We start from the raw sequence: 52,853 nt of genomic DNA, 5'->3' as shown, positions 1-52,853 counted from the left end.
GGGGAAGGAGCTACTAGGGCATTTCGGCAACGCGGGAAGCGTGCGTGCCAGGGCGTGGCCGCCCGATCAGAGGTCACCCGACAGGCTCTGAGCCGACGGACGCCCACGGCCGCACCCTGCGGAGAGCGGAACGGGGCATGAGGGACACTGGACGGGACCGTGCACCACCCCCGGACAGGAGCTGCCCCCCATGCCCCGCCTCGCTCTCTACGCCCTCGCCGTCTGCGTCCTCGCCGTCGGTGCGGCCGTGGCCTCCTTCGTCCAGGGCAGCTGGCTCGGGATCGTCTGGGTGCTGATGGCCGGGCTTTCCTCCAACATGGCGTGGTACTACCTGCGCAAGCAGCGCGCCGGGACCGCGGGCTGAGGGCCGTCCTCGGGGGACCGCCCTCAGGGCCTGTCGACGGCGCAGACCGGATTCGCCGTGCTCCAGAACTGGTAGGCGTCGCGTCCGCAGTACGTCCTGAATTCACTCACGCCCAGTGACTGCAGCAGGCTGTGGATCGCGTCGAAGAACACGTGGTTGATCTCCGGGATCCACAGCATGCCGAAGACCGCGATCAGTCCGAACTGCGCGAACGGCTCGACCTGGCGGCGGATCCGGTACGACAACCAGGGCTCGATCACCCCGTACCCGTCCAGGCCGGGGACCGGCAGGAAGTTCAGGATCGCCGCGGTGACCTGGAGCAGTGCCAGGAACGCCAGCGCGTACCGGAACTCCCTCGGGACCCCGTCCAGGGCGTGCAGCCAGAACGGCGCCGTGCAGACGAGCGCGAACAGTACGTTCATCAGCGGGCCCGCCGCCGAAATCACGCTGTGCCTCCAGCGGCCGCTGATCCGGCCCCGCTCGATGAAGACCGCGCCACCGGGCAGGCCGATCCCACCCATGATCACGAACAGCACCGGCAGCACGATGCTCAGCAGCGCGTGCGTATAGGCGAGCGGGTTGAGCGTGAGATAGCCCTTCTCCCCGACCGAGATGTCCCCGCTGTGCAGCGCGGTGCGGGCGTGCGCGTACTCGTGCAGACAGAGCGAGACGACCCACGCCGCCGTGACGAAGAGGAAGACCGCGAGCCCCGGGGGATACCCGAAGTCCGTCCACACCGCCCAGCCCGATACCGCCATGACGGCGACGATCCCGAGAAAGACCGGGCTGATCCGCCGGTCGCTCCGGGCTGCTGCAGTGGTCATCAACGGACTCCAGGTGGCTGGGTGCGGGGAGCGCGTCGGGGCGGGCACGAGCCCCGACCGTACCGGTGGCACGGAGGAAACGTCTCGCGCCGACGCGGTAGTTCCGGACAGGGTGGGACATGGCGAGCAGGGCGCGCACCACATGGACTGCGCGCACCGCGGAGCGACACCTCTCTTCGGACAGAGGAGCAGTCAAGTCTTCGGACAGAGGAGCAGTCAAGGAGAATGGGCGCGTGCGCTACAGCGTCCTCGGCACCACACAGGCACTCCATGACGACGGCACGGCCGTCGTCATCGGTGGGGCGCGGCTGCGCGCCCTGCTGACCGTTCTCGCGCTGCGTTCCGGCCGTACGGTCCCGGCCACCGTGCTCGTCGACGAGGTGTGGGACGGCGATCCGCCCGCCGACGCGGTCGGCGCCCTGCAGGCGCTCGTCGGCCGGCTCCGCCGCGTCCTCGGCCATGAGGCGATCACCTCGGCGGAGAGCGGCTACCGGCTTGCCGCCGACCCGGACACGGTCGACCTGCACCGCTTCGGGCGGCTCGCCGGGGACGGTACGCGCGCACTGGAGGAAGGCGATCCGGCGAAGGCCGTGGCGGGTGAACGGAGTCCTCGCCAAGGCCGACCGGCTCCGCGTCCACGGGGAGCGGATCAGTGCCCGCATCGACCGGCTTCAGGCCCTTGTCAACTCCCGCCGCGCCCGCGGGCTCCGCCCGAACCCGTGGGTGGTGGCGAAGCTCGCCGTCCTGGAACAGGAACGCGTACGGGTGGCCAGTCGGCGGTCCCGGCTGAACGCGGGCGTGGCCAGGGCTGCGGCCCGGTTCATGGTCGATCACGCGGTGGCGGCCGGGGCGTCGGTGATCTATCTGGAGGACCTGCGGGACATGGAGGCCCGCGGCAAGGGCCGCACCCTGAACCTGCGCCTGTCCCAGACGGTCCGCGGGCAGATCGTCACCCACACCCGACACCAGGCCGCGACGGCTGGGATCGCCGTGGTGATCGTCCCGCCACGCGGCACCTCCAAGTACTGCCCGCGCTGCCTGACCGCGTTCCGGCATCACAAGGCGCCCGACGACCACACGTCGGGGTGGGCGTGGGCCACCTGCCCGAACCCCGCGTGTGGGTACAGCACGGGGCGGGACAACGCCGCGTGGCAGCGGATCGGTGCCCGGGGCCTGTTCCACCAGTCCAAGACCAGCCTCGACCGCACCAGTAGCATCTTTGTGGTGCGCAGCGTGGTCGGGGCCCTGGACCTTCCGGTCCAGTATCAGAGGGCGGACCGCACCAAGAGCGGCCCCACCATGAGAAGACGCCCGGTGCCCGGGAAGCGGCACCAGGTCCCCGCCCCACCCGGGTCCACACCGGGTGGAAAGCGTCCGGCGGGGCGGCACCCCACGCACCCGACCCACCGCACCCAGCGGCGACGACGGCAGCAGGAACCGACCACGATCGGCACGCCCATCCGGCACCAGCCGGACGGGGCACGACTCGGGGCAGGCTTCCACCGCCACGCCCACACCACCCCCACCCGGGGAGGCACCCCTGCTCGCAGAGCCCGGGGACAACCGAGTCATCTCCCAGGTGATCCCGCAACACCAGGATCACCCAGGAAACCCAAGCCAATCTGAGACGCTCACCAGCTTCGTCGGGCGCGAGGACGACATCGACGCCCTCCGTGTCGACCTCGCGCAGGCCCGGCTCGTCACCCTTCTCGGGCCCGGCGGCGCGGGCAAGACCCGGCTCTCCCAGGAGGCAGCCGAATCCGTCGCGCCCGCCTGGCCGGACGGTGGCTGGCTGGCCGAACTCGACCGCGGCGCGGAGGGCGAACGGATCCTGCGGGACGTGCTCTCCCAGGGACCGCAGGCGGGCCACGAGGCGAGGCCCGCAGCCCGGCTCCTTCTCGCCATGTGGCTGGGCCGCTCCGGCCGGACGGCCGAGGCCCGCGAGCAGATGCTCACCCTGCGCGTCCACTTCCGCTCGGAGACCATGGCCATCTTCGAAGGCTTCGTGCTGGGAGGCCTGGCCTGGCTGGACAACCAGGAGGGGCTGTACGCCGATGCGCTGGCCCGCGGCAGGACGGCGCTGGCCCGGTCCGGGGACGCGCTCTCGCAGATGGTCGCGCCGCAGATGACCGTCATCCATCTCGTCACCGTGGCAAGGGCCCTGGCCGGACTCGGCGACGAACGGGCGGCCGGGCTCGCCGCACGGCTGCTGGGCGCGGGCTCGCGACTGCTGCCGGCCGGACATGTGCCGACGTCGATGGAGCGGGACAACTTGGCGCGGGCAAAGGCCCTGGCCTCGGCGGTCCTCGGCGAGGCCGCGTACGACTCGGCATACGCCGAGGGCGACGGCCTCGCACTGGAGGAGGCCGTCGCCCTGGTCGACGCGTACCGGGAGTGAACCGGAGGGGCGCGTCAGGTCTTCTTGCGGAACTTGGAGACCGCGAGAGGCGCCGTCACCAGGGTGATGGCCGCGGCCCAGCCGAGCGTCAGCCACACCGAGTGCGCCACCGGACCGCCGAGCATCAGCCCACGCGCCGCGTCCGCGAGATTGGACAGCGGGTTGTAGTCGGTGAACGACCGGAGCCAGCCGGGCATCGTCGTCGGCGGCGCGAAGATCGAGGAACCGAACTGCAGGGGCATCATCACCAGGAACCCCATTCCCTGAACCGCCTGGGCCGTCTTCAGGGACAGTCCCAGCAGCATGAAGATCCACATGATGGCGACGCCGAACGCCGCCGAGAGACCGACAGCCGCGAGTAGACCGAACACCGAGGTCTTGAGCTGCATGCCGATCAGGAAGCCCATGCCCAGCAGGATCACCGTGGCGACCATCATCCGGCCGAGCTCGACCACGATCTTCGCGATGAGGACCGAGGAACGGGCGATCGGCATCGTCCGGAACCGGTCCATGACGCCCTTGCGGAAGTCGTCATTGACACCGGTGCCGACCGCCATGGCGATGTTCATGCCCATCATCGCCATCAGCCCGGGGATCACGTAGTTGATGTACGTCTGCCGGTCCCCGCCCAGGCTCGCGCCGACGGAGCCGCCGAAGACGTACACGAACAGCAGCGTGAAGACGATCGGCATCAGGAGCGCGTCGAACATCGACTCCGGGTCCTGCTTGATCTGGAGCAGATTGCGCCGCACCAGCGCGCCGATGTGCCGCAGATTGCTGCGCAGCCCGATCCGGCCCTCGTCGTGGAGGACCTTCGCCGGTGCGGAGCCGGTCGGGGCGTCGGGTGTCAGAGTCGCCGTGCTCATGCCGCGACCTCCTCGGGAATCGTGTCGGTCACGGACGGCGCGGTCTTCTCGCCGGTGATGGCCAGGAATACCTCGTCCAGGCTGGGCAGCGCGGTGGAGATGTGCGCGATGGAGAGACCGCGGCCGGCGAACAGGCCGATGACGGCGGTCAGTTGGTCGTCGCTGAGGATCGGCACGTACAACATGCCCTCGTCCGGGACGGCCTGTGAACCAGCGATCCCATCGAGACCGGCCTCCGCGAGCGCCCGCGCCATGGCGGGCAGCTGGCCCGGGTCCGTGGGCCGGATCTGCAGGGTGCGGCCGCCGACCTTCGCCTTGAGCTCGTCGACCCCGCCGCTGGCGATGATCCTGCCCTTGTCGATGACGGTGAGTTCGTCGGCGAGCTGCTCGGCCTCTTCCATGTACTGGGTGGTGAGCAGCACGGTCGCCCCCTCCGCGACCATCCGCTGCACCTCGTCCCAGACCTCGTTACGGGTCCGGGGGTCGAGCCCCGTCGTCGGCTCGTCCAGATACAGCACGGCCGGGCTGCCGATCATCGAGGCGGCCAGGTCGAGCCGGCGCCGCATGCCGCCGGAGTAGTTCATCGCGGGCCGCTTGGCGGCTTCGGTGAGCGAGAACCGCTCCAGCAGCTCGTCGGCGCGGGCCCGCGCGGTCGTGCGGGGCAGGTCGAGAAGGCGCCCGATCATGTAGAGGTTCTCCCAGCCGGAGAGCTTCTCGTCGACCGAGGCGTACTGGCCGGTCAGGCCGATGATGCGACGCAGCTGTCGCGGCTGCTTCACCACGTCGTAGCCCGCCACGGTGGCGTGTCCGGCATCGGGAACGATCAGCGTGGACAGGCAGCGTACGAGGGTGGTCTTGCCGGCGCCGTTGGGGCCAAGCACACCGAGGACGGTGCCCTCGCGCACGTCGAGGTCCACGCCGTCCAGAGCCTTGGTCGAGCCGTAGTGCTTGACCAGCCCCCGCACCTCGACCGCGTTGCCGCCGCTCCTGGGGTTCTTGTCGATTCGCGTCATGTCCACCATGGGACCAGCCGCCACCGACAATCCACCGACAACCCACCGACATCCTGCTGACAGGGCCGCCTGCAGAACTCCTGCAGCGGCCGGCACACGCCGACAGCCCGCCGATGGGGGAAGTCGGCGGGCTGTCGTTGTGCGGCCAGTGGCCAGTGATCCCCCCGGAGGGGAAAGGCCCTAATGGAAGGTGTGCTCCGGCTGCGGGAACGTGCCGCCGACGACCTCGTCCGCGAACTCCTTCGCCGCGTCACCGAGCACCTTGCGCATGTTCGCGTACTGCTTGGTGAAGCGCGGCACCTTGCCGCCGGTCAGCCCCACCATGTCGGTGTAGACCAGCACCTGGGCGTCGGTGTCAGGACCGGCGCCGATGCCGACGGTCGGGATGTGCAGACTGCGGGTGATCTCGGCGGCGACCTCGGCCGGTACGAGCTCCAGGACGACGGCGAACGCCCCCGCGTCCTGCGCCGCCTTGGCGTCCCGGATCAGCCGGTGGGCGGCCTCGTCGCTGCGGCCCTGCACCCGGTAGCCCATGGTGTTCACGGACTGCGGGGTCAGGCCGAGGTGCGACATGACCGGGATGCCGGCCGAGACGAGCAGCTCGGTCTGGGGGAGCGACCGCTCGCCGCCCTCCAGCTTGACCGCCCCGACGCCGGACTCCTTGACCAGCCGGGTGGCGTTGCGCAGGGCCTGGACGGGCCCTTCCTGGTACGCCCCGAAGGGCAGGTCGCCGACGATGAGGGCGCGCTTGGTGCCCCGTACGACGGCGGCGGAGAGGATGGCGATCTCGTCCATCGTGACGGGCACGGTGGTCTCGTAGCCGAGGTGACAGTTGCCCATGGAGTCGCCGACGAGCATGACCGGGATGCCGGCCTCGTCGAAGACGGACGCGGTCATCGCGTCGTAGGCGGTGAGCATGGGCCACTTCTCGCCGCGCTCGGTGGCGGCGGCGATGTCGTGGACGGTGATGCGGCGGGTGCTCTTGCCTCCGTACAGCGCCTTGCTGCTGTCGGTGGGGGCCCCCGCGGGGGTTGCGGGCTGGTGCTGCGCAGCCTGAAGCGTCATTGCCAACGGCTCCTTCGTCATCTCGAGGCGCCCTGACGGCGTCCCCGGATCCCGTCCATGGTGGCATCCCGGGGCCGTCCGCGGGAAGTGGGCACGACTGGGCAAAGACTTTCGCGACGACGACCGGTCCGTGCCCGCGGGCGCGCGCCGATGACGCCATGACGGCCACGGACCCGGACGGCTGAAAAGCTCCGCCCCGGTCACCCCGGTCACCCCGGTCACCCCGGACAGACCGGGCCGACCGGGGCGGGGAGCAGGACACTGCCCCGGTCGGTGAGAATCGGGACAGGGACCGGACGGGCGCGGCGAGAGGTGGAGCCAGGTGCAGGTGCAGGCGCAGGACGAGGACCGGGAACCGCGGCGCGGCCGACCGCGCAGTGCGGCGGCGGAGCAGGCGATCCTGGACGCCGTGGGCCGAGTACCAGTGCACGGTGATAGCACCGCGCCGGGTCGCGATGGTGGCGGCCGTGCGGCGGGCGGTCGAAGCGGGCGAACTCCGGGCGGACCTGGATGTAGAGCTGATGGACGACCTGTTCGTCGGTCCCATGCTCGTACGGACCATTCACCGGCCCGACGCGTCACTCCCGGAGGACCTCGCCGACCGAATCATCCGGACGCTGGTCGAGGGCCTGGCGCCGCGCTGGGCTCCCGACACCACCCCGGTCCCCGCCCGAGCAGCCGCCCCCACCACCCTTCCGTCCGGCAAAAGCGCAGGCCAGGCCTGACACGCGCGGCCCTGCCCGAGTGTGAGCGTTGTGTCACAACGCCCCACAAGATCCGTCCGGCCGGAACCCGCCGGACCACGCCCTTCGTCCTCGTGGCAGTACGGCCGTCGTGGACGGCAGGAAAGGCGTTGCTCATCGCCTAGGGTCGGGGAGCGCGGCGATGGGTACGGCGAAGCAGTGAGGACAGCGCAATGGTGCAGGCGTACAGGGCGGACACCGGGAACGGCAGCGCGGGACCGCAGCGCACCGGGTCCCGCTTCCGGAACCTGCGCGACAGATGGACCAGTGGCAAGGGCATGTGGCGGCGCGGCATCGTCCTCGCCGCCTGCGCGGTACTCCTCACCCTGGTGATGGTGTTCCACGCGGAGATCCCGAACACCATCGGCAACCTCGGCAGCCTCAGCGAGACGTTCCTGCCGTGGATCGGCGTGTTCGTCCCGCTGCTGCTGATCCTGGGCCTGGTGCGTCGCTCGGCGACCGCGCTGATCGCCCTGCTGCTGCCGGTCGTGGTCTGGCTCAACCTCTTCGGCGGGCTGCTCACCGACAAGTCGGGCAGCGGCGGTGACCTCACCGTGGCCACCCACAACGTCAACGCCGACAACCCCGACCCCACGGGCACCGCCCGGAAGGTCGCGGGCTCCGGCGCCGACATCATCGCTCTGGAGGAGCTGCCGAGCGGCCAGGTGCCGACGTACGAGGCGGCGCTCGCCGACCGCTTCCCGTACCACTCGGTGCAGGGGACCGTCGGCCTGTGGAGCAAGTACCCGATGAGCAAGACCCGGCCGGTCGACATCAAGATGGGCTGGACCCGGGCGATGCGTTCCACGGTGACGACGCCCAAGGGTGAGGTCGCCGTCTATGTGGCCCATATGCCGTCCGTACGGGTCAAGCTGCACGCCGGATTCACCGCCAACCAGCGCGACGACAGCGCGGACGCCCTGGGCGAGGCCATCGCCGACGAACGCCTCGGCAGGGTGATCCTGCTCGGTGACCTCAACGGCACGATGAACGACCGCTCGCTCAACGAGGTCACCTCGCAGATGAGGTCCACCCAGGGTGCGGCCGGCGACGGATTCGGCTTCAGCTGGCCGGCGTCGTCCCCGATGGCCCGGATCGACCAGATCATGGTGAAGGGGGTCGAGCCGATGTCGTCGTGGACGCTCCCGGCGACGGACAGCGACCACCTCCCGATCGCCGCCCGCGTCGAACTCTGAGATCTGCCCCGTCGGGGGGTTGTGCAGGGTACACATCTTGTGAGGGGGGTCGTGGAGATCGCGGATATTATTGCCCCTCATGTCCATAAATACTGCACTCATCGAGTGGAGCTTCTCTGTCGTCGAACGGCGCGCGGATCAGCTGAGCAAGTACTTCTACGCTCACCTGTTTCACCACAACCCTGGCGTCCGCCACATGTTCCCGGAGCAGATGGACGAGCAGCAGGACCGGCTCTTCGCCGCCCTCACTGCGGCAGCCATGAACACCGCCGACCCCGAAGCCCTCGTGGCGTACCTGCGCCCCCTCGGCTTCGACCACCGCAAGTTCGATACCCGTCCCGAGCACTACCCGGCCGTGGGCGCCAGCCTCATCGCGGCGCTGAAGATGTTTGCCGGCGACGCCTGGACGCAGGAGATCGAGGAGGCGTGGGTCGCGGCCTACGGCCTCATCTCGCAAGTGATGATCGCTGCGGCCGAAGAGGTCCCCGCGTCGACGCCCCGCTGGTGGGACGCGGAGGTCGTCCACCACGAGCTGCGCACCGATGACATCGCGGTTCTCACGGTGCGCCCGCACCTTCCCTATCCCTTCGAGGCCGGTCAGCACGCCGCGCTGACCGTGCCCGAGGCGCCCCAGGTCTGGCGCCCGTACTCGATCGCCAACGCTCCGCGCATCGACGGCACCCTGGAATTCCATGTGCGCCGCATCGAGCGCGGCCGACTGAGCACCGCACTGGTGGACCGGGTCCGCTCCGGAGGCAGCGTCCGTCTCGGCCCCGCGACCGGCAGCATGACCCTGCCGCCCGATTCCGGTCACGGTCTGCTGTGCGTGGCCGGGGGTACCGGATGGGCGCCGGTGAAGGCGATCATCGAGGCGGCCGCGGCCCTGCCCGGGCCGGGCGAAGTGAGGCTCATCCTCGGCGCCCGCACCGAGCGCGAGGTCTACGACCTCGACGGCCTGGAGCGGCTGGCCAAGACGTACGACTGGCTGGACGTCACAGCGGCGCTGCCACCGGAGGGCGGGGAACCGGAGGACGCCGACGCCGAACTGCTGCGACAGGTCGGTGAGTACGCCCGTAACCGACCTGGCCGCCAGGTCTACGTCAGCGGACCCTCGGGCATGGTGCGCGCTGTCGAGATGCAGCTCGGGGCGCTCGGCTTCGATCCTGACCACATACGCAGCGACGCCTACATCCACCAGCACGGCACCGACGGGCCGACGTCCCCGGCGGAGTGGTTCCTGAGTAAACGCGACATCCCATGGATTCACTCCCGGTAGACACGCGAGGGATGTCGCCGCTCACCCCGACTCGCGCCACCGATTGGTGATCGGCAGCCGCCGGTCCTTGCCGAAGCCCTTCGGGGAGATCTTCGTGCCTGGCGGGTACTGCCGCCGCTTGTACTCCGCCGTGTCCACCATCCGCAGCGTCCTCGTCACCAGCGTCTCGTCGAACCCGGCCGCCACGATCGACTCCAGCCCCAGGTCCCGGTCGACGTACAGCTCCAGGATCCGGTCCAGCACGTCGTAGTCGGGCAGCGAGTCCGTGTCGACCTGGCCGGGCCGCAGCTCGGCGCTGGGCGGCTTGGTGATGGACGCCTCCGGGATCGGCGGGGTCTGGCCGCGTTCCTCCGCGGCCCGGTTGCGCCACTTCGCCAGCCGGAAGATCGACGTCTTGTAGACGTCCTTGATCGGCCCGTACGCGCCGACGGAGTCCCCGTACAGCGTCGAGTAGCCGACCGCCAGCTCCGACTTGTTGCCCGGCGCGAGGACGATCTGGCCCTCCTGGTTGGAGACGGCCATCAGCATCGTGCCGCGCAGTCGCGACTGGAGGTTCTCCTCGGCGAGACCGGTGAGCCCCAGCGACTTCATGTACGCGTCGAACATCGGCTCGATCGGTACGGTGCGGAAGTTCAGCCCGGTGCGGCGCGCCAGCTCCGCCGCGTCGCCCTTGGAGTGGTCCGAGGAGTACTTCGACGGCATCGAGATGCCGTACACGTTCTGCGCGCCCAGCGCATCGCACGCGATGGCCGCGACGAGCGCCGAGTCGATCCCGCCGGAGAGCCCGATCAGCACACTGCTGAAACCGTTCTTCGCGGCGTACGCACGCAGACCCACGACCAGCGCCGAGTACAGCTCCTCGTCGTCGTCGAGCCGCTCGGCGTAGCCGCCGGTCAGCTCCGCCTCGTAGGCGGGGAGAGGCTTGTCGGAGAGGACCACATGGTCGATCCGCAGTCCGTCGTTCACCACCCCGGACGGCGCCTCGGGCGCCGCGGCGGGCAGCTCCAGGTCGAGGACGACGCAGCCCTCGGCGAACTGCGGGGCACGGGCGATCACGTCGCCGTCCCTGTCGACGACGATCGAGTCGCCGTCGAAGACCAGCTCGTCCTGCCCGCCGATCATCGCCAGATAGGCGGTGGTGCAGCCGGCCTCCTGGGCCCGCTTGCGGACCAGTTCCAGCCGGGTGTCGTCCTTGTCCCGCTCGTACGGCGAGGCATTGATCGACAGCAGCAGCCCGGCCCCGGCGGCGCGCGCGGCCGGCACCCGGCCGCCGTCCTGCCAGAGGTCCTCACAGATCGCGAGCGCCACATCGACACCGTGGACCCGCACGACGGGCATCGAATCGCCCGGCACGAAGTACCGGAACTCGTCGAAGACCCCGTAGTTGGGCAGGTGGTGCTTGGCGAAGGACAGCGCGACCCGCCCGCGGTGCAGCACCGCGGCGGCGTTCTGCGGAGAACCGGCAGGCTGGCCGTAGCGCGGCTGGGCCTTCTCGGAACGGTCGAGGTAACCGACGACGACCGGCAGCTCCCCGAAGCCCTCCGCGTCGAGGCGGGCGGCGAGCGCACGCAGCGCGTTCCGCGACGCCTCGACGAAGGACGACCGCAGGGCCAGGTCCTCGACGGGGTAACCGGTCAGCACCATCTCGGGGAACGCCACCAGGTGGGCGCCCTGTTCGGCGGAGTGCCGGGTCCAGTGGACGATCGCCTCGGCGTTGCCGGCGAGGTCACCGACGGTCGAGTCGATCTGATTCAGTGCGAGGCGTAGTTGAGGCACGCGCCTCAGTGTAATCGTCTTTCTGACGCGATGTCCTGGCGGGCCGCACTTCCGCTGCCGCGGCCGACGCAGCCCTTGCCGCGGCCCGCCAGGACCGGGTCAGCGGCGGTAGCCGAGGACCGTCATCATGTTCATGTTCGAGTGGTAGACGTTGTGGCAGTGGAGCATCCACAGCCCCGGGTTGTCCGCGTCGAACTCCACGGCCACCGACCTGTTGGGCAGGACGATCGCGGTGTCCTTGCGCACCCCGGGAGCCCTGTCCAGCACCGAGCTCGGTCCCGCACGTCCCGCGAGGGCGAACGTGTGCCCGTGCAGATGGATCGGGTGCCACATCTCCGTGATGTTGTAGAACTCCAGCCGGACCCGCTCGCCCGCCTTGACCGGATGACGCTGACCGGGGTCGTACTTCTTGTGGTCGAAGCCCCAGTCGAACGCCCTCATGCTGCCGGTCATCTTGATCCGGATCGTCCGGTCGGGCTCGCGGGCGGCCAGCGCCACCGACTCGTCCGATTTCAGCTCGAAGGCCGACACCAGCTGCCCGGTCAGCTCCTTGGGCCGCACGGAGGCGGCCGGTGCCGCGCCACCGCCGGTACGGAGCAGGGCCAGCGCCGACGCATTCTTGCCCTCGGCGACCGCCGTCAGCGGGAACACCCCGTCCCGGGCGGTGACCAGCACGTCGTACCGCTCACCCATGCCCAGCAGCAGTGCGTCCGTCGTGGTGTGCCGGACCGGGAAGCCGTCCGCGTGGGTGATGGTCATCCGGTGGCCGCCGAGCGCGACGCGGAAGGGGGTGTCGCCGCCCCCGTTGATGATGCGCACCCGGATCCGGTCGCCGGGCTTCGCGGTGAACGTGGTCGGGTCCTTCGGGATGCGGCCGTTGATCAGGTAGTACGGGTAGTCGACATCGCCCGCGTCGCCGCCGAGCAGTTCGCTCGTGGCGCCCCCCAGCACCCGCGAGGGCCCGGACCCGGAGCGGGGCTTGTCATCGGCCCCGGAAGACCCGTGATCCATGCCACCCATGCCGTGGCTGAGCTCGGCGAGCACCGCCTCCGGAGTGGAACCCTCCACTCCGTCGACCCAGTCGTCGAGCACGACGACCCACTCCCTGTCGTACGACAGGGGCTCCTTCGGGTTGTCGATGATCAGTGGTCCGTACAGACCGCGGTCCTGCTGGACGCCCTGGTGCGGATGGAACCAGTACGTCCCCGACTGCGGCACCGCGAAGCGGTACGTGAACTCCGCGCCCGGTTTGATGGCCGGCTGGGTCAGCTCGGGAACACCGTCCATGTCGTTGCGCACATGGAGGCCGTGCCAGTGCAGGGTGGTCGACGTCGGCAGGTGGTTGGCGAGGGTGACTGCCAGGGTGTCGCCCGCGGTGATCCGGACTTCCTTGCCGGGGAGCCGGTCCCCGAAGGACCAGGAGCTGACGGTGAGCCCGCCGCCCAGATCGAGGCGGGCCGGGGTGGCAGTGAGGTTGATCTTCCGTACGGGGCCGGAGCCTCGCTTCGCCTCGACCGCCGCGACCTCCGCGTCGCCGGGAGAGATGTACTCTCCGCGGCTCCTCGACGCGGGCGACGGGCTGTGGCCCATGGCGTCGTGATGCGTGGGGCCGGGGTTCGCGGCGTGCCGTTCCGCGTCCGTACCACTGGAGCAGGCGGCCAGAACTCCGGTGCCGGCCATGGCGATTCCGGCGCCGAGCACGGCGCGTCGAGTGGGTTGAGTGGGCATGGCTGGAACACCTCTGATGCTGTCGGTGCGGGCTGAAGGAGGGATGCGGAGCGACCCGCTCCTATATCCGAAGCACCGACAACCGGGCGGGAACCGTCACGGCGGGCGGGGGGCCGGACCGCAGCGCACGCGACAACAGCGCTCCGGCGGCCACGAGGAGATGCTCCGCGGTCCGGAGCGCCATCAGCCGGCCGGCGAGCAGGGCGAGACCCCAGGCGCCCAGCACGGCGAGACAGACCGCCATCGGGTCCGTGCCGTCGCCCAACGGCGTCGGCGGGACGGAGGCGTGCTCCACCGAGGGCTCCGTCATGGAGCTCGCCGGGTGTATCCCCTCAGCTCCCTGGTCCCGCACGTGGTCCGTCGTCACCACAGCCTCATGGCCGCTGTGTTCCGCCGGATGCCCGACGGTGTGCATGGTGAAGATCCCGAACAGCAGCGCGGCAAACAGCAACAGCTGTCCGTACATCGCACTCCATTTCGGGCCCATGTCAGGGACCCTACCCCCGCTGGGTATACCGCGCACGCGGGCCCGGCACCCCCCGTTTTCATGGGTGCCGGGCCCGCGGTGACGCGCTGCCGAACGCCGGTCAGCCGCGGGCGTAGACCTTCTCCGCCCAGCCCGCGATCTGGTCCTCGGAGAGGTGCCGGGCGAGGTCGGCCTCGCTGATCATGCCGATCAGCATCTTGTTCTCGATCACCGGGAGCCGGCGGATCCGGTGGCTCTGCATCTCCTCCAGAACCTCGTCCACCTCTGCGTTCGCATCGATCCAGCGCGGCGTTCCCTGGGCGAGTTCACCCGCGGTCACCTTCGACGGATCGTGGCCCATCGCCACACAGCCGACCACGATGTCGCGGTCCGTGAGGATGCCGACCATCCGGTCCTTCTCGCCGTTGGCCGAGATCGGCAGTGCGCCGACGTTGTGTTCGCGCATCATCTGGGCGGCGCGGTCGAGCGTCTCGTGCGCGGGGATCCACTGGGCCCCGGTGTGCATGATGTCCTTGGCGGTGGTCATGAGGAATTCCTCCTGGTGCCGATGGGCACTGCGGTCCGACCCCGAGCGAACCCATCGTCATGGGCCCGTTCGGGGTGCGCGACCGCTATCACCCATTCGGGTGCATCCATGCCGCTGCGGGAACCGGCGGAATGCCTCAGGACCTGGGCTTCGCCCCGCGCGCCGCCAGCATCTGCGCCATCGCGTCCAGCTCGGACTGCTGAGCCTCGACCATGCCCCGGGCGAGCCGCTTCTCCGCCTTCACCGTGCAGAGCTCGGCGCAGCCGCGCGCCATGGCGACGCCGCCCTTGTGGTGGTCGGTCATCAGCTGCAGGAACAGGATCTCGGCCTGCTTGCCGCTCGCCTTCCTGAGCCGGTCGAGTTCGGTCCGGGTGGCCATGCCGGGCATGAGGGCGCCGTCATGCGCGGTGAAGGCGCCGTCCGACCCGCCCGCGTCCTCCATGCCGCCCATGCCGCCCATGCCGTGATCACCGTGCGTGCCGTGTCCACCATGGGTCGTCATCCACCCCATCGGCTCCTGCCCGGCGGCCGCCTTCGGCAGCTCCCACAGATCCAGCCAGCCGAGCAGCATGCCCCGCTGATTGGCCTGGGTATTGGCGATGTCGTACGCGAAACGGCGTACCTCCTCGTCCTGCGTACGGTCACGCACGATGAAGGACATCTCCACGGCCTGCTGGTGGTGGACCGCCATGTCGCGGGCGAACCCTGCGTCGGCCGAGTCCGGGCCGGGCACCCGGACGGCCGCGGGGGCCGCTCCGGGCTGCTTCCCGTCCGCCGTGTCGTCCCGCGCCGAGGCGACCGTTGCCACCCCCGCGAGGAGCAGCGCGAGGGCGACGGCGGAACCGGCCACCCACTGTTTCGTACCGGTCACTGAGACCCCAGCCCGCCCGTGCACGCCGCACCCGGCTCCGGGGTCTGTTCCCCCTGCACGAACTTGGCGAAGAACCGGCCGACCCGCGGGTCATCGGCGCTGTCCACGGTGACCTGCTTGCCCCAGGCACTCAGCATGATCGTGCCGGCCTGGTCCTTGTACGGGCTCATCAGCGAGTACGGCGTCTTCCCGACCAGGGCCGCGAGCTCGGCCACGTCGGCGGCCGACGCCTTGTCCGTGTACGTCACCCACACCGACCCGTGCTCCAGCGAGTGCACGGCGTTCATGTCGGGGATCGCCTTTTTGTATACCTCGCCGTCGCAATTCATCCAGACGGGGCTGTGGTCACCGCCGACCGGAGGCTTCATCGGGTACGTGACCGTCTTGGTGACGTGGTCGCGGGTCAGCTTCTTCGCGTCCCAGGTCTTGAGCCCCTCGATCGGCTCGGCGGCCAGCCCCTTCTTCTCCGCCGCGGACGCCGTCGCCTCATCGGCCGCGACGGCGTCCCTCTTGTCCGCAGCCTCGGACCTGTCCAGCAGCGCGTAGGAACCGAAAGCGACCAGACCGGCGACGACAAGGGCGCTCAGCCCTATGGCGAGGGCACGGTTGCGACGGTCGCGTGCACGGTCGGTGTTGCGCATCTGCTCTATGCGGGTCCTGCGGTCGAAGCTCATGTCGTCTGATCCTTCGGTCCTTTTGCGAACGGGCGGGGAGGGACAGGAACGGGTCGGGAAACCGGCGGGCACGGGGCAGCTGCGACGCCGCTCCGCCCCCGGGGCCTCTCCTTCGGAGGCCCCGCACACCATGGCCGCCGATCGTAGTGGGTGGCCGAGTGCTCCATCTCACGTCAAGTGCGTAATCTGGGTGAAATCCCGGGTCGTGATACTGGAGTCTCTCCCCTATCCCGGGCGGTGGTGCACAGACCGTCTGAACTGCAAGGATGTGGCTATGGACAAGCAGCAGGAATTCGTCCTCAGGACACTTGAGGAGCGCGACATCCGCTTCGTGCGCCTGTGGTTCACCGACGTGCTCGGGTACCTCAAGTCCGTTGCCGTGGCCCCCGCCGAGCTGGAACAGGCATTTGACGAGGGGATCGGCTTCGACGGCTCGGCCATCGAGGGCTTCGCCCGGGTGTACGAGTCCGACATGATCGCCAAGCCGGATCCGGGCACCTTCCAGATCCTGCCCTGGCGTGCGGAGGCCCCCGGCACCGCGCGGATGTTCTGCGACATCCTGATGCCCGACGGTTCGCCGTCCTTCGCCGACCCGCGCTATGTGCTCAAGCGCATCCTTGCCAGGACCTCCGACCTGGGTTTCACCTTCTACACCCACCCGGAGATCGAGTTCTTCCTGCTGAAGAACAAGCCGGTCGACGGCAGCCGCCCGACCCCCGCCGACAGCTCCGGCTACTTCGACCACACCCCGCAGAACGTCGGCATGGACTTCCGCCGCCAGGCGATCACCATGCTCGAATCCATGGGCATCTCCGTCGAGTTCAGCCACCACGAGGGCGCCCCCGGCCAGCAGGAGATCGACCTGCGGTACGCGGACGCGCTGTCGACCGCCGACAACATCATGACCTTCCGTCTCGTCATGAAGCAGGTGGCGCTGGAGCAGGGCGTGCAGGCGACGTTCATGCCGAAGCCGTTCTCGGAGCACCCCGGCTCCGGCATGCACACCCACCTCTCCCTCTTCGAGGGCGACCGCAACGCGTTCTACGAGTCGGGCGCCGAGTACCAGCTCTCCAAGGTCGGCCGCTCCTTCATCGCGGGCCTGCTGAAGCACGCCGCGGAGATCTCCGCCGTGACGAACCAGTGGGTCAACTCGTACAAGCGCATCTGGGGAGGCTCCTCGCGCGCCGCGGGCGCCGGCGGCGAAGCCCCCTCGTACATCTGCTGGGGCCACAACAACCGTTCCGCGCTGATCCGCGTCCCGATGTACAAGCCCGGCAAGACCGGTTCGGCCCGCGTCGAGGTCCGCTCCATCGACTCCGGTGCCAACCCCTATCTGACGTACGCGGTGCTGCTCGCCGCGGGCCTCAAGGGCATCGAGGAGGGGTACGAACTCCCGGCGGGCGCCGACGACGACGTGTGGGCGCTGTCCGACGCCGAGCGTCGCGCGATGGGCATCGAGCCGCTGCCGCAGAACCTGGGCGAGGCGATCTCGCTGATGGAGAAGAGCGAACTGGTCGCCGAGACGCTCGGCGAGCACGTCTTCGACTTCTTCCTCCGCAACAAGAAGCAGGAGTGGGAGGAGTACCGCAGCGAGGTCACGGCCTTCGAGCTGAAGGCACTGCTGCCGGTGCTGTAACCGCAGGTCGGCGCTGTCCGAGCGAACGTACGCGGCTTCGGGCCGACGGTTCCGTACCGTCGGCCCGAAGCCGTTTCACCCGCCCTGGACCGCCTGAACTACACGCGGGCGGATGCGATGTGAACCGACGGTGACTCGCGTCACGACGGTTTTCGAGAACTCAGTGCTGGAGCGCGACCTTGGCGGCCACGATGATCAGCCCGAGCACCAGGTTGACGGCAGCGACGGACGCCACCGCACCGCGAGAGGCGCCGGCCCGGATGACAGTGGCACTCGCCCAGCCGACCTGCTGGACCACAGCGATGCCCAGCGCGAGCCATGCCGCCCCTTCGAGACCCAGACCCAGGAGCGGACTGATCGCGACAGCGGCGGCCGGCAGGAAGGCCGACTGCACGATCGGCCACTCGCGAGCGCAGACGTGGCGGATCTCCCGCCACGTCATGGCCTGGTGCCTCAACCGGTCTCCGACAAAATCGGCGTAGACGTGCGCGGCCCAGAACACCCCACCGGTGCACAGCAGAAGCACCACGAGCTCAAAGCGCGGATGGTGGCCGAGCGTGCTGGCCCCGGCCACCACTGATGCGGCCAGGAGCGAGCCGTAGATTGCGCCCGTGTAGTCGGTCCGGACCGCATCGGGCGGTTGACGGGCGTTCGGTTCATCCAGAGAGGTGCGGTGCGCCACCTGTCCAGGATCGCAAGAGAGGCCGGATCCTGCCATTGCACCGCTGCGGCTCGCTCCGGGCCCGGAGTGGATGCACGCCGACGCAACCAACAGTCAGGATCAAGCTGGACCGGTTGAGCCGGCGGGGTGATCAACCGGGGCCGTAAGCCACCATTCGGCGTTGCCGGGCGGACTTCGAACGCCCGGTGCGCTACCGAAGTCGGCGGTGGCGCCCCTCGCTGAAATCGCGGCGCAGGACTGAGAACTTCGAGGGCCGGCAGATCGAGCGGCAGCATCGCGAAGCGATCCGGCACACCCGCGCGAACAACACCTCGGCGGCAGTCCACAGCCGGTTCCACGACGGCGGTGGCGGCCGCCGTTCGTGACCGGCCGTCCACGCGTACCGCCCGGCCCGGCCCGTGGCAGGCACCGGGACTCGATTCAGGTAGTGTTGCCGACCCCAGCACGGGGACAGACCGAGGAGGTGAGACCCATTACCGCTGTATCAGGCTGGGTGCTCACCTCTCACGATTGCGTGGTCGGACCGGTATAGGCGGACCGCGGAGCACCCATCGGCATTCCGAAAGGCTCCGCTCCATGTCGCTTTCCTCGACACCGCTCCCTTACTCCGTCATCGTCACCAGACTTCGCGCCGCCGGCTGTGTATTCGCCGAGGACGAGGCGGAGTTGATCCTCTCCACAGCCGTGGACCCGGCCGAACTCGCGGCCATGGTCGACCGGCGGACAGCCGGGCTCCCCCTCGAACACGTCCTCGGCTGGGCCGAGTTCCGCGGTCTGCGGATCAGCGTGGACCCCGGTGTCTTCGTCCCCCGGCGCCGTACCGAATTCCTCGTCGACCAGGCCGTCGGCCTCGTCCGTCCCTCGGACGGACCCGCCGTCGTCGTCGATCTGTGCTGCGGTTCCGGTGCGCTGGGCGCCGCGCTCGCCGCCGCCCTGGACCTGGTCGAGCTGCACTCCAGCGATGTCGAACCCGCCGCGGTGCGGTGCGCGCGCCGTAATGTCGCCGGCGCGGGGGAGGTGTACGAGGGCGACCTCTTCGAACCGTTGCCCGCCTCGCTGCGCGGCCACGTCGGGATCCTGCTGGCCAATGTGCCGTACGTACCCAGCCAGGACGTCGAACTCCTGCCCGCGGAGGCTCGGATCCATGAACCGAGGGTGGCGCTCGACGGTGGGGGCGACGGGCTCGACGTGCTGCGCAGAGTGACTGCCGAAGCGCCTCGGTGGCTGGCGCCGGGCGGGCATCTGCTGGTCGAGACGAGCGAACGGCAGGCGGCGCGGGCCGAGGAGACCGTCGCCCGGAGCGGGCTGATTGCGCGGGTGGTCACCTCCGACAAGCTGTACGCGACCGTCGTCATCGGCACGAAGCCCGTTACCGGGAACGGCAGGTAGCCGGTCCCGCGGCGCCTGAGCGGTTCTCGCTCAGGCGCCGCGTGATCCGTCGGCGCGCTTCCCCGGGGACGGCGGTGGTACGGGACCGGCGTGGAACACGGCCGTCTGCCGACCACAGGCGGGCGGTGGCCCCTTGCCGCTGTACTCGTGCTGCAGCTCGGCGACGGGTTCGGGTCCGGACATGGTCGCGCCCTCCTGATACAGGTCCTGCAAGCGATCGTGCCTGCGAAGTACGGACCGCGCACTCGCTACGAATTCATCGGCGCAGGGCTAGGCTCGGAATGCTGGGACGGGAACGGGCGGCGAGCAGGAGAGTACGGAATGACGACGGTGCCGGGGCGCAGAAGCAGTACGTTCACCCGACTGCTGCGGCACGGTTTCACCGACCCCGCCGCCGCCGAACGGCTGCTCGACCTGCCCGCCCTGGCGTCCGTGCGCACCGATCCGGTGCTGCTCGACGCGCTCGGGGCGACCGCCGACCCCGATCTGGCGCTGCGCGGACTCGTCCGGCTGGTGGAGGCGGAGGACGCCGACGAGCGGCAGATGCTGCTGGACACGCTCGTCTCCGCCAAGCCGCTGCGGGACCGGCTGCTCGGGGTGCTCGGGGCGTCCGAGGCGCTCGGCGACCATCTGGCCCGGCACCCCCGCCACTGGCAGGCGCTCGTCATGTACGAGGCGAAGGACCTGCACCCCGGGGTAGCCGAATTCGAGCACGAGCTCGGGGGCGCCCACGACCCGGACACGCTGCGCATCGCCTACCGCCGGTGCCTGCTGGCCATAGCGGCCCGGGATGTGTGCGGTACGACGGACGTCGCCGAGACCGCCGCCGAACTCGCCGACCTGGCGACCGCGACCCTGCGGGCCGCGCTCGCCATCGCCCGGACGGCCGCACCCGCCGACGCCGCCCTGTGCCGGCTGGCGGTCATCGCGATGGGCAAGTGCGGCGGACACGAACTGAACTACGTCTCCGACGTCGACGTCATCTTCGTGGCGGAACCGGTCGACAGCTCGGAGGAGAGCAGGGCCATCCAGGCCGCCACCCGGCTGGCCGCGCACATGATGCGGATCTGCTCCGAGACGACCGTCGAGGGCACCATCTGGCCGGTCGACGCCAACCTCCGGCCCGAGGGCCGCAACGGACCGCTGGTACGGACGCTCTCCTCGCATCTCGCGTACTACCAGCGCTGGGCCAAGACCTGGGAGTTCCAGGCGCTGCTCAAGGCCCGGCCGGTGGCCGGAGACCCCGAACTGGGTGCGGAGTACGTCGAGGCCGTCTCGCCGATGGTCTGGCAGGCAGCGGACCGGGAGAATTTCGTCGGCGACGTACAGAAGATGCGCCGCCGCGTCGTCGACAACATCCCCGCGGACCGCGTCCACCGCGAGATCAAGCTCGGGCCCGGCGGGCTGCGGGACGTCGAGTTCGCCGTACAGCTGCTGCAGCTCGTGCACGGCCGCAGCGACGCGTCCCTGCACAGCGGCTCGACCCTGGACGCCCTTCGGGCGCTCGCCGGGGGCGGTTACGTCGGCCGGGTGGACGCCGTGCAGTTCGACGACGCGTACCGCTTCCTGCGCGCCATGGAGCACCGCATCCAGCTCTACCGGCTGCGCCGCACCCACCTCGTGCCCGAGGGCGAATCGGACCTGCGGCGGCTCGGGCGCTCCCTCGGGATGCGTATGGACCCCATCGCCGAGATCAACCAGGCGTGGAAGCGGCACGCGTCCGTGGTGCGGCGGCTGCACGAGAAACTGTTCTACCGGCCGCTGCTGGACGCCGTCGCCCAGCTCGCACCCGGCGAGACCCGGCTCAGTGCGAAGGCCGCCGAGGTCCGGCTCGAAGCGCTCGGATACGCCGATCCGGCTGCCGCGCTCCGGCACCTGGAGGCGCTGTCGTCCGGGGTGTCCCGCAAGGCAGCGATCCAGCGGACCCTGCTGCCGGTGCTGCTCGGCTGGTTCGCGGACTCCGCCGACCCGGACGCCGGGCTCCTCGGCTTCCGCAAGGTGTCCGACGCGCTCGGCAAGACCCCCTGGTACCTGCGGCTGCTGCGCGACGAGGGTGCGGCGGCGGAGAACCTCGCCCGCGTCCTGTCGGCCGGCCGGCTCGCCCCCGACCTGCTGCTGCGGGCGCCCGAGGCGGTGGCGATCCTCGGCGACCCGCAGGGGCTGAAGCCGCGTAGCCGGAATCACCTGGAGCAGGAGGTGCTGGCCGCGGTGGGGCGGGCCGAGGACGCCGAGTCGGCGGTCGCGGTGGTCCGCGGTGTGCGACGGCGCGAACTGTTCCGTACGACGGCGGCGGACCTCATCGGCTCGTACGGCACGGAGGAGAACCCCGCGGAACCCGACCACGGCGCACTCGTCGACCGGGTCGGTAACGCGGTCACGGACCTGAACGCGGTCACCATCGCGGGCGCGCTGCGCGCCGCCGTACGCGAACAGTGGGGCGACACCCTTCCCACCCGGTTCGCCGTCATCGGCATGGGCCGCTTCGGCGGTCATGAACTCGGTTACGGCTCCGACGCCGACGTCCTGTTCGTGCACACACCGCGCGAGGGCGTCGACGAGCAGGAGGCGACCCGGGCCGCCAACACCGTCGTCGCCGAGATGCGCAGACTGCTGCAGCTGCCTACCACCGACCCGCCGCTGATCATCGACGCGGATCTGCGGCCGGAGGGCAAGAGCGGACCGCTGGTGCGCACATTGAAGTCGTACGACGCGTACTACCGGCGCTGGTCGCTGGTCTGGGAGAGCCAGGCCCTGCTGCGCGCCGAACCCATGGCGGGTGACGCGGAGCTCGGCCGCGACTTCATCGAACTGATCGATCCCCTGCGCTATCCGATGGAGGGGCTGGGGGAGGACGCGGTCCGCGAGATCCGCCGCCTCAAGGCCCGGATGGAGTCCGAACGGATGCCGCGCGGCGCCGACCCGACGCTCCACACGAAGCTGGGGAGGGGCGGGCTGAGCGACGTCGAGTGGACGGTCCAGCTGTTGCAGATGCAGCACGGCTGGGTGGAACCGGGGCTGCGCACGACCCGCACGCGCGAGGCGCTGGCCGCGGCGTGCGCGGCGGAACTGATCTCCGGCGAGGACGCACAGACGCTGGACGAGGCATGGGTACTGGCGACCCGGGTCCGCAACGCGGTGATGCTGGTGCGTGGACGCCCGGCGGACACGTTCCCTTCGGGGCCGCGGGAGCTGACGGCCGTGGGGCGGTACCTGGGGTACGAGCCGGGGCACGTGGGGGACATGCTGGACGACTACCGGCGGATCACGCGGCGGGCGCGCGCGGTGGTGGAGGAGCGGTTCTACGGGGCGTGAGGGGACGGGGCGGAAAGGCGTCCTCACAAGCCGGACGGGCTCGTACGGCCGGCCCGGCCGGCACATTCGAGCCCGTCCTGCGAGGGAGACCGGAGGCGTTCACCGGCGCACCGGTGCCTCCGTGGCCGGTTGGCCCGCCCCGATCGGCGTCCCCGCGCTCAGCCCTGCCAGGCGTGCCCGCCCGCGCGGCACCTGCACCCGCTTCGGGAGGTGGTGCGGCAGCGCCCCGTACCAGGCGTACGACACCGCGAAACCGAACGTCAGGCAGGCCATCCCGCCCATCGCGTCGAGAAAGAAATGGTTGGCCGTCGACACGATCACGACCAGGGTGACCGCCGGGTAGAGCAGGCCCAGGATCCGCGCCCAGGGCGCAGACGCCAGCGCGAAGACGGTCAGCCCGCACCACAGCGACCAGCCGATGTGCATGGACGGCATCGCCGCGTACTGGTTCGACATGTTCTTGAAGTTGCCCGAGGCCATCGAACCCCAGGTGTGGTGCACCAGCACGGTGTCGATGAAGTGCCCGCCGTTCATCAGACGCGGCGGCGCGAGCGGATACAGGTAGTAACCGAGCAGTGCGACACCCGTCGTTGCGAACAGCGCCAGACGCGCTGCCGCGTAACGGCCGGGATGGAAACGGAACAGCCACACCAGCACACCGATGGTGACGATGAAGTGCAGTGTCGCGTAGTAGTAGTTCATCGAGACGATCAGCCATGTCACGGAATTCACCGCGTGGTTGACTGTCTGTTCGACGGCGATGCCCAGGAACCTTTCCATCGACCAGAGCCAGTCGGCATTCGCCAGGGCCGCGGCCTTCTGCTCGGGGACAGCGTTGCGCACCAGCGAGTAGAGCCAGTAGCTGACCGCGATCAGCAGGACTTCGAACCAGATGCGCGGCCTGCGGGGGGACCGCAGCGAGCGCAGTCTCGCCGGCCTGTCGTTCCGCTTCGCCTCGAGGGCCGCCTCGTCCACGATGGGTGACGGGGGGGCCGCCGTTCGGCCTTCCTGTGACTTCACGCTCAATTCACCCATAGGCATCGATTCTGCCAGACGCGTCCCTCTGCCCGATCATCCTCCGGTCGGGTTCCGGCTGCACATGATGCACCTTACGGGCGGGCGTGCGACCCTGGGGCCATTCCGGAAGCGGCGGACGGATCCGGGCCGGGGCCCGCGGCAGTTGAACCGCGTACGACCAGTTCCGGCATGAAGACGAACTCGCTGTGCGGAGCCGGTGTGCCGCCGATCTCCTCGAGCAGGGTGCGGACCGCGGCCTGACCCATCGCCGTGACCGGCTGCCGGATCGTCGTCAGCGGCGGATCGGTGAACGCTATGAGCGGCGAATCGTCGTAGCCGACGACCGACAGGTCGCGCGGCACCTCCATCGACAGCCTGCGCGCGGCCCGGATCGCTCCGAGCGCCATCATGTCGCTCGCGCACACCACCGCCGTGCACCCGCGCTCTATCAGCGCGGAGGCGGCCGCCTGGCCGCCCTCCAGCGTGTACAGCGAGTGCTGGATCAGCCCCTCCACCTCGTCCGAGGTGAGGTTCAACTGCTCCTGCACGGTGGCGCGGAAGCCCTCGATCTTCCGGAGTACGGGAACGAAACGCTTGGGCCCGACCGCCAGACCGATCCGCTGATGGCCGAGCGACACCAGATGCGTCACCGCGAGCCGCATCGCCGCCCGGTCGTCGGGCGAGATGAAGGGCGCCTGCACCTTCGGCGAGAAGCCGTTGACCAGGACGAAAGGGACGCCCTGGGCGCGCAGTTGCTCGTACCGCTGCATGTCGGCCGAGGTGTCGGCGTGCAGCCCCGAGACGAAGATGATGCCGGAGACGCCACGGTCGACGAGCATCTCGGTGAGCTCGTCCTCGGTGGAACCGCCGGGTGTCTGTGTGGCCAGCACCGGGGTGTAGCCCTGCCGGGTCAGCGCCTGGCCGATTACCTGGGCGAGCGCCGGGAAGATGGGGTTCTCCAGCTCGGGCGTGATCAGTCCGACCAGCCCCGCGCTGCGCCTGCGCAGCCGTACCGGCCGTTCGTAGCCGAGGACGTCGAGCGCGGCGAGTACGGATTCGCGGGTGGCTGCAGCAACACCGGGTTTGCCGTTCAGTACACGGCTGACCGTAGCTTCGCTGACCCCCGCCTGAGTTGCGATATCGGCAAGCCGTGCGGTCATGGAAGTGGACTGTACCGGGCGTATGTCGGATTGCCCACCATGCACAGGAATCGGGCGACCGGACCCGTACGGCCACGCACGGCGACCGCGTGCACCGGTGGGTGACCTCGTCCCGGAGCATCGTCGCGGACAGGGCTGTCGCAACATCTTGCAAGGACTTGCGAAGGAGTCATGCTGCCTGCGATCAGATCGTCGCACTGCGAAATCAGCCGCCTTCGCCTTCTCCTGCCGGGGGCGGGGTGCTCCCGTCAAGAGGCTTGACGGCAACCTTGAGGACACGCGAATGTAACGATCGTCGAAGCTTGCAGAAATCTTCCGCAAGGTCTTTCGGCCTTCTTTCATCCTTGTTACGTTCACGTCGACCCGGCGCCGCGACGGAGCGGTACGGCAGTTGAAGGAGTTCACAGATGCGACGTGGCATAACGGCCACCGCCCTGGTCGCGGCCCTGGCGCTCGCGGCGACCGCCTGCGGCAGTGACGACAAGTCCGACGGCACGAGCAAGGGCTCGGGCGAGCTCTCCGGCACCGTGACGTGGTGGGACACCTCCACCGTGGGCAGCGAGGACAAGGTCTTCAAGAAGATCGCCGAGGACTTCGAGAAGAAGCACCCGAAGGTGGACGTCAAGTACGTCAACGTGCCCTTCGGTGACGCGCAGAACAAGTTCAAGAACGCTGCCCAGTCCGGCTCCGGCGCCCCCGACGTGATCCGCTCCGAGGTCGCCTGGACCCCCGAGTTCGCGGACCTCAGCTACCTGGCCCCGCTCGACGGCACCTCCGCGCTGAAGAACCAGGGCGACTTCCTGAAGCAGGCCGCCGCGTCCACCAAGTACAACGGCAAGACGTACGCGGTGCCGCAGGTCATCGACTCCATGGGCATCTTCTACAACAAGAAGATCTTCAAGGAGGCCGGCGTCGAGGTCCCCAAGACCATCGACGAGCTGAAGACCGTCTCCAAGAAGATCAAGGACAAGACCGGCAAGACCGGCATGTACCTGCGCGGCGACGACGCGTACTGGTTCCTGTCCTTCCTGTACGGCGAGGGCGGCGACCTCGTCGACGCGTCCACCAAGTCCGTCACCGTCGACAACCCGGCAGGCGTCAAGGCGATGAAGGTCGTCAAGGACCTCGTCGACTCCGGTGCGGCCAAGACCGACGCGACGGACGGCTGGGAGAACATGCAGTCGTCCTTCAAGGACGGCAAGGTCGCCATGATCATCAACGGCCCGTGGGCCGTCGCCGACACCTACGCCGGCAAGGAATTCCAGGACAAGGCCAACCTGGGCGTCGCCCCGGTCCCGGCCGGCTCCGCCGGGCAGGGCGCCCCGCAGGGTGGTCACAACCTGGCCGTCTACGCAGGCTCCAAGAACCTCGACGCCTCCTACGCCTTCGTCGACTACATGACGTCCGTGGAGACCCAGGCCAAGGTCACCAAGGAGCTGAACCTCCTGCCGACCCGTACCTCCGCCTACGCGAAGGAAGAGGTCGTCAACAACGAGATCGTCGGCTTCTTCAAGCCGGTCGTCGATACCGCCGTCGAGCGCCCCTGGATCCCGGAGACCGGCAGCCTCTTCGCCCCGCTCGTCACCGAGTACACCAAGGTCCTGACCGGCCAGACCACGCCTGAGAAGGGCGCCAAGTCCACCGGTGACTCCTACCGCAAGCTCCTCAAGGGCTGGAAGTAACTCAGGAAGGCAGGCCGACTGATGGCTGTCCACACCAGCCAGTCGGTGGCGAAGGCCGCGGGCGACGACGTCGCCCGCGGCCGGAGCCGCGGTACTGGTAACCCTCCAACACCGAGCCGGCTCCGGCGGGCGCTGTCGACCCACTGGTACGCCTGGACCATGGTCGCCCCGGTCGTCGTCGTGATCGGCGTCATCATCGGCTATCCGCTGGTCCGCGGCATCTACCTGTCGATGACCGATGCCACCGAGCGCAACGTCGCCCGGTCCATCGGTGTCAACCACATGCCCGCGACGTACAAGTTCGTCGGTCTGGACAACTACGCCGACGCGCTCACGGGCGACCAGTTCCTCGGCACGCTCGGCTGGACCCTGGTGTGGACGGTCTCCTGCGTGGCCATCACCTTCTCCCTCGGCATGGCTCTCGCCAACATCCTCAACCGCCGGATCGCCGGCCGCTCCGCGTACCGGATGGCACTCATCCTGCCCTGGGCCATTCCCGGCTTCGTCTCCGTCTTCGCCTGGCGCTTCCTCTACAACGAGGACCGCGGGCTGCTCAACAAGATCCTCTCCGGTGCCGGGATCGACGGCATCCCGTGGCTGAACGACCCGACCTGGGCGAAGTTCGCCGTCATCGCCGTCAACGTCTGGCTCGGCGTGCCGTTCATGATGGTCGCCCTGCTCGGCGGACTGCAGTCGATCCCCAGCGAGCAGTACGAGGCCGCCGAGATGGACGGCGCCACCGCCTGGCAGCGGTTCCGCCACATCACGCTGCCCGGGCTGCGGCCGGTCTCCACCACGGTGATCCTGCTGTCGACCATCTGGACCTTCAACATGTTCCCGGTGATCTTCCTGCTGACCCGCGGCGGACCCGGCGAGGCCACCCAGATCCTGGTCACCCAGGCGTACAAGTTCTCCTTCGAGATCAGCCCGCGCGACTTCGCGCAGTCCTCCACGTGGGGCGTGCTGATCCTCGTCCTCCTGATGCTCTTCGCCGCGGTCTACCGGCGAGTCCTCCGCACGCAGGGAGATAACTGGTGACCACCGCCCCCGCACCCACCGCGCGCCACTCGGTGCGCAAGGCCAAGGTCCGGCTCCGCGGCGAACGCTCGCCGCTCGCCTCCGTCGGACTGCACCTCACGCTGATCGTGGCGTCCGTGATCGCCGTGTTCCCCGTGCTGTGGGTCCTGCTGACCTCACTGAAGCCCGTCGCGTACGCGACGACGACGGACTTCTTCAAAGAGACCACGTTCGAGAACTACACGAACCTGATCAAGGACACCGAGTTCCTGACCTGGTTCGGCAACTCCCTGGTCATCGCCGCGCTCACCACCGTCCTCGGCGTCTTCGTCTCCGCCACCACCGGCTACGCCGTCAGCCGCTTCCGGTTCCCCGGCAAGCGCGGGCTGATGTGGACGCTGCTGATCACCCAGATGTTCCCGGTCGCCGTCCTCATTGTGCCGATCTACAACATCATGTCGGGCCTGGGACTGCTCAACCAGCCCGCCGGCCTCGTCATCACGTACCTCACCATCGCGGTGCCGTTCTGCGCCTGGATGATGAAGGGCTTCTTCGACACCATCCCGCGCGAGATCGACGAGTCGGGGCAGGTCGACGGCCTCACCCCGTTCGGCACGTTCTGGCGGCTGATCCTGCCGCTCGCCAAGCCCGGCCTCGCCGTCACCGCGTTCTACTCCTTCATCACCGCCTGGGGCGAGGTGGCGTACGCCTCCGCCTTCATGGTCGGCGACGAGAACCTCACGCTCGCCGGCGGACTGCAGAAGTTCGTCAACCAGTACGGAGCCCAGTGGGGGCCGATGACTGCCGCGTCCGTGCTCATCGCGATACCCGCGGCCCTGGTCTTCCTCTTCGCCCAGCGCCACCTGGTGACCGGCATGTCCGCCGGGGCCGTCAAGGGCTGACGTACGCAGCAGCACGGCCGTACGACCGCACGCACCACGTCACGGCGGCGCCGGATGCCCGACCCGGTCCCGGCGCCGCTCCCCACCCAGACACCCCAGGGACGACATGACCCAGCACCTCGCTGCCCCCTCCACCGGCACGTCCGACGACGCTCCGGGCCACCGCACCGGCTGGTGGCAGGACGCGGTGATCTACCAGGTCTATCCGCGGAGCTTCGCCGACGGCAACGGCGACGGCATGGGCGATCTCGCAGGCGTACGCGGCAGACTCCCGTACCTCAAGGACCTCGGTGTCGATGCGGTCTGGCTCAGCCCGTTCTACGCGTCGCCGCAGGCGGATGCGGGGTACGACGTCTCCGACTACCGCGCCATCGACCCGATGTTCGGCACGCTGCTGGATGCCGACGGGCTGATCCGGGACGCCCACGACCTGGGCCTGCGGATCATCGTCGACCTGGTGCCCAATCACTCCTCCGACCAGCACGAGTGGTTCAAGCGCGCCCTTGCCGAGGGCCCCGGCTCCGCGCTGCGCGAGCGCTACCACTTCCGCCCCGGCAAGGGCGCGGACGGTGAACTCCCGCCCAACGACTGGGAGTCCATCTTCGGTGGTCCCGCCTGGACCCGGACCACCGACCCGGACGGCGCCCCGGGCGACTGGTACCTCCACCTCTTCGCGCCCGAGCAGCCCGACTTCAACTGGGAACACCCGGCCGTCGCCGACGAGTTCCGCTCCATCCTGCGGTTCTGGCTCGACATGGGCGTGGACGGCTTCCGCGTCGACGTCGCCCACGGCCTCGTCAAGGCCGAGGGCCTGCCCGACCTCGGCACCCACGACCAGCTCAAGCTGCTCGGCAACGACGTCATGCCGTTCTTCGACCAGGACGGGGTCCACGAGATCTACCGCTCCTGGCGCACCATCCTCGACGAGTACCCCGGCGAACGGATCGCCGTCGCCGAGGCCTGGACCCCCACCGTCGAGCGCACCGCCAACTATGTGCGCCACGACGAGATGCACCAGGCGTTCAACTTCCAGTACCTCTCCACCGCCTGGGACGCCGCCGAGCTGCGCAACGTCATCGACACCTCGCTGGACGCGATGCGCCCGGTCGGCGCCCCCACCACCTGGGTGCTCTCCAACCACGACGTCACGCGGCACGCCACCCGGTTCGCCAACCCGCCCGGCCTCGGCACCCAGATCCGCACCGCCGGCGACCGTGAGCTCGGCCTGCGCCGGGCCCGCGCCGCCACCCTGCTGATGCTGGCGCTGCCCGGATCCGCGTACGTCTACCAGGGCGAGGAGCTCGGCCTGCCCGACGTCACCGACCTGCCCGACGAGGTCCGCCAGGACCCGTCCTTCTTCCGTGCCGAGGGCCAGGACGGCTTCCGCGACGGCTGCCGGGTGCCGATCCCGTGGACGCGGACCGGCTCCTCGTACGGCTTCGGCAGCGGCGGCAGCTGGCTGCCGCAGCCCTCGACCTGGTCCGAGCTGAGCGTCGAGGCGCAGACCGGCGAGCCGGGCTCCACTCTGGAGCTCTACCGTGCCGCCCTCGCCGCGCGCCGCGAGCACCCGGGGCTGGGCGCGGGCTCGGACGTGACCTGGCTGGACGCGCCCGAGGGCGTGCTGGCCTTCGCCCGCGACGGCTTCGTGTGCACCGCCAACACGACTGGTGCGGCCGTACGGATCCCTGCGCCCGGCGTTGTCCTTCTGGCCAGCACGCCCGTGACCACGGCCGACGGCATCATCGAACTACCCGCGGACAGCACGGTGTGGTGGACGGTGTGACAGCCGCACCCCTTCGGCTGGCGGACATAGCGGCACAGGCCTCGGTCAGCGAGGCAACCGTCAGCCGGGTGCTGAACAACAAGCCGGGCGCCTCCACCGCCACCCGGCAGCGGGTGCTCGCCGCCCTCGACGTACTCGGCTACGAACGGCCCGTACGGCTGCGGCAGCGCAGCGCCGGGCTGATCGGGTTGGTGATCCCCGAGCTCACCAACCCGATCTTCCCCGCGTTCGCCCAGGTCATCGAGCAGGTCCTCGCCGGGTACGGCTATACGCCGGTGCTGTGCACCCAGGTCCCCGGCGGGGCCACCGAGGACGAACTCGTCGAGCAACTGGAGGAGACCGGCGTCAGCGGCATCGTGTTCCTCTCCGGCCTGCATGCCGACACCACAGCCGACCCCGCGCGCTATGACCGCCTCGCTGCGCGCGGGGTCCCTTTAGTCCTCGTCAACGGCTACAACGAGCGCATCGATGCGCCCTTCGTCTCACCCGACGACCAGATGGCGATGCGCATCGCCGTACGTCATCTCGCCGACCTCGGCCATGAGCGCATCGGCCTCGCGGTCGGCCCCCTGCGCTACGTCCCCTCGCGCCGCAAGACGGAGGGCTTCCTCGACGCAGCCGGCCCGGACTCCGGCCGTCTCGTGCGCCACACCATCTTCAGCGTCGAGGGCGGCCACGCGGCCGCCGCTGAGCTGCTGGACGCCGGCTGCACCGGCATCGTCTGCGGCAGCGACATGATGGCCCTCGGCGTGGTCCGCGCGGCACGCGAGCGCGGTCTCGACGTGCCGCGGGACGTGTCGGTGGTCGGCTTCGACGACTCGCCGCTGATCGCGTTCACCGACCCGCCGCTGACCACGGTCCGCCAGCCGGTCCAGGCGATGGCGACGGCGGCGGTGGGCGCGCTGCTGGAGGAGATCGGCGGCACCCCGGTGCAGCGAACGGAGTTCGTCTTCCAGCCGGAACTGGTGGTGCGGGGGTCCACGGCGCGGAGTCACCCACTCCGGTGAACCGGGCCCTTTGGCGTGGTCCGTGTGGCAGGAGGCCGCCGCTCAGCTCCGCAGGGGTTCCGCCAGTCGGCGACCGGTGCCGTCTGGGCGGGCATGGTGTCGGGGTAGTGAACTCGCCCTGGGCGTGGGCGCCGCCGCCGATCGCGCCCATTCCGCAGAGCACCGGCAGCCCGAGCGCGGAGACGAAGTTGGCGTCGCCGGCGCCGCCGACCGCGGCGTCGGGCAGGGCGCGGTTCTGTTCGCGGGCCACCGAGCGGGCGAGGGCGAGGAGCGGGACAGATGCGGCGTTCAGGGTCATCGGTGGCCGGTTCCAGGTGTGTGAGACCTCGACGTCCACGCGGGGGTCGCTCACCTTGATGGCGTGCAGCTCTGCGTCGATGCGGTCCTGTTCGGCCTGGGTGCTCACCCGGATGTCGATGTTCGCGGTGGCCTGGCGGGCGACGACGTTGGTGGCGCTGCCGCCACTGATGGGGCCGGTGTTGACCGTGGTGCCTCTGGCAGGGTCGGCGATGGCTGCGGCGGCGACGACGAATTCGCAGAGCGCGGTGATCGCGCACGACCCGTCCTGGTACGCGAGCCCGGCGTGCGACGCGATTCCGGTGGGGTGGTTGCCACGGGGGCCGGCGGGGAGTGAGCGACTCCGGGTGCCTCTCTTGACCGTGACCGGCCCGGCGCCGGGCGCGTGGGGCCCGGGTGACCGGGACCCCCGACCGACCGGACCGGAGTCGGGAGAAACGTAACAGCACTGCAATGTCTTGCGTAAGACCTTGCAGGAAGAAAACTGCAGCATTTCGCTGATGTGAGCGGGTGGTGTCCAAAGGGTTGACCGGAACCTGACGGACTCATACGGTCTCCCCGCGGCAAGGTTTGCATTCTTGCAGCAAGAACCTTCAGGAGCCTTGAGGGCAGGGCGCGTTGCCACGTGAGGCTGCACCGTCACCCGCGTTTCCCCCACAGCAGGAGGAAAGACATGGCACGCAGACACCTGTCTGCAGCGCTCGCCCTGATAGCAGGCGCCGCCGCTCTCGTGGCCCCCACCACGACCGCCCAGGCGTCCACGCCGGGCGACAAGGACGTCACCGCAGTCCTCTTCGAGTGGAAGTTCGACTCCGTTGCGAAGGCGTGCACGGACTCTCTCGGTCCCGCCGGCTACGGCTACGTACAGGTCTCGCCGCCCCAGGAACACATCCAGGGCAGCCAGTGGTGGACCTCGTACCAGCCCGTCAGTTACAGGATCGCAGGACGGCTCGGCGACCGCACCGCCTTCGCCCACATGGTCAGCACCTGCCACAGCGCGGGCGTCAAGGTCGTCGCCGACTCCGTCATCAACCACATGGCGGCAGGATCCGGCACCGGCACCGGCGGTTCCTCGTACACGAAGTACAACTACCCCGGCCTGTACTCCTCGTACGACATGGACGACTGCACCGCGCAGATCAGCAACTACCAGAACCGTGCCAACGTCCAGAACTGCGAACTCGTCGGGCTCGCCGACCTCGACACCGGTGAGGACTACGTCCGCGGCAAGATCGCCGGATACCTCAACGACCTGCTCTCCCTCGGAGTCGACGGCTTCCGCATCGACGCCGCCAAGCACATCCCCGCGAGCGACCTCGCCAACATCAAGTCGCGGCTGACCGACTCCGGCGTCTACTGGAAGCAGGAGGCGATCTACGGGGCGGGCGAAGCGGTCTCGCCCGACGAGTACGCCGGCACCGGGGACGTCCAGGAGTTCCGCTACGCCCGCAGCCTCAAGCAGGTCTTCAACAACGAGAACCTCGCCAATCTGAAGAACTTCGGCGAGGGCTGGGGCTTCATGGCGTCCTCGAAGACCGCGGTCTTCGTCGACAACCACGACACCGAGCGCGGCGGCGACACGCTGAACTACAAGGACGGTGCCAACTACACCCTCGCCAACGTCTTCATGCTGGCCTGGCCGTACGGTTCGCCCGACGTCCACTCCGGCTACGAGTGGTCCGACAAGGACGCGGGGCCGCCGGGCGGCGGCACGGTCAACGCCTGCTACAGCGACGGCTGGAAGTGCCAGCACGCCTGGCCGCAGATCTCCTCCATGGTCGGCTTCCGCAACACCGCGCGCGGTGAGGCCGTCACCAACTGGTGGGACAACGGCGGAGACCAGATCGCGTTCGGCCGCGGCGCCAAGGCGTACGTCGCCATCAACCACGAGAGCTCGTCGCTGACCCGCACCTTCCAGACGTCGCTGCCCACCGGTGACTACTGCGACATCCAGTCCGGCAACGGCGTCACCGTCGACGGCTCCGGCCGGTTCACCGCGACACTCGGCGCGAACACGGCTGTCGCCCTGCAGGTGAACGCCCGCACCTGTACCGGGGGTGGCGTCACCGACCCCGGTACGGGTACCTCCGGCGCCTCCTTCGGTGTCAACGCGACCACTCAGCTCGGCCAGAACATCTACGTCGTCGGCAACCAGTCCGCGCTCGGCAACTGGAACACCGGCAACGCGCTCAAGCTGGACCCGGCGACGTACCCGGTCTGGAAGCTCGACGTGAGCATGCCCGCCGGGACGTCGTTCGAGTACAAGTACATCCGCAAGGACGCGAGCGGCGCAGTCACCTGGGAGAGCGGCGCCAACCGCACGGCGACGGTGCCGTCGACCGGCAAGGTGTCGCTGACGAGCGACGTCTGGCGAAGCTGAGGTCCTCCCCGGACCGGGGCGGCCGACCACGTCGTCCCGGTCCGGGCGGCGCCCCGGGGGTCGGTGCCGCATCGGGGCGTCTCCTCGGGTGCCGCAGACTCCCCGACACCGTGACGAACCGTCCTCCTACTGCGTCACCCTGCGGGGATCGCCCCGATGCGTCCCCTCCCGGGGCGCCGATGCGCGCACCTGGCCATCCGGCACCGAAGCGTCCGGGTGCACCGCCGCAGACCCGTGGGCGTCCAGTGCCGGAGGCCCCCGGGCGGCGCCCCGGGGCGGGGGTGCACCAGGGCGATCCCCGCAGGACGACGCAGTAAGTGCACGGCTTCCCCGCGGTGTCGGGGAGTCTGCGGCGTCCGAGGAGACGCCCTGGTACGCCCCCGCCCCCCCGGTCCACCCCACAACTCCGTTCACCCCTAGTAGCCCGTAAACGCAAGGAGACCCGACCCGTGTCCCGTACCCTCCTCCGACGGGGAGCCGTAGCCGCACTGTGCGCCGCGCTCCTCCCCGTCGTCCCGGCGGCAGCCACCTCCGCTGCGCCGAGGCCCCCGGGCCCGCCGTCGGACGCAGCGCTCGCCGCCGAGCCGGCCCGGCACGACCTGACCCGCGAGCAGTTCTACTTCGTCATGCCCGACCGGTTCGCCAACGGAGACACCTCCAACGACCGTGGCGGACTCACCGGTTCGCGCCTGGAGACCGGTTACGACCCCACGGACAAGGGGTTCTACCAGGGCGGTGACCTCAAGGGCCTGACCAGCCGGCTCGACTACATCAAGGACCTTGGCACCACCGCCATCTGGCTCGCCCCGATCTTCAAGAACCGCCCGGTCCAGGGCACCGGAAAGGATGCCTCGGCCGGCTACCACGGCTACTGGATCACCGACTTCGCCCAGGTCGACCCGCACTTCGGCACCAACGCCGACCTGTCGAAGCTGATCGACAGGGCCCACGCCAAGGGCATGAAGGTCTTCTTCGACGTCATCACCAACCACACCGCGGACACCGTCGACTACGCCGAGAAGAAGTACGGCTACAAGCCGAAGGGCGCCTACCCGTACCTCGACAGGGACGGCCGCCCCTTCGACGACAGCAAGGGCCTGGCGAAGGTCGACGCCGACTCGTTCCCGTACACCCCGAAGAACACCGGCACGAAGATCCCGTCGTGGCTCAACGACCCGACGATGTACCACAACCGCGGCGACTCGACGTACGCCGGCGAGTCCACCACGTACGGCGACTTCTCCGGGCTCGACGACCTGTGGACCGAGCGGCCCGAGGTCGTCTCCGGCATGGAGAAGATCTACGAGAAGTGGGTCCGTGACTTCGACATCGACGGCTTCCGGATCGACACGGTCAAACACGTCGACCTGGACTTCTGGACCCAGTGGGCGACCGCCCTCGACGCCTACGCCGACCGGCGCGGACGTCACGACTTCTTCATGTTCGGCGAGGTCTACTCCGCCGACACCGCCATCACCTCCCCGTACGTCACCCGGGGCCGGCTCGACGCGACGCTCGACTTCCCGTTCCAGGAAGCGGCCCGGCAGTACGCCTCGCAGGGCGCTCCGGCCTCGAAGCTCGCCGCCGTCTTCGGCGACGACTACCGGTACACCACCGACAAGGCCAACGCCTATGAGCAGGTGACCTTCCTCGGCAACCACGACATGGGCCGCATCGGCGCGTTCCTGAAGCAGGACAACCCGAAGGCCGACGACGCCGAGCTGGTCGACCGGGCCCGCCTCGCCAACGAGCTGATGTTCCTCAGCCGCGGCAACCCCGTCATCTACTACGGCGACGAGCAGGGTTTCACCGGCGCGGGCGGCGACAAGGACGCCCGCCAGACCATGTTCGCCTCGAAGACCGCCGACTACCTCGACGACGACGAACTGGGCACCGACCGTACGCACGCCTCCGACGCGTACGACACCGGCCACCCGCTGTACCGGAACATCGCCGCGCTCTCCGAGCTGACCAAGGAGAACCCGGCCCTGCGTGACGGCGTCCAGACCGAGCGGTACGCGGAAGGTTCCGTCTACGCGTTCTCCCGTACGGACCCCAAGCGCACCAACGAGTACGTCGTCGCCACCAACAACGGCACCGAGGCGACGACCGTCGAGCTGGCCACCGAGTCGGCCGCCATGAACTTCCGCACGCTGTACGGCGGTTCCGGTACGGTCCGCAGCGGCGCCGACAAGAAGATCACCGTCACCGTGCCCGCCCTCTCCAGCATCGTGCTGCGCGCCGAGAAGCCCCTGGGCGCCCCGGCCGCCAAGCCCTCGATCACGCTGAAGGCGCCCGCCGCCGGAGCCACCGGCACCGTCGAGATCTCCGCGGACACCGACGGCGGATCGCTGAACCGGGTCGTCTTCGCCGCCCAGACCGGCAACGGCAGGTGGGCCACTCTCGGATCCGCCGACCACGCCCCGTACAAGATCACCCAGCACCTGGACGACACCGTGGCGGCGGGAACGCCGCTGCGTTACAAGGCCGTTGTGGTCGACCGTGCCGGACGCACCGCGAGCGCCCTCGCCTCGACGACCGCGGGCCAGGCCCCGGCGGACGGGAAGCCCGTCGCCGTCGAGCGCGACTACGCGGTCGTCCATTACAAGCGCGCGGACGGCGACTACGACGGCTGGACGATCGAGTCCGGTGACAGGTCCGCCGGGTTCACCGGGCGCGACGCCTACGGTGCCTTCGCCTGGATCAAGCTCGACGAGGGCACCTCCTCCGTCCCGTACACGGTCGAGAAGGACGGCACGGCCGACGGTCCGCAGCGCACCGTCGAGCTCGCGAAGACCGGGCAGGTCTGGATCGAGCAGGGCAAGGACGGCCAGTCGGACACGGCCCCCGAGGGCGCCTACCCGGCGCAGGACAGGACGAAGGCCGTCCTGCACTACCACCGCGCCGACGGCGACTACGACGGCTGGGGACTGCACACCTGGACCGGCGCCAAGGACCCCACCGACTGGGCGAAGCCGCTCCAGCCGGTGAAGAAGGACGCCTACGGCGTCACCTTCGAGGTCCCGCTCACCGACGGGACCACCTCGCTCAGCTACATCCTCCACAAGGGCGACGAGAAGGACCTCCCCAGCGACCAGTCCCTCGACCTCGCCACGTACGACCACGAGGTGTGGATGGTCGCCGGACAGCCCGGCTACCTGCTGCCGCAGACCGGCGGTATGCCCAGCCCCGACCTCACCAAGGCCGAGGCGCAGTGGATCGACTCCGACACCGTCGTCTGGAAGGTGAAGGCCGGCGACGCCACCAGCCAGCAGCTCGTCTACGCGAAGGACGGCGGGATCTCCGTCGTCGACGGCGCCCTCACCGACGAGGGGCAGTGGCTGCGGCTCAGCCCGTCCGCGCTGACCGACGCGCAGAAGGCGAAGTATCCACACCTCAAGGACTACCCGGCCTTTACCGTCGACCCGCGTGACCGGGACCGGGTCCGCGAGGCGCTGCGCGGCCAGCTGATCGCCACCCAGCGCGCCGCCAACGGCGCCCTGCTCGCCGCCACCGGCGTACAGAGCGCAGGTGTGCTCGACGACCTGTACGGGAAGCACGCGAGCACTGCCGCGCTCGGCCCGGTCTTCGACCACGGCCGCCCCACCCTCTCCGTCTGGTCCCCCACCGCGCAGACCGTCGCCCTGGAACTCGACGGCAAGAGCGTCCCGATGCGGCGCGACGACCGCACCGGCATCTGGTCGGTCACCGGCACCGCGAAGTGGACCGGCAAGCCGTACCGCTTCGTGGTGAAGGTGTGGGCGCCCACCGTCCAGAAGATCGTCACCAACAAGGTCACCGACCCGTACTCCACCGCCCTGACCACCGACTCCGCCCGCAGCCTCGTCGTCGACCTCGACGCCCCGGGGCTCGCACCGAAGGGCTGGGCCGGGCTGAGGAAGCCCGCCGCCGTCCCGCTGCGCGACGCCCAGATCCAGGAGCTGCAGATCCGCGACTTCTCGATCGCGGACCCCACGTCCCAGCACCCCGGCGAATACCTTGCCTTCACCGACACCCGCTCCGACGGGATGAAGCACCTCAAGGAGCTCGCCGACTCCGGCACGAGCTACGTCCATCTGCTGCCCGCCTTCGACATCGGCACCATCCCCGAGAAGAAGCCGGCTCAGCAGAAGCCCGCCTGCGACCTGTCCGTGTACGCCCCCGACTCCGAGGAGCAGCAGGCCTGCGTGGCGAAGGCCGCCGCGAACGACGGGTTCAACTGGGGCTACGACCCGCTGCACTACACCGTCCCCGAGGGCTCGTACGCCTCCGACCCGAACGGCACCAGGCGCACCGCCGAGTTCCGTCAGATGGTCCAGGGGCTGAACGGCGCCGGACTGCGGACCGTCATGGACGTCGTCTACAACCACACCGTCGCCTCCGGCCAGGACGACAAGTCCGTCCTCGACCGGATCGTGCCCGGCTACTACCAGCGGCTCATGGACGACGGCACCGTCGCCACGTCCACCTGCTGCGCCAACACCGCGCCCGAGAACACCATGATGGGCAAGCTCGTCGTCGACTCGATCGTCACGTGGGCCAAGGAGTACAAGGTCGACGGCTTCCGCTTCGACCTGATGGGCCACCACCCGAAGGCCAACATCCTTGCCGTCCGCAAGGCGCTCGACGCGCTGACCGTGGCCAAGGACGGTGTCGACGGGAAGAAGATCATCCTGTACGGGGAGGGCTGGAACTTCGGTGAGATCGCCGACGACGCCCGCTTCGTCCAGGCCACCCAGAAGAACATGGCCGGCACCGGCATCGCCACCTTCTCCGACCGGGCCCGGGACGCCGTCCGCGGCGGCAGCCCGTTCGACGAGGACCCCGGTGTCCAGGGCTTCGCCAGCGGCCTCTACACCGACCCCAACTCCTCGACCGCCAACGGCACCCCGGCCGAACAGAAGGCCCGGCTGCTCCACTACCAGGATCTGATCAAGGTCGGCCTGACCGGCAATCTCGCCGACTACACCTTCACCGACTCCTCGGGCCGTACGGTCAAGGGCTCCGGCATCGACTACAACGGGGCCCCCGCCGGATACGCCGCGGTCCCCGGCGACGCCCTCGCCTACGCCGACGCCCACGACAACGAGACGCTGTACGACGCCCTCGCCTTCAAGCTCCCGGCAGGCACCTCGGCCGCCGACCGGGCCAGGATGCAGGTCCTGGCGATGGCGACCGCCACCCTCTCGCAGGGCCCGTCGCTCTCCCAGGCGGGCACGGACCTGCTGCGCTCCAAGTCGCTGGACCGCAACTCGTACGACAGCGGTGACTGGTTCAACGCACTGCACTGGGACTGCCGGGACGGCAACGGCTTCGGCCGCGGACTGCCGCTCGCGGCCGACAACCGGTCCAAGTGGTCGTACGCCAAGCCGCTGCTGACCGCCCCCGCGCTAAGCCCCGGCTGCGCGCAGATCGACGGCGCGTCCGCCGCGTACCAGGACCTGCTCAGCATCCGCGCGACGGAGAAGGAGTTCGACCTCTCCACCACCGAGGAGGTGCAGTCCGCCCTGTCGTTCCCGCTGTCCGGGAAGGACGAGACGCCCGGCGTGATCACGATGCGGCTCGGAAAGCTGGTGATCGTTCTCAACGCGACCCCCGGCACCGAGCACCAGCAGATCGCGGAGCTGGCCGGGAAGGACTACACCCTGCACCCCGTCCAGGCTGCGGGGGCGGATTCTACTGTCAAGAAGGCCTCGTACGAGAGGAGTTCGGGAAGCTTCACCGCCCCGGGACGCACGGTGGCCGTGTTCTCCCTGCGGTGACCCGTACAGGACTACGTTGAGGGCAGCCGCCGGGGAGTGAGCCGCATCGCACACTCCCGGGCGCGTCCCTCCCACCACCTCGGCCAGGGCCGACAACGCGGAGGTGGGCCTCGCCGCTGCGCTCCAGGGCGAACTGCGCACCTAACGGCCTCCCCCGCGGTCGGGAGCCCACTCCCTGCCATGGGGCAGGCCGTTACGGCAACCGCCGCGAGGGCACAGCCGGTACGGCGGGCGAGATGGCGGAGAGCCGCGCCAGCAGATCTCCGAACGGCCCGTCGACCGGCTCCTCGGCGAGGACCCGCAGCACGATGCCGGCCATCTCCGCGTCGTACGCCGCACTGACCGTGGCGAGCGCCGCGAAGTCGTGCACCAGCTGCATCTCCAGCTCCGCGCGCGGAATCCGCCGCCCGTCCAGCCAGATCAACGCCGTCGACTCGGCCAGCGACACCCACGACCGTACGACCAACTCCAGCCGCGCCGGGGGTTTCTCCACCCCCAGGTGGGCGAGGATCTGCTCGTACGCCGCCTGCCGCACCCCGTCGATCATCGCGTTCGCCGTCGACGAGCCGGCCGCGGGCCCGCCCCGCATCAGCGCGGAGAACCCTGGCCCGTGCTCGTCCACGAAGTCGAAGAACCGCCCCATGACCCGCAACAGCCGTGCCCCCAGGGGCCCTTCGCGCGGCTCCAGGAACCGCGTCGCCAGCTCGTCGGCCGCCCGCCGCAGCGCCGCCTCGTACAGGCTCTGTTTCCCCGGGAAGTAGTGGTAGACGAGCGGCCGGGAGATCCCGGCCGCGGCTGCGATCTCATCGATGGAGACCTCGTCGGGGGCGCGGCGGCTGAACAACTCCAGCGCGACGCCTATCAGCTGCTGTTTGCGCTCATGGACGCCCATCCTGCGCCGCACCCCGGTCGTCATACCAACAGCCTAACCGGGCCGAGGTGAACGGGACGCTAAAGGTCCAGCACCAGCCGCTCCCCCCGGCACCGCGACACACAGATCAGCATCGAGTCGTCGCGCTCCGCGTCCGTCAGGAGTTCGTCGCGGTGGTCGATCTCGCCCTCCAGCACGCGCTGTTGGCACGTTCCGCAGAAGCCCTGCTCGCAGGAGTACGAGACATACGGGAGTTCTTCGCGGACCGCGGCCAGGATCGACTGGCCCGCCGCGACCTGGACCGTACGCCCGGTGCGGTGCAGCTCCACCTCGAAGGCGCCGGAGTCGCCGTCCGCCGGCGCCGCGGCGGTGAAGCGTTCCAGGTGCAGGGTGCAGTCCGCCGGGAGCGCGGCGGTGACCGCGTCCATCAGAGGTCGCCCGGCACCCAGTGGAGGGGAGTCTTCTCCCAGGCGAACGAGACCTTGCGGGCCTTCAGCTCGGTTCGCTCCGACGCGACCGCCGCTGGCTGCGTGTGAGACATGCTGTCAATGTACTGACGGGTACGCGGGGGGAACAGGGGCGTGCAGCGAATTCCTGCAGCCTCTGATCGGTGGGTAACGGAGGGCGCTGTCCGTTGCGTTCGGTGAGCTTCGGACAGCGATCGAGTGCCTGCTTCGGCCAGATCGCGCTCGATCGATGACGAGAGCGTCGCCATCCTCAGCTCGGTGCAATGTGAACCTGTCCGAGCGCCGGTCGTCGGCTCAGGTGCGGGCGCGAAGGCCCCAGGACCCACGCCGCCAACACCCGGGAGCATAGGGAAAAGCAGCAGAACCGAGAGCGTGGCCCAGCGACTGCCGTCAGTTCGCTCCCAGTTCGCTCCCAGGTCGCGCCCAGCCGGCTGCGCGGCCGAGCCGGGGCGCACGCGTCGGGCCCGTGGCGTTCCTCCTCGATGGAGGGCGCCACGGGCCCAGTTCATACTGCGGTTCGGATCGGATCAGCGGGAACGGTACTCCCGGTACCGGTCGTGGTCGTGGCGTCGGTGGTCACGGCAGTCGCGGTCCCAGCGCCTGTCGTCGCGGCGGTCGTGGCCCCAGCGCCTGTCGTCGCGGCGGTCGTGGCCCCAGCGCCTGTCGTCGTCGCGGCAGTCGCGGTCCCAGCGCCTGTCGTCGCGGCGGTCGTGGCCCCAGCGCCAGTCGTCCCGGCGGTCGCCATCCCCGTGCCGACCGTCATTGGCCTGCAGGGAGTGGGCACCGCCGGCGGCGCCGGGGGCGGCGGCCTGAGCTGCGCCGGCGCCGCCCAGCACGACGACGGCGGCCACACAGACTGTGGCAGCGAAGCGGGAAACATGCATAGAAATCTCCTGTCGCAGCAGGCGCCGAAGCGCCTGCTCGGATTGGACACCGCAACCGTCGCCCCCCGACGACCTTCGACGGCCGCGCCACGCGCTCCAAGACACCCGATCGGCTGGAATGCCGCCGATCGTGGAACCGACTCCTGTAGGCAATCCGTGGATCTCCATCCGTTCCCCCCATCCCCTCCCGTGACCGTCGCCATCAGCCCCTCGGCGCCCCGTCCCACCTGCAGGTTCCCCACCGCGGTATCGGGGGCACGCACGTCCGGCAGCGACTGCGCGTCCTGATTCCGCGGGCACGCCGGAGGGTCCGCCGCTGGGCACCATGAACCGGCCGAGCGGAGGATCACGGCGTGCACCAGGGGAAACGGCACGGCGGCAGTCAGCGCAGAGCGCCCACCCGCCTGCCGTCCGCCAGTAGCCCGTTCAGCCGCGCCCGGTCGCCCGCCCGTGCCCGTACCGCGAGCAGATGCCCCTGCGCCCGGCCCTCCACCCCGCCCGAGGTGGTCAGCGAGGCGAACTCCGTGCTGCCCGCCGCCAGTACGTACCACCGGCCGCCGCGCGACTTCCACAGCACGCCCGCCAGCACCCGCGGATCCCGCTCCCCGCAGGCCGGCGAGTCCTCCGCACGCGCCGCCACCGCCCCGGGCGGCACCGCGCCACCGGCGGCGGACTGCGCCGACGGGGCCTGGAACTGGGCGAAGACCCTGCTTCCCGAGCCGCGCCAGGTCTCCGCCCGGGTGCACAGCCACTGCGCGAAGCCGTTGCCCTCGGGCAGCCACTGCCGCGCGTACGGCCAGGAGTTCACCGAGCGCACGCCGCGCGACCGCACCGCCCTCAGCAGACAGGCGGTCCGTGCCCAGCTCTCCCGCTCCGCCCGCCCGGACACATCGTGCGGCGCCGACGGCGACCCGGAGGTCAGCCGGGCCGGGGCGAGTTCACCGAGGTCCGTCAGCAGACGTGTCACCGTGGCGTCATGCATTTCGACGGCGGACCAGGACCGGCAGTCCCCGGCCGTCTGCGGGCTCGCCAGCACATCGGTCACGCCGTTCCGGTCGCGGTGCAGCGGCCAGGCGGACCGGCCGGGCGCGAGCAGATCCCGTACGGACACCTGCCGCACCCAGGGAGCCGTCAGATAGCGGACCGTGCCGCCGCCACGGCTCACGATCAGAGCGTCGGCGGAGGACGCGTCCGCACTGTCGACACGGGCGAAGTCGAGCGCCGCGCCCTGAGCCGGATCGGCGTCGCGTGCCTCCGCGTACCGCACGATGCGCAGCCCGTCGTAGAACAACACCACCGCGGCCGCGCCCACCTCGCCCGCGTACAGCAGCTGCGGGGGCCCCATCGGCGGCCCGACCGGCGTCCCGGGCGTCGTGGACGACCGGACGGCGGGGCCTGGACGCGCCCAGGCGGTGAGTGCGCGCCGCAGCAGCCGGGTGTCGTCGGTGCGGTCGCCGCGGGTGGGCCAGGCGGTGAAGTCGGTCCGGGGCGAGCGCTGCCAGTACGCGGCGGGCACCCTGAGTAACGCGGGGGGTTCCAGGGCCTGTTCGGCCGCCGGGTTACGGGCGTACAGCGGCGCGGACGCCAGGTCCCGGCCCCAGCCGTTGCCCGGAAGCCCCAGTAGCGCCCCGCACACCAGGAGTGCGGCGACCGCCGCGAGCGCCGCCTTCGCGCGCCGGCGGCGGCGCAGCAGATCAGGCGGGCGGGCCTGTAGGGAACAGGGGTCGAACTCCGTGGAGTCCAGGAGTGCGTACGGCGCCGCCACCGCGTCCGCCTCCGTCAGCGCCGCGTGCGGGTCCGCCACTCCTGCGGCGGCGAGCACCCGCCGTACCTCCCCGTCCGCGAGGCCCTCCAGGCCGCGCAGGACGTGCGCCGCGCGCGCCGGCCCGGAGAGCGCGGACAGTGCCTGGTCCAGGGCGAGTTCGTCCGCACCTCCGGAGTGCGGGAGCAGGCGCAGACCCCACACCAGAGGGAGGAGCGGCGGCAGCTGGGACCTGTGCGGCCAGGCCAGGCGGCGCAGGGGGCGGCCCGCCTCCAGGGCGGTGTTCACCACCCGCTGCCGGACGTGCGCATAGCCCGGGTCGACCGCCGTCCCGCCGGCGGGGCGGCGGGGGAGAGGGACTCCGTCGTCGGCCGCGAACGCCGTCCGGCGCCTCAGCGGCAGGGACCGCTGGGCGAGGGAGTGCGCTGTCAGAACGCGGCGGTTGCGGCCGAGGGAGGGCGGCAGGACGAGGTAGCCGAGCCGGACCAGCCGCGGATAGTGCTCGACGAGCGCCGCCTCGGCCTGCTCCACATCGACCGGGGCGGTGGCGGACGGTACTTCTGACAGTGGGCGCACATTCAGCTGAACGAGCGAATCGTGCGATGGTCACCCCGGCCCGCGAACGGTTCCCTCGGATCCGGCCGTTCGGCCGCGCGACGGAGCGCGGAGGGGCGCGATGGCCGGATGGTGACGCAGCTGGAGATGCGACGAGGACGTCGTTCCGGCCAGGGCGGCGACAACGGTCAGGGGCAGCTCCTTGACTGTCGGCCTGGTCGCCGCCCTGTCCGCTGCCGCCGTCAGTGCCGGAGGCGTTGTTGTCGTCGGCGCGCAGACTGCACGGGGCCAGCCCGTCCAGCCTCTCCGGGCGGTCCGCAAAACGGGTCACATGGGGGCGGGAGCGAACGCGGCGAGCTGGGGGTCGACGGGTGCGTCGGTCATCCGGTTGGCGAGCGTCGACATTGTGTACGCGCCGATGCCCAGAACCACTTCCAGGGCGTTCCGGTGGGTGTAGCCGTGCGCGAGGAAGGCCTGCAGCGTGTCGTCGTCGACCGCGCCCGCCGTGGCGATGACGGCCAGGGTGAACTGCCGCACCGATTCCAGTCGTTCGTCCGGGAGCGGCAGTGGCTTCTCCTCGCGCAGTGCGGCGATGAGGTCGGCGTCCGCGCCGAGGGCGGTGAGCTTCGCGGTGTGCATCGCCACGCAGATGTGGCAACTGTTGCGGGTGGCGATCGTCATGATCAGGACCTCGCGGGAGAGCGGGTCCAGGGTGGTCGACTCGAAGATCGCGCTGATCTTCAGAAAGCCGTCGAGCAGCTGCGGCGACGTGGCCAGCCGGCCGACGGCAGCGGGCAGATATCCCTGCTTGTCCGCTACCGCCTTCATGGTGCGACGGGCGGCGGCGGGGGCGGATTCGAGGGTGTGGTCGGGGAACGCGGATGCGGGCATGGCGTGACCTCTCGCGGTAAACTCGACAATGTGATTGACGAAAACGTAAAGCAAGTTGTCGAGTTTCGCAATGGCTGAGCCGGCGGGGCGAGCTGAGGAGGCGGCGACCGCCGGGGATGGTGCGGGCTTCGAGCTGCCCCTGCTCCTGTTCGCCGGGTTCCGGACGATCATCGATGAGCTGCACCGGGAGCTGGCCGAGAGCGGTCACCCCGACGTGCGGCCCGCGTACGGCTTCGCGCTCCAGGCCGTCGGCCGTGACGGCGCGACCGCAAGTGAGATCGGCCGGCGGCTCGGCGTCTCCAAGCAGGCCGCCGGGAAGACCGTCGACAGGCTTGAGGGTCTCGGTTACGTCGAACGCGTCGACGATCCGCAGGACGGGCGCCGCAAGCTGGTCCGGGTCACCCCGCGCGGTGTCGACGTACTGGTCCGGTCCGCCGAGGGGTTCGACCGGCTGCACGCCGAGTGGTCCCGGGCGCTCGGGGCCGAGCGGCTGCGCGCCCTGGAGTCCGACCTGCGCGCGATGGCGCCCGTCGGCGCATTCCGGCTCGACGCGGCAGCATGGTTCAACGGCTGAGATGCCGCCAGGTCAACAGGTCCTGGAGTCCCGGGCCGCACCCCACCTGGGGGCGACCGCGCTGCATCTGAGTTCGAGAGGAACGTGAGGTCGAGCGTGTTGCCGTCCACCGCCGCGGTGCGCTGCACCGTGTCGATGCGCACCGGACCGGCCGAGGCCGGGGTCTCCACCGGCTGCGGCACGATCCGCTGGGCGGCGGCCGCGGCGGCCGCCGCGACGGCGGGCTGCTGATCGGCCGGTACGAGCACCAGGTAGCCGATCATCGGCGGCCGGCCCGGCAGGGCGGGAAGGGTGTGCTGAGGTGCGGGCAGCCAGGTGGTGCCCGGCGGCAGGAAGCCGGCCACATCCGCCGGCTGGACGACCTCGTCGGGGTCGACGGCGCGCAGCCGGTGGCGGTTTGGGGAGACGGAGCGGGCGGAGGGTGGGGCCGCAGCGGTCGCCGGCGTTGCTGGGGTGACAGCGGTGGCGGCGGAGAATGTACGAGTGTTCGCCATGAAGGTCAGCTCTTTCGCGCGAAGGAGTCGTCGAGGGACGGACTTGCGTCGTGCGCGCGGACCGAAGACCGGAGTGAGCGGCTTTAGAGGGCCTGCGCGTTCCACGCGCGACAACACACCCGGTCGAAGTCGTGATGCTGACGAGAAGGCCAGAACGGCTCGAGGTCGCTGCGACCCGGCGCGGTGTACTGGAAGCTGGCCATGCCCCTATGAGACCAGAGTAGGCGGCGCCGCTGCAGGCCTCTCTCACCCGTCGATACGGACCGTTCCTCACCAGTGTGCGCCAGTGAGTCCTGGACCCACTGCTGCGTACCGGGCGCATCCCCGCCACTGACAGTGGCCGCTCAGCAACTGCCACCGCCGAGTAGGTCCGGCACCCGTACGACGAGGGGCACCCACCGTCTCCGGCGGGTGCCCCTTCGTACGGAATCAGATGCGGATCAGACCTGGTCGGCCTTCTCCAGCGCCTTGCAGCAGGTGTCGACGATCAGCCGCGTGACGACGTACGGGTCGACGTTGGCGTTCGGGCGACGGTCCTCGATGTAGCCCTTCTGGTCCTGCTCGACCTGCCACGGGATACGGACCGAGGCGCCGCGGTTGGAGACGCCGTAGCTGTACTCGTTCCACGGGGCGGTCTCGTGCAGGCCGGTGAGACGGTCGTCGATGCCCGCGCCGTAGTTCTTGACGTGGTCCATCGGCTTCGAGCCCTCGCCCATCGACTCGCACGCGGTGATGATCGCGTCGTAACCCTCGCGCATCGCCTTGGTGGAGAAGTTGGTGTGCGCACCCGCGCCGTTCCAGTCACCCTTGACCGGCTTCGGGTCCAGGGTCGCGGAGACGTCGAAGTCCTCGGCGGTGCGGTAGAGGAGCCAGCGCGCGATCCACAGCTGGTCGGAGACCTCCAGCGGGGCGAGCGGGCCCACCTGGAACTCCCACTGGCCCGGCATGACTTCGGCGTTGATGCCGGAGATGCCCAGACCCGCCTGCAGGCAGTTGTCGAGGTGCTTCTCGACGATCTCGCGGCCGAAGATCTCGTCGGAGCCGACACCACAGTAGTAGCCGCCCTGCGCGGCCGGGAAGCCGCCCACGGGGAAGCCGAGCGGGCGGTGGCCGTCGAAGAAGGTGTACTCCTGCTCGATGCCGAAGATCGGCTCCTGGCCGGCGAACTGCTCGGCGACCGGACGCAGGGCGGCGCGGGTGTTGGACTCGTGCGGCGTCATGTCGATGGTGAAGACCTCGCACAGGACGAGGACGTCGTTGCCGCCGCGGACGGGGTCCGGGCAGGAGAAGACCGGCTTGAGCACAAGGTCGGAGGCGTGACCCTCGGCCTGGTTGGTGCTGGATCCGTCGAAGCCCCAGATGGGCAGCTCCGCGACGTCTCCCGAGGGCTCGCCTGCCATGATCTTCGTCTTGGAACGAAGCTTGGCGGTCGGCTCGGTGCCGTCGATCCAGATGTACTCAGCCTTGAACGTCACGGAAGCCATCCTTCGGGGGTGCTGCGGTGCTGCGGTCTGCGGTCCGGTCTCTGCAGCGCAGCTTCGCAAGACGCGATTTCCCGTCCGTTGCCCGTATGTGAACCCCGTGTTACGCGGCCAGCGCCTCCAGCAGGAAGTGGCAGGCCAGCGCCACGGCCAGCGGACGACGCCGCTTCTCCCCGGACCCGGACGACGAGTAGCTGTCGTCCAGCACGGCGGCGACCCGGCCCCAGCTCCCGGCATGGGCACCGGCGGCGCGACGGGCGGCGGTGCGCAGCGCCCGGGTCAGGTGCTGACGGTGGGCGTGCCGTGTTTCGAAGCCCAGGGACAGGACATACAGGGCGAGCCGGGTCAGCGGCATCACGGTCAGACCCCGGCGGGCAGCTCCGTCCCGCCGTCCGTGCTCGGCCAACGTAACCGCGGACCGTCGTACGCCGCCACCCGATATGCGGACCGGGCAGACTGGCCCCCATGACGACACCGCCCGCCGCTCCCCTGCGTATCGGCCTTCTCGGTACGGGCCCCTGGGCCCGGAACACCCAGGCACCCGCCCTCGCCACCCATCCCGGTGTCGTGCTCAGCGGCGTGTGGGGGCGCCGCCCCGAGGCGGCGGACGCGCTCGCGACCGCCCATGGCACCACGGCGTACTCCGGTGACGGGGGCGTCGATGAACTTCTCGCCGTGAGCGACGCCGTCGCGTTCGCCCTGCCGCCGGACGTCCAGGCCCCGCTGGCCGCCCGCGCCGCGGCCGCCGGGTGTCACCTGCTGATGGACAAGCCGATCGCGACGACCGTGGCCGGGGCCCGGGAGGTCGCCGAGGCGGCCGACCGGGCGGGGGTCGCGTCCGTCGTGTTCTGCACGCTGCGGTTCGCGAAGGAGACGTCCGACTGGATCGCCGAACAGGCCGGCCGGCACGGCTGGTTCACCGCCCGCGCCCAGTGGATCGGCGCGCTGTATGCCCCCGGTGCGGACAGCGAGTACGCGGCGTCTCCGTGGCGCCGTGACAAGGGCGGTCTGTGGGACGTCGGTCCGCATGCGCTGTCGGTGCTGCTCCCGGTGCTCGGCGATGCGACGGAACTGACCGCGGCCCGAGGTCCCGCCGACACCACCCACCTGATCCTCCGCCACACCTCCGGCGCATCCAGCACGGTGACGCTCGCACTGGCCGCGCCGCAGGGAGCGGTGGGTACGGAGATCGAGATCCGGGGGGAGCCGGGCGTTGCGACGCTGCCCGGGTGGGGGGATGCGGTGGGGTCGTTCCGGGCGGCGGTCGATGCGCTGATCGAAGCGGTACGTACGGGGGTTCCGCACTCCTGCGACGTACGGTTCGGGCTGCGGATGACCGAGCTGCTGGCCGAGGCGGAGGCCAAGGCGGGGCCGGTGCCCGCACGGTCCTGAACGGCGGGGAGAGCCCGTCCGGCACCGTGCGGGCACCGACCGGGCCGGTCAGCCCACGCGCTCGATGCGGGCGCGGGTCGCCGCCACCGCGACCCGGCTGCTCCCGCACGGACGGACGGCGACGATCCCCGGCGCCACGCACCACACGCTGCCGCTAAACGCCCCGGACGCCGCCGAACTCAACCGCAGGATCGAGGACTTCCTGCTGACCGAGTGATTCCGGCTGCGCTCAACGCCCCAAAGCGTCCCGCACGGCTTCTTCCGTACGCGCCACGACAGCCGTCCCGTCCTCCGCCGTGATGATCGGCCGCTGGATCAGCTTCGGATGTTCGGCGAGCGCCGTGATCCACCGCTCCCGCGAACCGGCCTCGCGCGGCCACTCCTTGAGCCCGAGTTCCTTCGCGTCCGCTTCCTGCGTCCGCGTGATGTCCCACGGCTCCAGCCCGAGCCGGTCGAGCACGGCCCGGATCTCGTCCGGCGATGGCACATCCTCCAGATAGCGGCGGACGGTGTATTCGGCGCCCTCGGCGTCGAGCAACTGCACTGCGCTGCGGCACTTGGAACATGCGGGATTGATCCAGATCTCCATGGGGTCAACGGTACGCGACGGACACCGCGAAAGCCCCGCTGGCCAGGGGTGATTGTCAGTGGTGGGCCGTAAAATGGAGGTAGTTCGTGAGGGTTTCACGACCGTGCCAGGAGGATGCCCATGGCCGTTGCCGCAGTCACGACCAAGCCGCTCCACAAACCCCTGCAGAAGAAGCCGCTCCCCGCGGGCCGGCCCCGCGAGTGGTACGTCTCCCACAACCGCCGCCTGAAGGCCATGCGCCTGGCGATCGCCCTGCTCGACACGGGCGTCTACTACCCGTCGAGCGCTGACAACGACACGATACGCACGACTGCCGAGCGCATCGGCATCCACCCGCCGTCCGACACCACCTGCCGCATGGTCCGCGCCCTGATCCGCTACGGCCGCTGACGGACCGGAAGCCTGTGCCCCCGGAGGCCGGGGGCACAGGCACATGCGCACACACCCAACCACCAGGTTCAGAACCCACCGCAGACGGCCGTGGCGAAGGCCCCGGACGCCGAGGCAGTCCGATGAGTGCCGTCGTCCACGGTTACGGCACACGCGACTGCCGCCGTCGACGCGGCTCGGACCGCGGCTGGTAGGGGAGGCCGCCCGGGTCCAGGTCGCTCATGCCACCGGACTCGGCCGTCCCTCCGCACGTATGACCCCACAGGGCAGCCGCGCCCGGGCGTACGGCCTCCGCTCCGGTCCGGCCCTTCACCCGTCCGGCATACCGGGCATGCGGTGCGGCCTGCGGACCCTTTGACTGGGGCGACGGACGAGTGCTGGGAGGAACGATGACGAGGAAAGCCGCGCGAGGCCTGTGGGCCGTGCTGCTGACGACGGCCGTGATGTCGACCGCCGGTGCCTGTTCGCACGGCGGCGGCGCCTCCACCACGGCGTCCGGAGCGGCTTCCGCCGCAGCGTCGGTGGCATCCAGGGGTTCCGACGTGGTGGCCTCGGCGACTGCTGCCGCGGGCGAGAAACTGAGAGGCTTCAAGAACGGCGTGAACGCCAAGGGCGACGTCAAGCTGGGCGCGGTGAGCACCGACCACGACGGCCGCGCCACCTCGAAGATCACCGTGACGAATGGCACCGACTCGGCGAAGTCCTACGCCGTGCAGGTCACCTTCCGTGACGCGAACGGCAACCTGCTCGACACGGTGGTGGTGACGATCGACGACGTCGGGCCGAAGTCCTCCAAGGACGCCATCGCCCGCAGCAACCGCAAGCTGTCGGGTGACGTCAAGGTCGACGTGGGGACGGCTCTGCGGCACTGATCGCACCACAGCTGTCTTCACGTTCGGTAGTGGTTGTTCCGCCGTTCCCCGAAGCCGGCCTGTGAAGCACATGGCACGGCGGAGCCTGCACCCGGTGGGACCGCCAGGAAAGCGCCGTCAGCTTGTTTTCGGTGCCGGTGCCGGGTTTCGGGATCTCGAGAATGATCCGCCGGCCTGAGCGGTCGTCGACGACGAGCGCGCTCTCTTCCAGCATCATGCTGCCGACAAAAGGATGCTTCACCTCCCGGGTGGTGACGTGGTGCCTTTCGATTTCGTGCTGCTGCCACCATCTACGGAAGTCCGCACTGTGCTGGCTCAGTTCGCGGACCAGTGCGGTGAACCAGGGTTCTTGGACGTAGACTCCGGTGGCTGCGCGGAACTCTGCCAGGACGGAGCGAGCGCTCGGCTCCCAGTTCTGAATCAGTTCCCGCAGATAGCCGCCGAAGAAAAGCCACAGGATGTGACGGTGCTCAGGGGGTATTTTGGTCAGATCCCCGTAGACATCGGTTCTGGCCTGGTTCCAGGCAAGAATGTTGAAACGGGGACCGAGGGCGATGGCCGGATGCGGTTGCTGGCTGTCCAGGATGCGCTGGAGGGCTGGAGGCACGCCGTCCGGGGAAACACTCGCGCTGGAAGGGGCGTCCCCGTGCGCCAGGGCCAGCAGGTATTCGCGTTCTTCGGTGTTGAGGCGAAGGGCTTCGGCCAGCGAGTCGAGGACGTGGTCGGATACTCTGATGTTCCGGGCCTGTTCAAGGCGTGAGTACCAGCAGGCGCTGATGCCGGCGAGGTCGGCGACGTCTTCCCGACGCAGGCCGGGGGTTCGTCGCGATGCCCGTGGCGGGAGACCGACATCTTCCGGCTGAAGTGCTCGCCGCCGTGTTCTGAGGAAGTCCGCGAGCTCCGCTCGCCGTTGGTCGTAATTCATCCGTCGTTCCCTCTGCTGGGCGACATTGCGGATGGTTATTACCTGGGACCCCTACTCCTAGGATAGTCGGTTTCTGGATGCGCGCTCGGCCGCGTGTGATGCTGCTGCTGGAAGTGGCGTTCGGCTGGCCGTACGAGGTGTTGGGGAGAGGCACCGTTCCTGCACGAACGCCTGTCTTTCGTCCGGGGGCGAAGGGAGAAAGTCATGCGTGGCAAGCGGTACTTTGTCCGGCTCAGCCCAGTGCTTATCGCCTCGCTGGCGTTGCCTGCGGGTTTCGCCGGGGAAGCGTTCGGCGCTCCACCCCCGGCCGCTGCGGCAGCAGCGGCCCCCTCGAAAGCACCCTCGGTAGGGCCTGGCGATCCCGGATTCAACAGCGGCGTGATTCGCGGCCAGTTCGACGGCCGGTCGTGCCTGAACAGGGTTGGCGACTACCTGGCGCTGTTCCCCCTGAACCAGCAGGTGGCGTTCAGGGCGGGCTACGACCTCGGGTTCAGGTCGCAATGCAGGCCTGGGTTCCAGCCGCAGCGGCTGGTGCAGCGACCTCAGCAGCAGCAGCAGCAGCAGCAGCAGCAACAACAACAACAGCAACAGCAGCAGGCGCAATCACAGACGTTGCGCGTGAACGTGAACCTGCCGCCGGGGCAGCAGCCGCCTCCGGGGACGGGTACCACGACGCCTCCGGGGACGGGTACCACGACGCCTCCGGGGACGGGTACCACGACGCCTCCGGGGACGGGCACCACGACGCCTCCGGGGACGGGCACCACGATGCCTCCGGGGACGGGCACCACGATGCCTCCGGGGACGGGCACCACGATGCCTCCGGGGACGGGCACCACGATGCCTCCGGGGACGGGCACCACGATGCGTCCG

General features: G+C 69.9%; 40 protein-coding genes and 8 pseudogenes. 22 read left to right on the top strand and 26 right to left on the bottom strand.

The annotated features are described in order from the left end of the window. The first annotated feature begins 190 nt into the window (after positions 1-190). On the top strand, positions 191-364 hold the full coding sequence (locus ACWD6R_RS21010; protein WP_266986310.1) for a hypothetical protein: 174 nt from the start codon (positions 191-193) through the stop codon (positions 362-364). Positions 365-387: 23 nt separating this feature from the next. On the opposite strand, the gene ACWD6R_RS21005 is transcribed toward ACWD6R_RS21010, so the two are convergent. Beyond that, on the bottom strand, positions 388-1,188 hold the full coding sequence (locus ACWD6R_RS21005) for a site-2 protease family protein (RefSeq protein ID WP_451820075.1): 801 nt from the start codon (positions 1,186-1,188) through the stop codon (positions 388-390). Between the two features lie 233 nt (positions 1,189-1,421). Between ACWD6R_RS21005 and ACWD6R_RS21000 the strand changes: the two are divergent. From ACWD6R_RS21000 to ACWD6R_RS20990, 3 genes and pseudogenes are all read left to right on the top strand, one after another. Next, a pseudogene (locus ACWD6R_RS21000) lies at positions 1,422-1,781 on the top strand (AfsR/SARP family transcriptional regulator); the annotation flags it as partial. 229 nt (positions 1,782-2,010) lie between these two features. Then, positions 2,011-2,325: pseudogene (locus ACWD6R_RS20995) on the top strand (zinc ribbon domain-containing protein); the annotation flags it as partial. A gap of 226 nt (positions 2,326-2,551) precedes the next feature. Further along, entirely contained in the window at positions 2,552-3,586 is a 1,035-nt protein-coding gene (locus ACWD6R_RS20990) for a hypothetical protein (protein WP_451820074.1), read from the top strand. A gap of 14 nt (positions 3,587-3,600) precedes the next feature. Here ACWD6R_RS20990 and ACWD6R_RS20985 read toward each other — a convergent pair whose 3' ends face one another. The 3 genes from ACWD6R_RS20985 to panB all read right to left on the bottom strand — a co-directional run bounded on the left by ACWD6R_RS20985 (position 3,601) and on the right by panB (position 6,530). Beyond that, entirely contained in the window at positions 3,601-4,452 is an 852-nt protein-coding gene (locus ACWD6R_RS20985; protein WP_267005469.1) for an ABC transporter permease, read from the bottom strand. After that, positions 4,449-5,474 (bottom strand): ATP-binding cassette domain-containing protein, encoded by a 1,026-nt coding sequence (locus ACWD6R_RS20980; RefSeq protein WP_451820078.1) that lies wholly within the window; start codon positions 5,472-5,474, stop codon positions 4,449-4,451. Before ACWD6R_RS20980 ends, ACWD6R_RS20985 begins: the two co-directional genes overlap by 4 nt. Before the next feature lie 171 nt (positions 5,475-5,645). Continuing rightward, positions 5,646-6,530 (bottom strand): 3-methyl-2-oxobutanoate hydroxymethyltransferase, encoded by an 885-nt coding sequence (gene panB, locus ACWD6R_RS20975; RefSeq protein WP_451820073.1) that lies wholly within the window; start codon positions 6,528-6,530, stop codon positions 5,646-5,648. A 353-nt stretch (positions 6,531-6,883) separates the two neighbouring features. Here panB and ACWD6R_RS20970 point away from each other — a divergent pair. The 3 genes and pseudogenes from ACWD6R_RS20970 to ACWD6R_RS20960 form a co-directional block, all read left to right on the top strand. Continuing rightward, positions 6,884-7,255, top strand: a pseudogene (locus tag ACWD6R_RS20970) (TetR-like C-terminal domain-containing protein); the annotation flags it as partial. 296 nt (positions 7,256-7,551) lie between these two features. Continuing rightward, positions 7,552-8,469, top strand: coding sequence for an endonuclease/exonuclease/phosphatase family protein (locus ACWD6R_RS20965; protein ID WP_451820077.1), 918 nt, complete (start codon positions 7,552-7,554; stop codon positions 8,467-8,469). A 79-nt stretch (positions 8,470-8,548) separates the two neighbouring features. Continuing rightward, positions 8,549-9,745 carry a globin domain-containing protein gene (locus ACWD6R_RS20960; RefSeq protein ID WP_451820072.1) on the top strand — a complete coding sequence of 399 codons (1,197 nt, stop codon included), beginning with the start codon at positions 8,549-8,551 and terminating at the stop codon, positions 9,743-9,745. A 21-nt stretch (positions 9,746-9,766) separates the two neighbouring features. On the opposite strand, the gene ACWD6R_RS20955 is transcribed toward ACWD6R_RS20960, so the two are convergent. From ACWD6R_RS20955 to ACWD6R_RS20930, 6 genes are all read right to left on the bottom strand, one after another. Continuing rightward, positions 9,767-11,521, bottom strand: coding sequence for an NAD+ synthase (locus tag ACWD6R_RS20955; RefSeq protein WP_451820071.1), 1,755 nt, complete (start codon positions 11,519-11,521; stop codon positions 9,767-9,769). Between the two features lie 99 nt (positions 11,522-11,620). Beyond that, positions 11,621-13,249, bottom strand: a complete 1,629-nt coding sequence (locus tag ACWD6R_RS20950; RefSeq protein ID WP_451820070.1) for a multicopper oxidase family protein — start codon at positions 13,247-13,249, stop codon at positions 11,621-11,623. A gap of 61 nt (positions 13,250-13,310) precedes the next feature. Then, the gene (locus tag ACWD6R_RS20945) at positions 13,311-13,736 is read right to left on the bottom strand and encodes a hypothetical protein (protein WP_451820069.1); all 426 of its coding nucleotides are present in this window, start codon (positions 13,734-13,736) and stop codon (positions 13,311-13,313) included. A 100-nt stretch (positions 13,737-13,836) separates the two neighbouring features. Next, positions 13,837-14,262 (bottom strand): CBS domain-containing protein, encoded by a 426-nt coding sequence (locus ACWD6R_RS20940; protein ID WP_451820068.1) that lies wholly within the window; start codon positions 14,260-14,262, stop codon positions 13,837-13,839. 136 nt (positions 14,263-14,398) lie between these two features. Next, positions 14,399-15,112 (bottom strand): DUF305 domain-containing protein, encoded by a 714-nt coding sequence (locus tag ACWD6R_RS20935; protein ID WP_451820067.1) that lies wholly within the window; start codon positions 15,110-15,112, stop codon positions 14,399-14,401. Positions 15,113-15,129: 17 nt separating this feature from the next. Further along, positions 15,130-15,807 (bottom strand): DUF3105 domain-containing protein, encoded by a 678-nt coding sequence (locus ACWD6R_RS20930; protein ID WP_451820066.1) that lies wholly within the window; start codon positions 15,805-15,807, stop codon positions 15,130-15,132. A gap of 274 nt (positions 15,808-16,081) precedes the next feature. Here ACWD6R_RS20930 and glnA point away from each other — a divergent pair, with 274 nt between their 5' ends. Further along, a complete protein-coding gene (gene glnA, locus ACWD6R_RS20925) occupies positions 16,082-17,443 on the top strand; it encodes a type I glutamate--ammonia ligase (RefSeq protein WP_451820065.1) in 1,362 nt (453 codons plus the stop codon). Positions 17,444-17,603: 160 nt separating this feature from the next. Here glnA and ACWD6R_RS20920 read toward each other — a convergent pair whose 3' ends face one another. Then, entirely contained in the window at positions 17,604-18,125 is a 522-nt protein-coding gene (locus ACWD6R_RS20920) for a hypothetical protein (protein WP_451820064.1), read from the bottom strand. 576 nt (positions 18,126-18,701) lie between these two features. Here ACWD6R_RS20920 and ACWD6R_RS20915 point away from each other — a divergent pair. Beyond that, on the top strand, positions 18,702-19,514 hold the full coding sequence (locus ACWD6R_RS20915; protein WP_451820063.1) for a putative protein N(5)-glutamine methyltransferase: 813 nt from the start codon (positions 18,702-18,704) through the stop codon (positions 19,512-19,514). A gap of 30 nt (positions 19,515-19,544) precedes the next feature. Here ACWD6R_RS20915 and ACWD6R_RS20910 read toward each other — a convergent pair whose 3' ends face one another. Then, positions 19,545-19,697: a hypothetical protein gene (locus ACWD6R_RS20910; protein ID WP_451820062.1), complete on the bottom strand. Its 153-nt coding sequence runs from the start codon at positions 19,695-19,697 to the stop codon at positions 19,545-19,547. A gap of 138 nt (positions 19,698-19,835) precedes the next feature. Here ACWD6R_RS20910 and ACWD6R_RS20905 point away from each other — a divergent pair, with 138 nt between their 5' ends. Further along, positions 19,836-22,826 carry a bifunctional [glutamine synthetase] adenylyltransferase/[glutamine synthetase]-adenylyl-L-tyrosine phosphorylase gene (locus ACWD6R_RS20905; RefSeq protein WP_451820061.1) on the top strand — a complete coding sequence of 997 codons (2,991 nt, stop codon included), beginning with the start codon at positions 19,836-19,838 and terminating at the stop codon, positions 22,824-22,826. A 99-nt stretch (positions 22,827-22,925) separates the two neighbouring features. On the opposite strand, the gene ACWD6R_RS20900 is transcribed toward ACWD6R_RS20905, so the two are convergent. Together ACWD6R_RS20900 and ACWD6R_RS20895 are read right to left on the bottom strand one after the other, a co-directional pair. After that, a complete protein-coding gene (locus ACWD6R_RS20900; RefSeq protein WP_451820060.1) occupies positions 22,926-23,861 on the bottom strand; it encodes a phosphatase PAP2 family protein in 936 nt (311 codons plus the stop codon). Between the two features lie 74 nt (positions 23,862-23,935). Then, positions 23,936-25,003: a LacI family DNA-binding transcriptional regulator gene (locus ACWD6R_RS20895; RefSeq protein WP_451820059.1), complete on the bottom strand. Its 1,068-nt coding sequence runs from the start codon at positions 25,001-25,003 to the stop codon at positions 23,936-23,938. Between the two features lie 407 nt (positions 25,004-25,410). Between ACWD6R_RS20895 and ACWD6R_RS20890 the strand changes: the two genes are divergently transcribed. The 5 genes from ACWD6R_RS20890 (at position 25,411) to ACWD6R_RS20870 (ending at position 31,394) form a co-directional block, all read left to right on the top strand. Continuing rightward, a complete protein-coding gene (locus tag ACWD6R_RS20890) occupies positions 25,411-26,685 on the top strand; it encodes an extracellular solute-binding protein (RefSeq protein ID WP_451820058.1) in 1,275 nt (424 codons plus the stop codon). A 21-nt stretch (positions 26,686-26,706) separates the two neighbouring features. Next, positions 26,707-27,723 carry a carbohydrate ABC transporter permease gene (locus ACWD6R_RS20885; RefSeq protein WP_451820057.1) on the top strand — a complete coding sequence of 339 codons (1,017 nt, stop codon included), beginning with the start codon at positions 26,707-26,709 and terminating at the stop codon, positions 27,721-27,723. Next, a complete protein-coding gene (locus tag ACWD6R_RS20880) occupies positions 27,720-28,604 on the top strand; it encodes a sugar ABC transporter permease (RefSeq protein ID WP_451820056.1) in 885 nt (294 codons plus the stop codon). Before ACWD6R_RS20885 ends, ACWD6R_RS20880 begins: the two co-directional genes overlap by 4 nt. 106 nt (positions 28,605-28,710) lie before the next feature. Further along, positions 28,711-30,387, top strand: a complete 1,677-nt coding sequence (locus tag ACWD6R_RS20875) for a glycoside hydrolase family 13 protein (RefSeq protein ID WP_451820055.1) — start codon at positions 28,711-28,713, stop codon at positions 30,385-30,387. Next, the gene (locus tag ACWD6R_RS20870; RefSeq protein WP_451820054.1) at positions 30,372-31,394 is read left to right on the top strand and encodes a LacI family DNA-binding transcriptional regulator; all 1,023 of its coding nucleotides are present in this window, start codon (positions 30,372-30,374) and stop codon (positions 31,392-31,394) included. The genes ACWD6R_RS20875 and ACWD6R_RS20870 overlap by 16 nt, the downstream gene beginning before the upstream one ends. Here ACWD6R_RS20870 and ACWD6R_RS20865 read toward each other — a convergent pair. After that, positions 31,379-32,379 (bottom strand): annotated as a pseudogene (locus ACWD6R_RS20865) (M20/M25/M40 family metallo-hydrolase). The gene ACWD6R_RS20870 and the pseudogene ACWD6R_RS20865 sit on opposite strands and share 16 nt — an antisense overlap. Here ACWD6R_RS20865 and ACWD6R_RS20860 point away from each other — a divergent pair. Both ACWD6R_RS20860 and pulA read left to right on the top strand, forming a co-directional pair. Continuing rightward, positions 32,365-34,071 carry a carbohydrate-binding module family 20 domain-containing protein gene (locus ACWD6R_RS20860; protein ID WP_451820053.1) on the top strand — a complete coding sequence of 569 codons (1,707 nt, stop codon included), beginning with the start codon at positions 32,365-32,367 and terminating at the stop codon, positions 34,069-34,071. The pseudogene ACWD6R_RS20865 and the gene ACWD6R_RS20860 sit on opposite strands and share 15 nt — an antisense overlap. A gap of 449 nt (positions 34,072-34,520) precedes the next feature. After that, complete coding sequence (gene pulA, locus ACWD6R_RS20855) at positions 34,521-39,833, top strand: pullulanase-type alpha-1,6-glucosidase (RefSeq protein ID WP_451820052.1); 5,313 nt, start codon at positions 34,521-34,523, stop codon at positions 39,831-39,833. Positions 39,834-40,026: 193 nt separating this feature from the next. On the opposite strand, the gene ACWD6R_RS20850 is transcribed toward pulA, so the two are convergent. The 6 genes and pseudogenes from ACWD6R_RS20850 to ACWD6R_RS20825 form a co-directional block, all read right to left on the bottom strand. Next, positions 40,027-40,749: a TetR/AcrR family transcriptional regulator gene (locus tag ACWD6R_RS20850; RefSeq protein ID WP_451820051.1), complete on the bottom strand. Its 723-nt coding sequence runs from the start codon at positions 40,747-40,749 to the stop codon at positions 40,027-40,029. A 35-nt stretch (positions 40,750-40,784) separates the two neighbouring features. Beyond that, positions 40,785-41,138, bottom strand: a pseudogene (locus tag ACWD6R_RS20845) (2Fe-2S iron-sulfur cluster-binding protein); the annotation flags it as partial. After that, a pseudogene (locus ACWD6R_RS20840) lies at positions 41,138-41,281 on the bottom strand (metal-dependent hydrolase); the annotation flags it as partial. The pseudogenes ACWD6R_RS20845 and ACWD6R_RS20840, both read right to left, overlap by 1 nt. A gap of 417 nt (positions 41,282-41,698) precedes the next feature. Continuing rightward, positions 41,699-42,055: a hypothetical protein gene (locus ACWD6R_RS20835; protein ID WP_451820050.1), complete on the bottom strand. Its 357-nt coding sequence runs from the start codon at positions 42,053-42,055 to the stop codon at positions 41,699-41,701. A gap of 382 nt (positions 42,056-42,437) precedes the next feature. Beyond that, on the bottom strand, positions 42,438-44,393 hold the full coding sequence (locus ACWD6R_RS20830; RefSeq protein ID WP_451820049.1) for a hypothetical protein: 1,956 nt from the start codon (positions 44,391-44,393) through the stop codon (positions 42,438-42,440). Between the two features lie 306 nt (positions 44,394-44,699). Continuing rightward, entirely contained in the window at positions 44,700-45,263 is a 564-nt protein-coding gene (locus ACWD6R_RS20825; protein ID WP_451820048.1) for a carboxymuconolactone decarboxylase family protein, read from the bottom strand. A gap of 70 nt (positions 45,264-45,333) precedes the next feature. Between ACWD6R_RS20825 and ACWD6R_RS20820 the strand changes: the two genes are divergently transcribed. Beyond that, positions 45,334-45,837 carry a MarR family winged helix-turn-helix transcriptional regulator gene (locus ACWD6R_RS20820; protein ID WP_451820047.1) on the top strand — a complete coding sequence of 168 codons (504 nt, stop codon included), beginning with the start codon at positions 45,334-45,336 and terminating at the stop codon, positions 45,835-45,837. Positions 45,838-45,914: 77 nt separating this feature from the next. Here ACWD6R_RS20820 and ACWD6R_RS20815 read toward each other — a convergent pair. The 3 genes and pseudogenes from ACWD6R_RS20815 to ACWD6R_RS20805 form a co-directional block, all read right to left on the bottom strand. Continuing rightward, positions 45,915-46,331 (bottom strand): annotated as a pseudogene (locus ACWD6R_RS20815) (winged helix-turn-helix domain-containing protein); the annotation flags it as partial. Between the two features lie 440 nt (positions 46,332-46,771). Further along, the gene (gene glnII, locus ACWD6R_RS20810) at positions 46,772-47,806 is read right to left on the bottom strand and encodes a glutamine synthetase (RefSeq protein WP_451820046.1); all 1,035 of its coding nucleotides are present in this window, start codon (positions 47,804-47,806) and stop codon (positions 46,772-46,774) included. Positions 47,807-47,918: 112 nt separating this feature from the next. Next, positions 47,919-48,176, bottom strand: a pseudogene (locus tag ACWD6R_RS20805) (hypothetical protein); the annotation flags it as partial. 101 nt (positions 48,177-48,277) lie between these two features. Between ACWD6R_RS20805 and ACWD6R_RS20800 the strand changes: the two are divergent. Beyond that, a complete protein-coding gene (locus ACWD6R_RS20800; protein ID WP_451820045.1) occupies positions 48,278-49,204 on the top strand; it encodes a Gfo/Idh/MocA family protein in 927 nt (308 codons plus the stop codon). 64 nt (positions 49,205-49,268) lie between these two features. Then, entirely contained in the window at positions 49,269-49,421 is a 153-nt protein-coding gene (locus ACWD6R_RS20795; protein ID WP_451820044.1) for a hypothetical protein, read from the top strand. Positions 49,422-49,433: 12 nt separating this feature from the next. On the opposite strand, the gene ACWD6R_RS20790 is transcribed toward ACWD6R_RS20795, so the two are convergent. Further along, positions 49,434-49,793: an arsenate reductase family protein gene (locus ACWD6R_RS20790; RefSeq protein ID WP_030926242.1), complete on the bottom strand. Its 360-nt coding sequence runs from the start codon at positions 49,791-49,793 to the stop codon at positions 49,434-49,436. A 120-nt stretch (positions 49,794-49,913) separates the two neighbouring features. On the opposite strand from ACWD6R_RS20790, the gene ACWD6R_RS20785 reads away from it, so the two are divergent. Together ACWD6R_RS20785 and ACWD6R_RS20780 are read left to right on the top strand one after the other, a co-directional pair. Continuing rightward, positions 49,914-50,183 carry a hypothetical protein gene (locus ACWD6R_RS20785; protein ID WP_358858468.1) on the top strand — a complete coding sequence of 90 codons (270 nt, stop codon included), beginning with the start codon at positions 49,914-49,916 and terminating at the stop codon, positions 50,181-50,183. A gap of 389 nt (positions 50,184-50,572) precedes the next feature. Next, positions 50,573-51,055: a hypothetical protein gene (locus ACWD6R_RS20780; RefSeq protein WP_451820043.1), complete on the top strand. Its 483-nt coding sequence runs from the start codon at positions 50,573-50,575 to the stop codon at positions 51,053-51,055. On the opposite strand, the gene ACWD6R_RS20775 is transcribed toward ACWD6R_RS20780, so the two are convergent. After that, positions 51,021-51,980, bottom strand: a complete 960-nt coding sequence (locus ACWD6R_RS20775; protein WP_451820042.1) for a helix-turn-helix transcriptional regulator — start codon at positions 51,978-51,980, stop codon at positions 51,021-51,023. The two genes, ACWD6R_RS20780 and ACWD6R_RS20775, sit on opposite strands and share 35 nt — an antisense overlap. Positions 51,981-52,853: the final 873 nt, after the last annotated feature.

The sequence above is a fragment of the Streptomyces sp. NPDC005151 genome, from assembly GCF_053599875.1.
Note: the sequence above shows the minus strand (reverse complement) of the source record. Positions and strands in the feature narration are given on the sequence as shown.

Excerpts from the sequence above, each read along its gene's own strand:
- ACWD6R_RS21010 (WP_266986310.1), top strand. The coding sequence starts at position 191 with ATGCCCCGCCTCGCTCTCTACGCCCTCGCCGTCTGCGTCCTCGCCGTC.
- ACWD6R_RS21005 (WP_451820075.1), bottom strand. The coding sequence starts at position 1,188 with ATGACCACTGCAGCAGCCCGGAGCGACCGGCGGATCAGCCCGGTCTTT.
- ACWD6R_RS20985 (WP_267005469.1), bottom strand. The coding sequence starts at position 4,452 with ATGAGCACGGCGACTCTGACACCCGACGCCCCGACCGGCTCCGCACCG.
- ACWD6R_RS20980 (WP_451820078.1), bottom strand. The coding sequence starts at position 5,474 with ATGGTGGACATGACGCGAATCGACAAGAACCCCAGGAGCGGCGGCAAC.
- panB (WP_451820073.1), bottom strand. The coding sequence starts at position 6,530 with ATGACGCTTCAGGCTGCGCAGCACCAGCCCGCAACCCCCGCGGGGGCC.
- ACWD6R_RS20965 (WP_451820077.1), top strand. The coding sequence starts at position 7,552 with ATGTGGCGGCGCGGCATCGTCCTCGCCGCCTGCGCGGTACTCCTCACC.
- ACWD6R_RS20960 (WP_451820072.1), top strand. The coding sequence starts at position 8,549 with ATGTCCATAAATACTGCACTCATCGAGTGGAGCTTCTCTGTCGTCGAA.
- ACWD6R_RS20950 (WP_451820070.1), bottom strand. The coding sequence starts at position 13,249 with ATGCCCACTCAACCCACTCGACGCGCCGTGCTCGGCGCCGGAATCGCC.
- ACWD6R_RS20945 (WP_451820069.1), bottom strand. The coding sequence starts at position 13,736 with ATGGGCCCGAAATGGAGTGCGATGTACGGACAGCTGTTGCTGTTTGCC.
- ACWD6R_RS20940 (WP_451820068.1), bottom strand. The coding sequence starts at position 14,262 with ATGACCACCGCCAAGGACATCATGCACACCGGGGCCCAGTGGATCCCC.
- ACWD6R_RS20930 (WP_451820066.1), bottom strand. The coding sequence starts at position 15,807 with ATGAGCTTCGACCGCAGGACCCGCATAGAGCAGATGCGCAACACCGAC.
- glnA (WP_451820065.1), top strand. The coding sequence starts at position 16,082 with ATGGACAAGCAGCAGGAATTCGTCCTCAGGACACTTGAGGAGCGCGAC.
- ACWD6R_RS20915 (WP_451820063.1), top strand. The coding sequence starts at position 18,702 with ATGTCGCTTTCCTCGACACCGCTCCCTTACTCCGTCATCGTCACCAGA.
- ACWD6R_RS20910 (WP_451820062.1), bottom strand. The coding sequence starts at position 19,697 with ATGTCCGGACCCGAACCCGTCGCCGAGCTGCAGCACGAGTACAGCGGC.
- ACWD6R_RS20905 (WP_451820061.1), top strand. The coding sequence starts at position 19,836 with ATGACGACGGTGCCGGGGCGCAGAAGCAGTACGTTCACCCGACTGCTG.
- ACWD6R_RS20900 (WP_451820060.1), bottom strand. The coding sequence starts at position 23,861 with ATGGGTGAATTGAGCGTGAAGTCACAGGAAGGCCGAACGGCGGCCCCC.
- ACWD6R_RS20895 (WP_451820059.1), bottom strand. The coding sequence starts at position 25,003 with ATGACCGCACGGCTTGCCGATATCGCAACTCAGGCGGGGGTCAGCGAA.
- ACWD6R_RS20890 (WP_451820058.1), top strand. The coding sequence starts at position 25,411 with ATGCGACGTGGCATAACGGCCACCGCCCTGGTCGCGGCCCTGGCGCTC.
- ACWD6R_RS20885 (WP_451820057.1), top strand. The coding sequence starts at position 26,707 with ATGGCTGTCCACACCAGCCAGTCGGTGGCGAAGGCCGCGGGCGACGAC.
- ACWD6R_RS20875 (WP_451820055.1), top strand. The coding sequence starts at position 28,711 with ATGACCCAGCACCTCGCTGCCCCCTCCACCGGCACGTCCGACGACGCT.
- ACWD6R_RS20860 (WP_451820053.1), top strand. The coding sequence starts at position 32,365 with ATGGCACGCAGACACCTGTCTGCAGCGCTCGCCCTGATAGCAGGCGCC.
- ACWD6R_RS20850 (WP_451820051.1), bottom strand. The coding sequence starts at position 40,749 with ATGACGACCGGGGTGCGGCGCAGGATGGGCGTCCATGAGCGCAAACAG.
- ACWD6R_RS20835 (WP_451820050.1), bottom strand. The coding sequence starts at position 42,055 with ATGCATGTTTCCCGCTTCGCTGCCACAGTCTGTGTGGCCGCCGTCGTC.
- ACWD6R_RS20825 (WP_451820048.1), bottom strand. The coding sequence starts at position 45,263 with ATGCCCGCATCCGCGTTCCCCGACCACACCCTCGAATCCGCCCCCGCC.
- ACWD6R_RS20820 (WP_451820047.1), top strand. The coding sequence starts at position 45,334 with ATGGCTGAGCCGGCGGGGCGAGCTGAGGAGGCGGCGACCGCCGGGGAT.
- ACWD6R_RS20800 (WP_451820045.1), top strand. The coding sequence starts at position 48,278 with ATGACGACACCGCCCGCCGCTCCCCTGCGTATCGGCCTTCTCGGTACG.
- ACWD6R_RS20795 (WP_451820044.1), top strand. The coding sequence starts at position 49,269 with ATGCGGGCGCGGGTCGCCGCCACCGCGACCCGGCTGCTCCCGCACGGA.
- ACWD6R_RS20790 (WP_030926242.1), bottom strand. The coding sequence starts at position 49,793 with ATGGAGATCTGGATCAATCCCGCATGTTCCAAGTGCCGCAGCGCAGTG.
- ACWD6R_RS20785 (WP_358858468.1), top strand. The coding sequence starts at position 49,914 with ATGGCCGTTGCCGCAGTCACGACCAAGCCGCTCCACAAACCCCTGCAG.
- ACWD6R_RS20780 (WP_451820043.1), top strand. The coding sequence starts at position 50,573 with ATGACGAGGAAAGCCGCGCGAGGCCTGTGGGCCGTGCTGCTGACGACG.
- ACWD6R_RS20775 (WP_451820042.1), bottom strand. The coding sequence starts at position 51,980 with ATGAATTACGACCAACGGCGAGCGGAGCTCGCGGACTTCCTCAGAACA.